Source organism: Mycobacterium sp., from assembly GCF_049608025.1.
Taxonomy (GTDB): Bacteria; Actinomycetota; Actinomycetes; order Mycobacteriales; family Mycobacteriaceae; genus Mycobacterium.
Genome location: NZ_JBMYXC010000016.1, coordinates 1 through 57,671 on the forward strand (window position 1 = coordinate 1; position 57,671 = coordinate 57,671).

A 57,671-nucleotide genomic window follows, 5' to 3' on the forward strand; every position below is an offset into this window, starting at 1 on the left:
CTGGACGGTCACCACCACCGAACAGCGCGGCGAGCACCTCGCCGAATTCACCACCCCCACCGCGGCGACCTACCAATCCAGCGCACCACCACTACCGGGGCCACCCCTACGACGAACCATAAGCATCATCGAAGGCCAACTCAGCATCGACCTCGTCACCTTCAAAGCCGCTTGAGAGGTCAGCTTTACTATCCGCAACTTCACCTCCGACGGACGGCGGTTGCCATCGCTGAGCACCTCGTATTCGGCGCTGACATTCGGACGGTGATGTTGGATGCCAGGATCGACCGAACCGAGGCCGCTCGGGCGGGGCGTGACTCGCTGCCATCGTGCGGGTTGGACATCGCGTCATCGGCACACCAGATGATCAGCACGGAACGCACCTGGTCCAGCGCCAACTCCGGGTCGCGCAGATAAACCCCGCCTAAACCCCCGCCGCCTCGTCGACACTGGAGTATGGAGCCCAGTCCTGCGGCGCGCCCAACTACGTTCCGGAACTGCCTTCGTGGCTGCCCTGCACTGCGGCCGCTGCCGCGCGGATCTGCGGAGTCACCAACATGATCTGCCCCAGAACGCCATTGACGAACCCTGGTGAATCGTCGGTGGAGAGCTGCTTGGCCAGTTCGACAGCCTCGTCGACAGCAACCGGCTCGGGGACGTCTTCGCCATGGAGGAGTTCCCACACCGCGACGCGCAGGATGGCCCGATCGACTGCAGGCAGTCGGTCCAGCGTCCAGCCCTGCAGGTGGGCCGAGATCAAGTCGTCGAGATGCGCTGAGTGTTCGGTCACGCCGCGTGCGACCGTAACCGTGTAGGGGTTGAGAGGAGACACGTCTTCAGACTGATTCTGCGCCAGCGCGTTTCGCCAGTCAGCGGCCTCGGCGGGGGTGATCCCGCGGGCGTCGGCCTCGAACAGCAGGTCGACGGCGCGTTTGCGGGCCTGGTGACGGCCCCGGTCACCTTTCCGGTCAGGCATTGACCCTTCCCAGGTAGCTGCCGTCGCGGGAATCCACCTTGAGCTTGTCGCCGGTGTTGATGAACAACGGCACCTGGATCTCGGCACCGGTTTGCATTGTCGCCGGCTTCGTTCCGGCGCTGGACCGGTCACCCTGCAGGCCGGGCTCGGTGTTAGCGACCTCGAGTTCGACGGTCACCGGCATCTCGAGGTACAGAGGAGCGCCGTCATGGAACGCGATCTGCACCGGCAAGCTCTCCAGCAGGAAATCCGCGGAACGGCCGACCAGCGCCTCCGACAACGGGTGCTGCTCGAAATCCTCGGAGTCCATGAACACGAAGTCGGATCCGTCGCGGTACAGGTAGGTGGCATCGCGGCGGTCCACCGTCGCGATCTCCACTTTCACCCCGGCGTTGTAGGTCTTGTCGACGACCTTGCCGGACAGCACATTCTTCAGCTTCGTCCGCACGAAGGCCGGGCCCTTGCCTGGCTTGACGTGCTGGAATTCGACGATCTGCCAGAGCTGGCCGTCGATCTGCAGGACGAGCCCGTTCTTGAAGTCTGCGGTCGATGCCACGGTCGGTTGTTCTCCTAGCTTCTAGAGGATCACCAGTTCTTTGGGGAACCGGGTAAGTAGTTCGGGGCTGTCAGCCCCGATGTTCCTGCCTGCGCCGCCGTCATCGCCAACCACCAGCGTGTCCTCGATGCGGACCCCGCCGCGGTCGGGCAGATAGACGCCGGGCTCGACGGTCACCGCGGAGCCAGCAAGGAGTGTACCGGCGGCCGCGGCATTGATTCCCGGCGCTTCATGGATCTGCAAGCCCACGCCGTGGCCAAGGCCATGGCCAAAGTTGTCGGCATACCCGGCATTGCTGATGACCTGGCGTGATGCCGCATCGACCGCGCTCAGCGCGACCCCGGCCGCGAGCGCCTCCCGGCCGGCGCACTGGGCCGTGGCCACCAGATCGTAGATGTCGTGTTGCCACTGAGCGATCGGGGCGAGCACAAACGTGCGGGTCATGTCCGAGTGGTAGCCGCTCACCAAGGCGCCGAAGTCGATCTTGACGAAGTCACCGGCGGCCAGGACGGCGTCAGTGGGCCGGTGATGAGGAATCGCCGAGTTCGGTCCGGTCGCGACGATGGTCTCGAACGACGCCCCGTCGGCGCCGTGGTCGAGCATCAACCCCTCCAACTCGCGCCTGACCTCTTTCTCGGTTCGGCCGGGTCGCAGACCGCCACCCTCCACCAAGTCCGTCAGCGCCTCGTCGGCCGCCTCGCAGGCCAACCGCAGCAGTGCGATCTCCCCGGCGTCCTTGACCTCGCGCAGACCCTCCACCATCCCGCCGGCGTGCACCAACTCGCACTGCTCACCGGCCGAGCGGGCCAGCGCAGCGAACCCATCAACGGTCACCACGTGGCTTTCGAATCCCAGTTTGCCGACACCGGCTTCGGCCGCTCGCCTGACCAGATGCGGAGCACACGCCCGCTCGATGACGATCTCAGCACCGAGTGCCTGCTCGGCGGCCTGGGCGCGGTAGCGGCCGTCGGTGGCGAGCACCGGAGTTTCGCTTCCGGTGAGGATCAGCAGCGCGGCATTCGAACCGGTGAATCCGGACAGATAACGGACGTTGAGCAGGTCTGATACCAGCAGAGCATCGAGTGCTGCCGAAGCCAGGAGTTGGCGCAACCGGTCGCGGCGCTGAGAAATCGTCACAGCCGGTGACGCTACTCGCTAGGGTGTGCCCTCATGAGCAAGTGGCTGGTGCGCGGGCTGGTATTTGCCGCCCTGATGGTGATCGTCCGGCTGCTGCAGGGAGCGATGGTCAACGTCTGGGAGACCAAGTCGGGATTGATCAGCGCCCTCCTGATCGGTGCCTACGCGATCGTTGTCCCCGTGTGGGGCTACCTGGACGGCCGCAAGGATGCGCGCGCCAACCCCGATCCGGACCGGCGCCCCGACCTGGCGATGGTGTGGCTGCTGGCCGGACTGTTCGCAGGAGTGGTCAGCGGCGTGGTGGCCTGGTTCATCGGGTTGATCTACGAGAACATGTATGTCGAGAGCTTGATGAATGAAGTGACGACGTTCGCGGCGTTCACCGCGCTACTGGTCTTCTTCCCCTCGTTCGTTGGTGTCGCGCTGGGCCGCTGGCTGGTCGATCGAAAGACCCCTGCCCAACCGCGCCGTCGCGAAGGCGACGACGACCGCGCCGATACCGACGTGTTCCCCGCGGTGCCCGACGACCGCGACGTTTCTGACCAACGCCCAGAGCCCGCAGGTCAGCCCGAACAGCAGACGTCATCGGTTGCGCTCGCCGACGATGACCAAACCAGGCCGGTCGACAAGCCGGACTAACTCCTTGTCCGGGCAACCTCGGCGTAGGCGGCGGCCAGCAGCGACGGATCGGGCCCTTCCAGCCGGCCCGGCTTGGCCAACCCGTCCAGCACCACGAAGCGCAGCACTCCGGCGCGAGTCTTCTTGTCACCGGCCATCGTCTCCAGCAGTTGCGGAAGCGCATCGGCGTCATAGGTGACCGGCAGCCCCAGTGCGCTCAGAATCGCCCGGTGCCGCTCGGCGGTGGCATCATCCAGGCGACCGGCCACCCGGCCCAGTTCGGCGGCGAACACCAGCCCGACAGACACCGCGGCACCGTGTCGCCACTGGTAGCGCTCACGGCGTTCGATGGCATGCGCCAGGGTGTGCCCGTAGTTGAGGACTTCTCGCAGCTGCGACTCTTTCTCGTCGGCGGCGACCACTTCAGCCTTGACCGCCACCGCGCGTCTGATCAGCTCTGGCAGCACCGCGCCGGAGGGATCGAGCGCGGCCTCTGGGTCGGCCTCGATGGTGTCGAGAATCACCGGGTCGGCGATGAAGCCGGCCTTCACGACCTCGGCCATCCCCGCCACGATCTCATTACGGGGCAGTGATTCCAGCGTGGCGAGGTCCACCAGCACCGCGGCGGGCTGGTGGAAGGCACCCACGAGGTTCTTGCCAGCGTCGGTGTTGATCCCGGTCTTTCCACCCACCGCCGCGTCGACCATGCCGAGCAGCGTGGTCGGGACGTGCACGATGTCCACCCCGCGCAGCCACGTGGCCGCGACGAAGCCGGCGACATCGGTGGCCGCTCCCCCACCCAAGCTGACGATCGCGTCCTTGCGGCCGATACCGATCCGGCCCAGAACTTCCCACACGAACCCTACGACCGGGAGCTCTTTCCCCGCCTCGGCATCGGGGATCTCGATCCGATGTGCATCGATTCCCTTGTCTGACAGGTGGTTCCGTATCACCTCGGCTGTCTGCGCCAGAGTCGGCTGGTGCAGGATCGCCACCCTGTGTCTGTTGTCGAGGAGGCGCGCCAAGTCATCGAGCAGACCTGTCCCGATGATCACCGGGTAGGGGGGATCGGTGCGTACGGTGACCGTGACGGGGTCTGGCACCGGCTCAGTCACGGTGTTTCCTTTCGTAGACCGGGTGATCCACTGGTCTTTCTGGCCGCGACTGCGGCGGGGCTGGGAGGCGCCTCGGTGGACGGGGGCGTTGTCAGAGACATCGGGGCGCGCCGCCACGGCGGTCGTCGGCGTCGGCGTTCGGGCTTGGCGCCCTCCGGGCTCTCCAGGCGGGACGCGATGTAGCGGACGACCGATCCGGGGTTGCGGTGACTGGTGCTGACCCGCAGAGTGGCCACCTGGCGATACAGCGGAACCCGTTCTGCCATCAACGCTTTGAATCTTTCAGCGCGATCCGGTCCGGCCAGCAGCGGCCGCACCGTGGAACCCCCGGTACGGCGAACCCCTTCGGCCGCGTTGATTTCCAGGTAGACCACCGTGTGCCCGCGCAGCGCCTCGCGCACAGCGGCGGTGGTCACCGCGCCACCACCGAGCGACAAGACGCCGTCGTGGTTCGCGAGCGCATCGCGGACGACGTCCGCCTCGATTCGACGGAACTGCGCTTCACCATCGGTGGCGAAGATTTCGGCTATGGTGCGGCCGGTGGTCTTCTCGATCGCCACGTCGGTGTCGAGCAACCCGAGGTCCAAGGTCTTGGCGAGCCGCCGGCCGATCGTGGACTTGCCCGATCCGGGTAGCCCGATGAGAACCGCTTTGGGAACCATCAGCTCGATGCCTGCACAATGCCGGACGGTTCGCGGTCGGCCACCGCACGCAGATAGGAGTCGATGTTGGCCCGGGTCTCGGCCAGGGAGTCGCCGCCGAACTTCTGCAGAGCGGCCCGCGCGAGCACCAGCGCGACCATCGTCTCGACCACGACAGCGGCAGCAGGCACCGCACACACGTCGGAACGCTGGTGAATGGCCACCGCTTCCTCGCCGGTGGCCATGTCCACCGTGGCCAGCGCACGCGGCACCGTGGAAATCGGCTTCATCGCGGCGCGCACCCGCACCGGTAGGCCGTTGGTCATTCCGCCTTCGAGTCCGCCGGCTCGGTTGGTCGACCGCACGACGCCGTCGGGCCCCGGATACATCTCGTCATGGGCCCCGCTGCCGCGCCTGCGGGCGGTCTCGAAGCCGTCACCGATCTCCACACCCTTGATCGCCTGTATCCCCATCACCGCGCCGGCCAACTGGCTGTCCAGCCGGTCCGCACCGCTGGTGAATGAGCCGAGTCCGATGGGCAGTCCGTGGGCGACGACCTCGACGACCCCGCCCAATGTGTCGCCGTCGCGTTTCGCGTCCTCGATCTCGGCGATCATCAGCCTTTCAGCTGCCTCGTCGAAAGCGCGTACCGGGCTGGCGTCGATCGCAGCCAAGTCTGTGGCCTGCGGCGGAGGTCCGTCGTAGGGCTTGGACGCCCCGATTGAAATGACGTGGGAGATGACCTCCACGCCGAGTGCCTGATGCAGAAAGGCACGGGCGACGGTGCCCGCGGCGACCCGGGCCGCGGTTTCGCGGGCGCTGGCGCGCTCCAGTACCGGGCGGGCGTCGTCGAAGCCGTATTTGAGCATCCCGGCATAGTCAGCATGACCGGGTCGCGGGCGGGTCAGCGGCGCGTTGCGGGCTGCCCCGTCAGCCGGCGCGGCCGGATCGAGGGGATCGGGGGCCATCACCGTCTCCCATTTCGGCCATTCGGTATTGCCGATCTCGATGGCGATCGGACCGCCCAGAGTCACGCCGTGGCGCAACCCTGCCAGCAGGGTGATCTGGTCCTGCTCGAACTTCATGCGCGCTCCCCGGCCGTAACCGAGCCGCCGCCGGGCCAACTGCCCCGCGATGTCGTGCGAGGTGACCTGGACGCCGGCAACCATGCCTTCGACCATGGCTACCAACGCGCGGCCGTGGGATTCACCTGCTGTCGTCCATCGCAACACGAGTCCCATTTTCGCACGGCGCCGGAACCCCGCTGACCAGGCTGCGCTAGATCAGCACGACGGCCACCGCGCCCACCGCGGCCACACACATCGACGGACCGTGCGGCACGGGCGATCGATCACCGCCGATGAGTCTTACCAACCCCAGCAGGCAGGTGAGGGCCGACGCGCCCAGCGCGGCCAACAGCCAGACCTCGGGTCCGAATGCCCCGGTGAGGGCACCGAGACCGATCGCGAGCTTGATGTCGCCGGCACCCATCGCCCGTGGAGCAGCGATGTGCACGACCGCGTAGACCGCGAACATCGCCGCCGCCCCCGCCGCAGCCTTCACGCCGTGACCAGTCAGCGCGGCACCAGCCAGCAGCAGAGCCGCGCCGGGCAGGGTCAGCACATTGGGGAGGCGTCGCTGCCGAATATCGATGTAACTCAATGCCACCAGCCAACAGGCCACACCGATGGCGGCCAATTTCGGCCAGAGCTCCCCCATCCCCCCAGGCTAGGCCCGCTACCGGGGTGTCCTGCGCAGCAGTTTCACTCCAGTCTGCGCAGCAGTTTCACCGAGTCAGGGGGCCACCCCGAGCGCAGCGCTCATCACTTCTCTTGGCGCCGGCAGCCCAGTGAACTGCTCGACCTGCGTGCAAGCTTGGTTCAGCAGCATCTGCAGGCCGCTGATCACCGTCCCACCGGCAGCCTGGACCGCCGAGGCCAGTGGTGTGGGCCACGGGTCGTAGATGGCGTCGAGCAGAACCGGCGTCATTGCCAGCTTCGGCGCGTACGGGGTCACCGCGTCGGCGGGCACCGTGTTCACCACCACGTCCACGCCGGCCACCTCCCGGTCCAGCTTCGCGTCGGCGACATCGCACCAGTGCGATCGAGCACCGCAGCGGATCGCCAGGTGAACCAGATTCTCCGCCTTCTGTCCATTCCGCGCGGCGACCGCGATGTGTTGCGCGCCAAGCTCAACGAGGCCGGCGACCACCGCGGGAGCGGTGCCGCCCGAGCCCACCACCATTGCCCGGCCGGACACCCCGATACCTGCCAGCGCGCCAACCACTCCGTCGATGTCGGTGTTGTCGGCATGCCAGCCCGCCGCCGAACGGACCAACGTATTGGCCGACCCGACCAACCTCGCGCGTGCGGTGGCGCTATGGGCGAACCGCAGCGCGGCGAACTTGCCCGGCATCGTCACCGACGCCCCCACCCACTCCGGCCCGAATCCACCCATCACACCGGGTAGCTGCTCACCGGTGCACTCGATCCGATCGTAGGTCCAGTCGCCCAGGCCGAGAGCGCGGTAGGCCGCCAGGTGCAGCTGCGGAGACCGCGAGTGCGCAATCGGAGAACCGAGGACCGCGGCCCGTCGGGGACTGCCGCTCATCGCGCTCAACAGCTCTTCGCGCAAGCGCTCATCGCGCGGAATCGAGGACGCCGTTGCTTTTCGCGATTTCGATGTTGGCGAGGTGCTCCCCGTACTCGCGAGTGAACAGCGTCTTGCCCTGCATGTCCACGGTCACGAAATACAACCAGTCCCCCGGTTCTGGCCGCTCGGCCGCCGCGAGGGCGGGCTGGCCTGGCGAACAGATCGGTGTGGCCGGAAGTCCGGGCCGCACATAGGTGTTCCACGGCGTCTCCCGCCCCCGGTCAGCATCGGTGGTCGCCACCTCGATGCGGTCTAGCGGGTAATTCACTGTCGAGTCGAACTGCAGGGTCCGTTGCTCGGCCAGCCGGTTGAAGATCACCCGGGCTACCTTCGAGAAGTCCTGCGGCTTGGCTTCGCGCTGCACCAGCGACGCCACGATTAAGATCTCGTACGGCGACATATCCAATTCGGCAGCGGTTTCGATCAGTCCGCCCTGCCCGTACTGCACCGCGCTGGCCGAGATCAGCGTGGCCAAGATGTCCAGCGGCTCTGCCGATGGGTCGATGTTCCAGGTGCCCGGCGCGATCAGCCCCTCCAGCCGGCGATGGTCGGTCCCGAGCGCCTGTACCGGCCCCATCGCCCACTGCGGGACGGCCAGCAGATCCGGTGGCGCGGAGCCGGCAATATTGCCGAGATCCCTTGCCGATACGCAACTCCGGTCGCCGTCGAGATCCACACACGACGCGTTGGAGATCAGTGTGAGGATGCCGTCGGTGACCGCGTGGGTCCGGACGTCCTGGATGTCGTCGAGCTGCCGACCCTCGGGAATCACCAACCTGCCGACTCGGTTGGCCGGATCGGTCAACCGGACGACCACGCTGGCCGCGGGGATCTCGGTGCGAACCTTGTAGAACCCCGGCTGAATGGCCGCGATGGCCGGATTACCCGAGGCCGCATCGATGAAAGCCTGGGATGTCGCCACCACATTCTGTTCCTGCAGCGTCCTGCCGATCGCGGTGGTCGAGTCGCCCGCGTGGACCTGGATAACCACGTCGTTGACGCCGTCGCCGGCGTAGTCGCCGGCAGTAGTGTCGAACAGCGAATTCCACATCCGGGAACCCAGGAACACCGCGCCGACCACCACCACCACGAGCAGGCCCAGCGCCATCACCAATGCGAACCGGCGCTTGCGCTTGAGTCGGGCGTCCCGGGCTCGATCACGACGGGCCATCCGCTGTCGGGGAGGTCCTACCTCCAGAGGTTCGGCGCGTTCGCTGGGCCAATCGTCAGCCATCCCTGGCCTCTCCGTGCGCCGTCAGCGCAACCCGCCGCTGGTTCAGCCAGTTCTGCAGAATCCCCACCGCGGCGACCTGATCGATCATCGAGCGTTGCCCCCTGGCCCGCACACCGGCCTCGCGCAGTGAGCGCTGCGCGGTGACGGTGGTGAGCCGTTCGTCGACCAGTCGCACCGGCACCGGCGATATCCGCACTGCCAGCAGGTCGGCCATCTCGATGGCATCCTGGGCCGACGACCCGGCGCGATCACCCAGGGTGCGCGGCAGCCCCACCACCACCTCGACGGCTTGGTGTTCGCCGACAATCCGCGCGAGCCGACGTAGGTGCTTGCCCGAGCGACGGTCTCTGGCGACGGTCTCAACCGGCGTCGCAAGAATGCCGTCGGGGTCGCTGACAGCCACCCCGATACGGACGCTACCGACGTCGATGCCAACTCGCCGACCGCAACCCGGGTCGGGAGCCGATTTCGGGTCCCCGGGCCGGTCCGGAAGGCGGTCCCGCCAGTCGGGTTCCTCGATGTGGGCCATCCCGCTATCTCCGGCCGATCTCTGCGCGCACCGCTGCCAAGGCCGCGTCGATGCCGGCGGCACTCTTACCGGATCCCTGCGCCAGATCTGCCTTACCCCCGCCGCGACCGTCGATCGCGCTACCAAGCTGCTTGATCAGGTCGTCGGCGCGCAGACCGAGATCCTGCGCCGACTGGTTTACCGCCACCACATACGGGACCGAAAGGCTCCCGCCTGCGTCTTTCCCCTCGCCGGGCTCACCCGGGGCGCCGATCAGTGCTACCACGGCCGGGCCGCTGCCCAGCTTGCCGCGAATATCGCCGACCAGTGAACGCAGGTCACCTGCCGCCATTCCGCCGGCCATCCGCTGAGCCACGACCCGGACCTTACCGACCTCCTCGGCGCCGGCGGCCGCATTTGCCGCCGCGGCGCGCGCGTTCACCAGTCGAAGGCGGTCCAGATCCTTCTCGGCCGCCCGTAACCGTTCGACCAGGCCGGCGACGCGCGCGGGCACCTCATCCGAGGGGACCTTGAGCGACGACGCCAGACCCGCCATGAGCGCGCGCTCCTTGGCCAGGTGCCGGAAAGAATCCAGCCCGACATAGGCCTCGACACGCCGAATACCCGACCCGACCGACGACTCGCCAAGGAGCGTGACCGGACCGATCTTGGCCGAATTGCGGACATGGGTGCCTCCGCACAACTCCAACGAGAACGGCCCGCCGATCTCGACGACCCGAACCTCGTCGGGGTAGGCCTCGCCGAAGAGCGCCATCGCGCCCATCGCCTTCGCCCGATCCAGATCGGTGGTGTAGCTGTGCACCTCGAAATCGGCCTCAACCGCTTCGTTGGTGACCTCTTCGATTTGCGTGCGCTGGTCCTCGCTGAGCGCACCATGCCAATTGAAGTCGAACCTCAGATAGCCAGGACGATTCAGTGAACCTGCCTGAACAGCGTTGGGGCCCAGCACCTGTCGCAAAGCAGCATGCACCATGTGCGTTCCGGAATGCCCCTGGGTGGCGCCCTGCCGCCAGCGGGGGTCGACTGCCGCCATGACGGTGTCACCTTCGACGAACTCGCCCGACTCCACCGTAACGCGATGCGCCCAAAGAGTTTTCGCAATCTTCTGCACGTCGGTCACGGCCGCCCGCGCCGTCTCCGAGGCCCCCGTACCGCTAACGCTGCCCTCGTCGGCGATCTGCCCGCCCGATTCAGCGTAGAACGGGGTGCGGTCGAGGATCAGCTCGACCCGCGACTCCGCAGCGGGGTCATGAGCTACCACCGGGACCCGCTTACCATCCACGAAGATACCGAGAATCTTTGCTTCGGTAGATAATTCATCGAAACCGGTGAACTGAGTTGGACCGGCATCAACGAGGTCGCGATAGGCCGATAGATCGGCGTGTGCCTGTTTGCGCGCGGCGGCGTCTGCCTTTGCCCGGCGGCGCTGCTCGGCCATCAGGCCGCGGAAACCTTCCTCGTCGACTCGCAGATCGGCCTCCGCGGCCATCTCGAGGGTCAATTCGATCGGGAAACCATAGGTGTCGTGCAGCGTGAAGGCCTCGGCTCCGGACAGCACATCGGTGCCGGAGGCCTTTGTCGCGCGTGCCGCATCGTCGAACAGCCGGGATCCCGACGCCAGCGTGCGGTTGAAAGCAGTCTCCTCGGCCACCGCGATGCGCTGAATGCGATCGAAGTCGCTGAGAAGTTCTGGATATGACGGACCCACAGCGTCCCGCACCGTGGCCATCAGGTCGGCCATGATCGGCTGCTCGACGCCCAGCAATTTCGCGGCGCGGATGATGCGGCGCAACAACCGCCGAAGCACGTAGCCGCGGCCCTCGTTGCCCGGACTTACCCCGTCGGCGATGATGATTGCGGCGGTCCGGCTGTGGTCGGCGATGATCCGGTAGCGCACGTCGTCTTCGTGCCGACCCTGTCCGTACCCGCGCGGGGCAACGCCGGCCACCAGGTCGATGGCGGGACGCATCAGGTCGGTTTCGTAGACGTTGTCGACTTCCTGCAGTAGGCAGGCCACCCGCTCGATACCCATGCCGGTGTCGATGTTCTTGCGCGGCAGCGGGCCCAGGATCTCGAAGCTCTCCTTGGACGTGCCCTCACCACGCTCGTTCTGCATGAACACGAGATTCCAGATTTCGATGTAGCGGTCCTCGTTGGCCTCGGGTCCCCCCTCCACGCCGTATGCGGGGCCACGGTCGTAGTAGATCTCCGAGGACGGACCGCACGGACCGGGAATTCCCATGGACCAATAGTTGTCCGCCATCCCGCGCCGCTGAATGCGGCCCGGCGGCAATCCAGCGAGGTCCTGCCACAATTGCGCCGCCTCATCGTCATCCAGATAAACTGTGGCCCAAAGTTTTTCGGGGTCGAAGCCGTAGCCACCCTGATCCACCGGATTGGTCAGCAGCGTCCACGCCAACTCGATAGCCCCGGCCTTGAAATAGTCGCCGAACGAAAAGTTGCCGGCCATCTGGAAGAACGTGTTGTGCCGCGTGGTGATGCCCACCTCCTCGATATCCGGGGTACGAATGCACTTCTGGATACTGGTGGCGCGCTCCCACGGCGGCGTGCGCTGGCCGAGGAAGAATGGGACGAATTGCACCATCCCGGCGTTGACGAACAACAGATTGGGGTCATTGAGGATCACCGAGGCGCTGGGCACGTCGGCATGGCCCGCCTTCACGAAATGATCAAGGAACCGCTTCCTGATCTCGTGTGTCTGCACGTCCTGCTGTCCTCGGCTCTAGTCAATGGCACCGGTCACTCGATCGGCCGTCACCTGCGAATACTCGACGCCCCACAGTACCGGTCCCCCGTGCTACGCCTGCACGAAGCTCAACCGGACCGAACGGCGGGGGTTATCGCTGTTCAGATCGACGAGCAGGACGCTCTGCCAGACGCCCAGCAACGGCTTGCCGTCCACCACGGGCAAGGTCACCGAAGGCGACACCAGAGCTGGGAGTACGTGGTCGGCCCCGTGACCGGGAGAGCCGTGCGCGTGGCGATAGCGGCCGTCGCGCGGCAGCAGCCTATCCAGCGCCTCGACGAGGTCGTCGTCGGAGCCGGCTCCGGCCTCGATCAGGGCGAGGCCCGCCGTGGCGTGCGGGACGAAGACGTTGCACAACCCTGCCCCCTCAGGCCTGCAGAACATCCGCACCGAGGCCGTGAGGTCCACGATCCGGCATCGGGAGGTGTCCACGTCGAGCAGTTCAGTCTTCATCCCGATCCAGCCTACGAGCCGCCCGGCCCGCCTGTGGTCAGCAGTTTCGCCGAATGATGGCGCGTAGCTTCTGCAGCCTGGCCGAAATCTCACGTTCGGCGCCGCGCGCAGTGGGCTGGTAGTAATCGGCTCCCACCAGCTCATCAGGCGGATACTGCTGAGCCACCACCCCGCCGGGATCGTCATGCGCGTAGCGGTAGCCGACGGCGTTGCCGAGCGCGGACGCGCCCGAATAATGTCCGTCGCGCAGGTGGGCAGGCACCAACCCGGCTTTGCCGGCCTTGATGTCGGCCATCGCAGCACCCAGCGCCGCGGTGACGGAGTTGGATTTGGGCGCTGTAGCCAGGTGCACGGTCGCGTGTGCCAAGGTCAGCTGCGCCTCCGGCATTCCGATCAGTTGGACAGTCTGCGCCGCGGCGACTGCGGTCGGCAATGCGGACGGATCGGCCATCCCGATGTCCTCGCTGGCCAGGATCATCAGTCGCCGAGCCACGAATCGCGGGTCCTCCCCCGCCAGCAGCATCCGGGCCAGATAGTGCAGCGCGGCATCGACGTCGGAACCGCGGATGGACTTGATGAACGCACTGACGACGTCGTAGTGCTGATCGCCGTCGCGGTCGTAGCGCACCGCTGCCCGGTCGAGTGACTGTTCGATGACCTCGACTGTCACGGCGTCACCGGTCTCAGCTGCCACCTCCAGTGCGGTCAGCGCTCGCCGCGCATCGCCCGCGGACAGCCGCACCACCAGGTCGATCGCCTCAGCGCTGACCCGCACCCGACCGCCCAACCCGCGCTCGTCGTCGACGGCTCGCTGAACAACGCTGCGGACCGCATCGGGCGTCAGCGGTTGCAACTGCAGGATCAGTGAGCGACTGAGCAATGGCGCCACCACGGAGAAGGACGGGTTTTCCGTGGTGGCCGCGACCAGCAGCACGATCCGGTTTTCCACCGCTGCCAGCAGCGAATCTTGCTGCGTCTTGGAGAACCGGTGCACCTCGTCGATGAACAACACCGTCTGCTCGCCCCGGACGGCCGCCGACCGTGCCGTTTCTATTACGGCGCGCACTTCCTTGACGCCGGCAGACAGGGCTGACAGCGCCTCGAACCGGCGCCCGGTGGCCTGCGAGATCAATAAGGCCAACGTGGTCTTTCCGGTTCCCGGGGGGCCATACAGGATGACCGAGGCGGCCCCGGACCCTTCGACCAGCCGGCGCAGCGGCGAGTTGGGCTTGAGCAGACTTTCCTGGCCGACGACTTCGTCGAGGGACGACGGGCGCATCCGCACCGCCAGGGGCAGCGACCGCCCACCGCCGAGCACGTCACCGGCGGCGCCGTCGGCTGCTGAACCGGGCACGTCGAACAGGCTGTCGGACACGCCCCCTGCTTACCACTGCCTCACGACGCGACGGCATCACGACGCGACCGGCTGTGCCGTCAAAAAGGCGCCGTCAACAAGATTGCGTCACGAATCGGTGGGTTGCGTGACGAAGTCGATCAACTCCTCGACGCGACCGATCAGCGCGGGCTCCAGGTCTGTCCAGTCCCGAACGCGCCCCCGGATCTTCTGCCATGCGGCGGCGATATCGGCCTGGTCGCGATGCTGCCAACCCAGCGCGTCACATATGCCGTGTTTCCAGTCCTGCCCCTTCGGGATGGTCGGCCATGCCCGTATCCCCAGGCGCGCGGGTTTGACCGCCTGCCAGATGTCGATGAAGGGATGCCCGACGACCAGCGTATGGTCACCGCCGGGTCCGCGGCGAACTGTCTGGGCGATGCGGGCCTCCTTGGATCCTGCCACCAGGTGGTCGACCAACACCCCCAGCCGACGCTCGGGGCTCGGCCCGAAGTCCGACACGATCGCGGCCAAATCATCGATACCGCCGAGGTACTCGACCACAACGCCCTCGATGCGCAGGTCCTCGCCCCACACCTGCTCGACCAGTTCGGCGTCGTGACGGCCCTCCACGTAGATGCGGCTGGCCCGCGCGACCTTGGCGCGGGCACCGGCGACCGCGACCGAGCCCGACGCTGTCCGCGCTCGCTCCGCCGCGGCTACTTTCTCGGGCGCGGTGAGAATCACCGGCTTCCCATCGATCAGATATCCCGGCCCCACCGGGAACGGTTTGGTCCGGCCGCCCCGGTCCTCGAGTTCCATTCGCCCGTACTCGACGCGCACGACGGCACCGACGAAACCGGTCTGCGCGTCCTCGACGACCATGCCGATCTCGACCGGCTGCTGGGTGGATCGGGGCCGACGGTTGCGGTGCGGGTTGTCGGCCAGGATATCTGTGCCATAGCGGTCAGCCACGTCGATGATCGTAGGGAGAATCGCGGCGATCATGACCTAGGTCCGCCCGTGTGTTGCTCGTTAAGTCTGCGCTCGCCGGAGTCAGCCGGTGAGCTCCTCGATGACGGTGTGCACGAACCGTATCTTCTCCAGCACCGCCGGAGGCAGCACGAACGGGTAGAGGTCGTCCTTGCCCATTGACCGATTCACCATGTTCAGCGCCCAAGCCAGTGGCAGCCACGTTTCGATCATCGTATCGAATCCACTGGGTCCCAGCACTTTACGCTCCAGCGTCGCCCCCGCGCGGACCATCCCGAATGCGGCTGCGGTGTCGAGGGTGTCGCGGATGTGCAGATAGTGGGCGAACGTCTCGGCCCAGTCCTCGGCCGAATGCATGGTGGCGTAGGACGACACATAGTCACGCTGCCAGCCTTCCGGCGCGCCCTGGCTGTAGTGACGTTCCAGTGCAGCCTGGTAGTCGGAGTTGGGGTCCCCGAACAACTCGATGAAGCGTTGCCAGAAGCTGGTTGAGGTTCCGACCAGCCGATAGAAGTAATAGTGGCCGATCTCATGGCGGAAATGGCCGAGCAGCGTGCGGTACGGCTCATCCATCGAGATGCGGAGCTGTTCGCGATGCACGTCATCGCCTTCGGCGAGATCCAGTGTGATCACGCCGTTGTGGTGGCCGGTGAAGACCTGCTCCACCTGGCTGGAGAGCAGGTCGAAGGCCAGACCGTACACCGGGTCCTCGTCGCGCCCGACGATCGGCAGCTTCATCTCGTGCAGTTCGGCGATCAGTCGCCTTTTGGCTTTCTCGGCGGCCGCAAATCTCCCCAGGGCGACGGCATCGGCATCGTGGGGCCGGGTGCGGGTCAGCTCACACGACACACACCGCCTGGCGATCGGGCTCTTCTCGACCAACCAATTGCATTCGGCCAGATGCAGGTTCGCGCACAGCCGGTAGTGACTTTCATCGACTGCGCCTCCGTGTTCGCTCTGCGCAGGCGGCGCGATCACCAGCAGGGCCATGTCGTCGAGCGAAAATCCCAGAGCACTCTTGCAGCTGAGGCAGATCGAGTTCTCGAACGACAACCGTTGTCCACAGTTGGGACAATGGAAATCACGCACGCCGCACTTCCCCTACGTGCGGGGCCACGTCAACGGAAACGTCGATGACGCTGCTCTCCGCGTCCGTGTAGATGATGCCGCGAAGTGGCGGGACGTCGGCGTAATCGCGACCGAAACCCACAGTGACGTAGCGCTCGTCCACCATCTGGTCGTTTGTCGGGTCCAGCCCCAGCCAGATGTGCTGCGGCGTCCATACCGATGCCCAGGCGTGCGTGGCGTCGACGCCGACCATGCGTTCCTTTCCCGGCGGAGGGTCGGTGGCCAGATAGCCGGAGACATAGCTGGCGGCCAGACCGTTGGCGCGCAGACAGGCGATCGCGAGCCGAGCGAAGTCTTGGCAGACCCCTTCCCGGGCCGCCAGGACCTCGCCCACGTGCGTAGATACCGTCGTCGACCCGGACCGGTAGGTGAAGTCCGCATAGATCCGTGATGTCAACTCGCGCACTACCTCGATCAGCGGCCGGCCCGGTGTGAAACTCGGGGCTGCGTAGGCACGCACTTCCTCGGTGATTTCGGGAGGCTCCAGGTCCAGGGTGAACTCGGTGGCCAACGCACCGTCTGGGCCCACAGGCCGCGCGATCTCCCACGGCGCCCGCGCTGACGGCCCCTGATAGATGTCCGGGGGCGGCGGGTCCACCTCGACGACCGACCGGCTGGTGATGGCAAGCCTTCGGTGTCGTTTGGTGACATGGAAGTAGGAGCTCAGGTTGCCGTAGGCGTCCCGACTGGTAGAGCTGTCCGACGCTTCGGGTTCGATCACGAGCTCGTGAAACAGACAGCGCTGGCGCGCCGAGTCCCTGGGCGTCAGGAAGCCCCGGCCGTAGGAGCTGGTGACCACATCGGAGTACCGGTACACCGTGCGATGAGTGATCTGGTAACAACGGCTGGTGCTCGAGTCGGTGAGCCCATCGGGAAACGCCGTCACGGGACGACCACCCGTGCCTCGCGTCCCCACAGCGGCTGCATGCCGCCGGGCAACGAGAGGTGAGTCGCGGTGATGACACCGGAGAGCTCACTCAGGTCGTGGTGGATGCCGGCCAGTAGCCCGTCGAAGTCTTCTCGTTCGCCCGTGGCGGTGACCACCTCCAGCTCGGCGGGTTCGATGCGGCGCAATCGCATGGCGATCTCGTCGACCATCCGCTCGGGCCGCGACGACCCCGATGCGCCGGGCAAGGAATTGAGGTTGGTCCGCAAGCGATCCAGCTGGTACAGCAGCGAACGCGGGTTCTCCCCGTCGAACAACACCAACTCCGCCACGCCCGCCAAACTAACCACGCCTGGATTGCGTCGGCGGTAGATGACCACGGATTCGCAGGCGATCAGAGTCGACTCCGTGATGGTCGCTTCAGCGTCAGGTAGCCGAGCCGTGGTCAGGGTGGCGCGCAAGAGGGCCGTGAGCGCCAGTCCGCGTTCGATTCGTTTGCCGATGTCCATCATCGTCCAGCCGACGTCGTGCACCATCGATTCGGCGACCACCCCGGAGAGCGCGAGCATGCCCGCCAGGGTGAGGGTGTTCGTCGATGCCAGGAACGCGTCGCCCTCGGCCCGGGACTCCGGCGGAGTCTCCGGCCCGTGCAGCAGGGCCCGCTCGAGCGCGGACAGCACCATCCAGGTGTCGTTGGACATTTGGTCACGCACCGACCTGGCGGCCAGGCCGAGCCGCTCAACGGACTGCGCCAGCGAGCCCGAACGGTACCGGTCCGCGGTCAAAGACCACAGGGTGGTCGGGGCGGTGGCCACCATTTCGACGTAGTCGCTGCCCGCACCCGTGTCAGTTCCGGTGATCGCGCCCAACGCTGTCAGGAGCACCGGAACGCACTCGCTGCCCGGCATCGTGCGGCGGTAGCGGAACTCGTGATACCGCTCGCGGGTGACCGTCAACAACCGGGCCATGTTCTCGGCCCGTTCGGCATACCGGCCGATCCAATACAGGTCGGACAGCACTCGCGGTGAACTGATGTCACGTGTCGGACTCGAGGTGATCACTGTGGGGGGCAAACCGGTAGCGTCGTCGAGCGTCGACGGCTCGGCTGACGTCACCGAGACCTTTTCGGCCCTCACCCGTGTCGGCGTGCGCACCCAAATATCCTTGGCTGCAACAGTATTGAGGCGATAGGCCGCAGTTCCCGGTGCCACCAGATAGCCGAGGCCACCGGTCATCGGAGCATAGCCACTGTGCTGAGCCACCGTGAACAAGCGCATGCCGACGCTCGACGAGGACAGCCCCCCGGGCAGGAAATCAGAAGGTGCCGAGGAGAACTGGGGCAGCTCCTGTCCCACCCACTGCCACGGAATGGCTTCGATTCGCGAGGCGAGTGCCTCGAGTTGTGCGGTCGACAGTTCCGGGCCGACGATCGGTTCACCGCCGGTGACCGGCTTGATCAGCAGCGAGGACAGATGTGCCAGCAGATGGGAACGCTCGACGTCGATGCCACCCCAATACATCGGCGCGGTCGCCAGCAGCGGCGTCTCGTCGAGCAGTTCCTCGGCGAGTTCCGGCAGAAACCGAAGCAGCCCAGGGCTTTCCATCACGCCGCTGCCGAGGGTGTTGACCACCGTCACCGCGCCGCGGCGCAGCACCTCGACCAGACCCACCACCCCCAGCCGTGAGTCAGTCTTGAGCTCGAGCGGGTCGGCATAGGCGGCATCAACCCGACGCAGCACCACGTCCACCCGTTGGAGGGTCCCCATCGATCGCATCCACAGTTTGCCGTCGCGCACAACCAGATCGGCACTCTCGACCAGCGGAAGCCCCAGCGCGCCGGCCAGATAGGCCTGGTCGAACGCCGTCTCGGAATAGATGCCCGGGCTCAGCACGACCACGACCGGTGTCTCTGCCGATTCCGGCGCGGCATCGACCAGCGCCAACCGCAAGGCCTGCGCCCACGGCGAGGCAGGACTGGGCCCGATCTCCTCGTAGAGGTCCGGGATCGCGTTCGCGACCACACGGCGGTCCGCCAGCGCGTAGCCGGCCCCGGAGGGCGCTTGGGTCCAATCGGCGTTGACCTGAAACTCCCCCGACGAGCTTCTGCTGATATCGCATCCATGCATGAACAGCTGATGGCGGCCCGGCACCTCGATGCCGCGGGCGGCCCGAACGTAGCCGGGGTGCGCGAACAGCAGTTGCGGAGGCAGCAGGCCGCCGGTGATCGTGCGCCGCGCACCGTAGACGTCGGTCAGCACGGCATCCAGCAGCCTCGAGCGTTGCACCAGACCGGATTCCAGGGTGTCCCAGTCGGCAGCCGAGATCACCAGCGGGATCGCGTCGAGCTGCCACGGCCCCGGCACCATGGTTCCGTCCCCGGTGGTGATCGCATCGCCTTTGTGGTCGACCTGGATGTAGGTGATGCCGTCGTTGTCGATGAGGCTGCGTACCACCGCCCGCAACTGGTCCAGGCCGCTGCGGCCGCGTTCGCGCGCAAAGTCGGCCAGTTCCACCCAACCCGGCCGAACGTCGCCGGCCGCATCCACGAATTCGTCGTAGCCGGCGGCCGCGCCGTGCAGTGGGGGCTGGACGTCGAACAGCGCCTGCTGGGGCCGTACGGTGGGATCCGACGCCGGCAGGTTGTCCAAGTCGATCCCCCCGACCCCCGGCGGCGGTGTGGGACCTGTTGCGGGAAATGCCATTACCGCAGTACGGTACGCACTCGTCGCAGATCCAAGACCCCCGGCGCGCCCACATCGGTCGATTGGCGGGCCTGCTTCTCCCGTAGCCCCGCCAGGTCCGCCTCACCCGGTGTGAAACCGCTGGCCTCGAACCGGCGACCGCGCCGCGACTCTGCCTCGACGGCGTTGACCGGCGGAGAGTCGTAGCTGCGCCCACCGGGGTGCGCCACGTGGTAGGTGCAGCCGCCCCGGGACACTCCGCTCACGGCGTCGACGAGTTCGAAACGCAGCGGGCCATCAACGGTGATCGTCGGGTGCAGCGCGCTGGGCGGCTGCCAGGCCCGGAAGCGCACCCCCCCGACCTGCACGTCGGGGTTGTCGGTTGGCAGCATCGGAATCGGATGGCCGTTGGCGGTGACGATGAAGCGCTGCCGGTCGGCGCCGATGAGCCTGAGCTGGATCCGTTCCACCGACGAATCGACGTAGCGAGCCGTGCCGCCGGCCGTCGACTCCTCACCGAGCACGTTCCACGGCTCGATCGCGCCGCGCAGCTCGATCTCCACACCGCCGAAGACCGCCGTTCCGATCCGCGGGAACCGGAACTCGGTGAAGGGGTCCAGCCAGCTGGTATCGAAATCGATGCCGTGCGCCCGCAGGTCAGCGGCCACCTCGCCGATATCCTGAATCAGGAAGTGCGGCAGCAGATATCGGCCGTGCAGGTTGGCGCCGTGCCGAATCAGCGGGGCGCGCAGGGGTGCCTCCCAGAACCGCGCCACCAGAGAACGCACAAGTAGCGACTGCACCATCGCCATCTGGTAGTGCGGCGGCATTTCGAAACCGCGCAACTCGAGCAGTCCGAGCCGGCCGCGGGCGCTGTCAGGGCTGTAGAGCTTGTCGATGCAGAACTCGGCGCGATGGGTGTTTCCGGTGATGTCGGTGAGCAGATGCCGCAGCGCCCGATCGGTGACCCACGGAGCGGAGCTTGCGGAGCGACCGTGACCCGGTTTCGCGGGCGCCGTGTGACCGCCGGAAGAAGGAGCGAGCCGCTCTATTTCGGCGAATGCGATCTCGAGTTCGTAGAGGGAATTCAGGCGGCCCTCGTCGACCCGGGGAGCTTGCGATGTCGTGCCGATGAACCGGCCGGCGAACAGGTAGGACAGCGACGGGTGACGTTGCCAGTACGTCAACAACGAGACGAGCAGGTCCGGACGACGCAGCATGGGCGAGTCCGCGGGGGTGCGGCCGCCGAGGGTGATGTGGTTACCGCCGCCGGTCCCGCCGTGGGTGCCGTCCACATCGAACGACTCGGTGGAGAGACGCGCCTGACGCGCCTCTTCGTACAGCGTAGCCAGTTGCTCCCGTTGCTCGGCGAAGCTTGCCGCCGGTGCCACATTGACCTCGATGACACCCGGGTCGGGCGTGATGGACATCGAGCACAGCCGCGCATCTGCGGGCGGACCGTAGCCCTCGATCACCAGCGGACAGCCGACCCGGGCTGCAGCGCGCTCGATCCGCTGAATCAGATCGACGAAATCGTCCAATTCCTCAGTGGGCGGCATGAATACGTAGAGCAGGCCCTCCCGGATCTCGGCCACCAGCGCGGTCCTGGGCAGGCTCTCGGCATCCTCCACCACAGCGCGATCGTCTTCCTCGTCTCCGGGCGGCTCCACTTCGCGGGCCCGGAGCGCGGACCGGGCCAGGGTCGGATCCGAATCAAAGGCCACCGGCGGCGGTTCCCAGCTGATCGAGTCCAACGGCAGCCGCATCCCGGCGGGCGAATCGCCTTCCAGCAGCACGATGCGGCCGCGGCGCAGCTTCCAGTCGGCACTGGCCCAGCCCGACCCGTCTTCGCGGCGGTGCAAGGGCAGCACATAGGTGGCGGGTTCGGTGATCGGCTCCTCGAGTCTCGCCAGCAGCGCGGCGCGGGCAGCGGGACTATCGGATTCCAGGTCGTCCTCGCCGGCGACCGGATCGCCCTCGGGTTGCCGGACCGCCGCGGCCAGCCGGCTCAGCGGGTCCTCGAACACCGGGCGGACCTGGCTGGCGGGCAGGCCCAGCCCGCCGGCGACACCGTCGAGGAGTTGACGGCCTGCGTCGGGGGCCAGCGCAGCCGTGTGCGGTTGCTCGAGCCACGGGTCGGCCAACAGCGCTTCGTCGGTCCATAGCGGTTCGCCGTCTGCCCGCCACAACAACCCGATCTGCCAGCGTGGCAGCGGCTCCCCGGGGTACCACTTGCCCTGCCCGCGCTGCACCAGACCCTGCGGAGCCCAGATCTTCTTCAGTCGCGCGGCCAGCGCCGAGGCCCGTTCGCGCTTGTGCTCGCCGTCGGCGTCGGTCGTCCACTCCGGATCGACCTGATTGTCGATCGAGACGAACGTGGGCTCGCCGCCGACGGTGAGCCGCACGTCACCGGCGGCCAACCGTTCGTCGACGCGGGCACCGAGCGCGTTGATCTCCGCCCACGCCTGTGCGGTGTACGGAAGCGTGACACGCGGATCCTCGTGTACCCGAGTGACGACATTGCTGAATTCCAAGGTGGTTTCGCACGGCTCCGTCGCACCGGTGATAGGTGCCGCGGACTCGGGATGGGGGGTTGCCGACAGCGGAATATGGCCCTCACCGGCGAACAGACCCGAGGTGGGGTCCAAGCCGATCCAACCGGCGCCCGGGATGTACACCTCGGTCCAGGCGTGCAGATCGGTGAAATCGGCCACTGGCCCCGACGGCCCATCGAGCGCCTCGATATCGGAAGTCAGCTGAACCAGGTAACCCGAGACGAATCGGGCCGCCAGCCCCATCTGTCGCAGAATCGACACCAATAGCCACGCCGAGTCCCGGCAGGATCCGATCCCGGTGCTCAGCGTGAAGTCGGGTGTCTGGACGCCGGCCTCCATCCGGACGCTGTAGCCGACGTCGGCGTTGACCGCATGATTGAGCGCGACCAGGAAATCGATGGTGCGGGTGCCCGGCGCGACGGAGAAGTTGCTCACCCACGCCTCGGCGAGGTCACCGGGGCCCGAGGCCTCATCGCCCTCGTCGACCGGTCTCAGATAGGGCTTGAGGTCCTCGGCCAGTGCCTTCGGGTACTCGAAACCGACAGTCTCGGCGTAATCCTCGATGAAGAAATCGAACGGGTTGATCACCTTCAGATCGGCGATCAACCCGACCGCGATGGTCAGACTGCGGGTACGCGTCGGGAAGACCAGCCGGCCCATGTAGTTGCCGAAGGCGTCCTGCTGCCAGTTGACGAAGTGGTCGGCGGGTTCGACCTGCAGTGAGTAGGCCTCGATCGGGGTGCGCGAGTGCGGCGCCGGACGCAACCGCACGACGTGCGGATACACCTCCACGAGGCGGTCAAATGTGTAACTGGTGCGGTGCTCCAGCGCCACCTTGATACCCATAGCTCTGAATCCCATCACACCCCAGACGGTGATGCAGCCGCATCACGTTCTGAGACCGGTGCCGATGGGCTCGAAGCTATGCGCGCGTCAGCTCAAACCGGCCGCGTCGTGTCCGGCTTTTCCGGCTTGGCATCTATTCCGGATTCCTTGCGCTGCTGCGGTGTGATCGGTGACGGCGCGTCGGTCAACGGGTCGACCCCGCCACCACTCTTGGGGAACGCGATGACCTCCCGGATTGAGTCCACACCCGCGAGCAGAGCGGTGATGCGGTCCCAGCCGAAGGCGATACCGCCGTGCGGTGGTGCGCCAAAGTCAAATGCTTCTAGGAGGAATCCAAATTTCTCGTTGGCCTCATCGGTGTCGATGCCCATCATCGCGAACACCCGCTCCTGGATGTCGCGACGGTGGATACGCAGCGAGCCGCCACCGATCTCGTTGCCGTTGCAGACGATGTCGTAGGCATCGGCCAGCGCCGCGCCCGGGTCGGTGTCGAAGGTAGCCACCGACTCGGGCTTGGGCGCGGTGAACGCGTGGTGCGCCGCAGTCCACGCGCCGGATCCCACAGCCACATCGCCGACGGCTGTCGCCTCGTCGGCGGCCTCGAACAACGGCCAGTCCACTACCCAGGTGAACGCCCAGGCGTTCGGGTCGATCAGTTCGAGACGCTTGGCGATCTCGATGCGGGTGGACCCCAGCAACGCGCGAGCCGACTTCGCGGATCCCGCGGAGAAGAAGACACAGTCGCCCGGGTTGGCGCCGACCTGGGCGGCCAAGCCATCGCGTTCGGCCGCGGAGAGGTTCTTGGCCACCGGACCGCCCAGCTCTCCGTCGTCACCGATCAACACATAGGCCAGTCCCTTGTGTCCCCGCTGTTTGGCGAACTCCTGCCATCCGTCCAGCGTGCGACGCGGCTGTGACGCACCGCCGGGCATGACCACGGCCCCGACATAGGCCGCTTGGAAAACCCGGAACGGAGTGTCGGAGAAGTAATCAGCGCACTCGACGAGTTCCAGACCGAAGCGCAGATCGGGCTTGTCCGTACCGAACCGACGCATCGCCTCGGAGTACCCGATCCGCGGCAGCGGAAGCGGCAGGTCGTACCCGACCAGTGCCCACAAGGCCCGCAGCACCTCTTCCGACACCGCGATGACGTCGTCGGCGTCGACGAAACTCATCTCCATGTCCAACTGGGTGAACTCGGGCTGCCGATCGGCCCGGAAGTCCTCGTCGCGGTAGCACCGGGCGATTTGGTAGTAGCGCTCCATTCCGGCCACCATCAGCAACTGCTTGAACAGCTGCGGACTCTGCGGCAGCGCGTAGAAGGACCCTGGCTGCAGCCGGGCGGGCACCAGGAAGTCGCGGGCACCTTCCGGCGTCGATCGGGTGAGGGTCGGCGTCTCGATCTCCACGAAATCGTGCGCGGCCAGCACCCCACGCGCGGCAGCATTCACCTGGGATCGCAATCGAATCACCTGACCTGGCCCTTCGCGACGCAGATCCAGGTAGCGGTATCTCAGGCGCGCTTCCTCACCCGCGGTCTCGTCCAGTTGGAACGGCAGCGGGGCACTCTCTCCCAGAACCGTCAGCGAGGCCGCGTTCACCTCGACTTCCCCGGTCGCGATCTCGGCGTTGGCGTTGCCGTCGGGCCGGATCTCCACCACCCCGGTGACGGTGATGCAGAACTCCGATCGCAACCGATGTGCCTGGGCCAGCACCTGACCCTCCTCCAGGCCCTCGCGGAAAACCACCTGGGCCACCCCGGAGGCGTCGCGGAGGTCGATGAAAATTACGCCGCCGTGGTCGCGACGGCGCGCCACCCAGCCGGCCAGCGTCACAATCTGGCCGGCATCGGCGGCGCGCAACGAACCGGCGGTGCGGGTGCGCAGCACGGAGTACTCCTCGAATCGGGGTTCTGAAACGACTGCTCAGTGTAAGGGGCGACCCCCGGCCCCCGACTAGACAGCTATCGTGATGTGTCTAGCAATGGTGGGCGGAACGAAAGGCGCGGGAAAATGGTCAGGCGTCACCCCTGCGAGCGTGTCGACCTGGATTTCGTCGACCGGGCGCCCTACCGGTTCGTCAGCACCGTCGACCTGGCGATCACGCCGGAGCAGCTCTTCGACGTGCTGGCCGACGAGACCTCATGGCCGCAGTGGGCGAGTGTCATCACCAAGGTGACGTGGACCAGTCCGCTACCCCGTGGCGTAGGCACCACCCGGACAGTCGACATGCTCGGCGGCATCACCGCAGACGAGGAATTCCTGGCCTGGGAACCCTTCACCCGGATGGCGTTTCGCTTCAATGAATCGACCACTGGCTCCGTCGCCGCCTTCGCCGAGGACTACCGCGTCCTACCCACTGCCAACGGTTGTCACCTGACCTGGATCATGGCCATGAAACCCAACGGCCTTGCGGGACGGTTCGGGCTGTTCACCGGTAGGCCCGTGATGGGCTGGATGTTCCAGCGATTTCTCTACAATCTGCGCCGGTATGCCGCCGAACGGTTCGCTGAATCGTAGTGTGCAAAATCGTAGTGTGCAAAGCTTGACCGACCTGGTTCCCAGGCTCGCCGGACAGAGTTGACGAGGTGGTGCGATGACCTTCAACGAGGGCATGCGGATCGACACAAGCACCACCTCCAGCAGCGGCGGGGGCCGGGGCCCGGGTCGGGGTATCGCGATCGGCGGCGGCCTGGGCGGCCTGCTGATCGTGGTGGTGGCGCTGTTCCTGGGCGTCGATCCCAGCACCGTCATCCCCCAGCAGGCTCAGATCAACACCCAGGATGTCAACGCCCCAGGGTTCGATCTGAGCCAGTGCAAAACCGGTGAGGACGCCAACCGCATCGTGCAGTGCCGCGTGGTGGCGACAGGCAACTCCGTTGACGCAGTCTGGCAGCAGCTGATGCCTGAATACGTTCGGCCTCAGATCGAGTTATTCAGCGGGCGGGTCAGCACCGGATGCGGGCCGGCGACCAGTAGTGTCGGGCCGTTCTACTGCCCAGTCGACCAGACGGCGTACTTCGACACCGACTTCTTCGATGTGCTGGTCGACCAGTTCGGCTCCAGCGGTGGCCCATTCGCGCAGGAGTATGTGGTCGCCCACGAGTTCGGCCATCACGTGCAGAATCTGCAGGGGGTGCTCGGCCGCGCCCAGCAGGACCCCAAGGGCGCCACCGGCGGAGGAGTCCGCACGGAGCTACAGGCGGACTGCTACGCGGGGGTGTGGGCGCACTATGCGGCCATCACCAAGCAGGAGGGCACCGACGTGGCGTTTCTTGAACCGTTGAGCGACAAGGACATCGCCGATGCGCTCTCGGCGGCCTCCGCTGTGGGCGACGACCGCATTCAGGAGGCCGCGACGGGCCGGGTGACTCCGGAGTCCTGGACCCACGGCTCTTCCGAGCAGCGACAAAAGTGGTTCACCGTTGGATATCAAACCGGCGACCCCGCCAAGTGCGACACGTTCGCCACCGACAACCTTGGCTAGGGCGGCCACGGCAGTCGACGCCGTCGCCGAGCGATACCTGAACGCCTTCGCAGCTCTCGACCCCTGCGCGGCAACAACATCAGGAATCACCGGATTCGACGACCAGATCACCGACTACTCCCCCGAAGGAGTGACCGCACGCGCCGAAGCCGCGCGCCAGGCGCTGAGGGAACTCGACAGTGCCCAACCAGTCGATGACGTCGACGTCGTCACCACTGCGGCGATGCGCGAGCGCTTGACCGTGCTGCTCGACATGCATGCCGCACAGTTGGACCTCGGCGAACTGAACGTGATCGCCTCGCCGCTGCAAACGATGCGCGATGTCTTCGACCTGATGGCCGCCGACACCGAAGACGACTGGGCGGTGATCAACCGCAGGCTCTCCTGCATCCCGCAACGGGTCGCCGACTATGCCGACGGACTGCGCGCCGCGGCATCCGCCGGGCGAGCACCGGCCACCCGCCAATTGCGAAGGGCTATCGAACAATCCGGCCAGATCCAGCGGCTGTTCATCGCAATGGTCGCCGACGCCGCCCCCGGCGACGACATTCTGCATGCCGAGTTGAGTCGGCACGCCGCGGACGCCGCGAATGCCTATGCTGGGCTGGCCACGGTGTTCTGCGACGATATCGGCCCGCACACCCGCGAAGAGGACGCCTGTGGACGTGATGCCTATGCGATCTTCTCGCGGGCCTTCCTCGGCACCGCGATCAACCTCGACGAGGCTTACCACTGGGGGCTCGATCAGCTCGAAAGCATTGTTGCCGAGCAGGACTCAATAGCCGACCGGCTCTACCCCGGCACCTCGGCAGCCGAAGCCCTGCGGCGACTGGACGGCGATCCCCGGTATGTCATCCACGGTACCGACGCACTCCAGCGGTGGATGCAGGATCTGTCTGATCGGGTGGTGGATTCGTTGGTCGGCCGACACTTCGACATCGCCGAACAACTGCGCAACCTGGAGTGTCGGATCGCGCCCACCCAAACCGGTGGCATCTACTACACCGGGCCATCCGAGGATCTGTCCCGACCCGGGCGGATGTGGTGGTCGGTCCCCGACGGTGTCGACACGTTCCATACGTGGCAGGAGACCACGACGGTGTTTCACGAGGGGGTGCCGGGCCACCATCTGCAGATCGGGCGCGCTGTGATGCTGGCCGATCAACTCAACCGGTGGCGCAGGCTCGGCTGCTGGGTATCCGGCCACGGCGAGGGGTGGGCGCTCTACGCCGAGCGCCTGATGGCCGACTTGGGCTGGCTCGATGATTCTGGAAACCGAATGGGAATGCTGGATGCCCAACGATTCCGGGCCGCGCGCGTGGTCATCGACATCGGAGTGCACTGCGGTCTTGCCGCGCCAGACGGCGGCATCTGGGATGTCGACCGAGCGTGGGCCTTCCTGAAGTCCCATAGCGCGATGGCAGATGAAAACCTTCGTTTCGAACTGGACCGCTATCTGAGCTGGCCCGGTCAGGCTCCGTCGTACGCCATCGGACAGCGGATCTGGCAGCAGCTACGTGACGAGACACAATCCAGGGGTATACCCCTCAAAGACTTCCACAGCCGGGCGCTGGATCTGGGCGGTCTACCGCTGGATGTCCTGCGCACGGCGGTGGCTGCCGACTGAGGGCAACGGGCAACCTCTACCCGAGGAATCACCACCGGCACAGCTGGCACCGAACGTTCACCACCGGGACAGCTGGCACCGCACGTTGTAAGGATCCTCGTGCTGCACGACGACCTCACCATCGACGGCGATGTCACAGCTGGCATTCGGCGCTGCCTGCCCGCCGCGGGTCGTGCTGCTGACGGTCAGGATCGCCCACTGCGGGTCTTCGAGCGTAGTTTCGAACACCCACGGCGCACCCGGAGCCACATTGACCTTCTCCCGTTTGGCAAACGCGTAGGCATCGGCGTTGAAGGCCTCCATGCTGGAAGGTTGAGACGTGAGATAGAACAGGTCGAACTCGTAGGCGCCTGCCGACGTGAGGGTGTAGCGGACCTGCTGCGAGGCCGGCTGAGCATTCGCCGTCGACTGGCCACCGGCAACCGATGCGGCGGCCAGCATCAGTGACACTGCGGCCGCCGCCCCTATCTTGGCTGTTGCTTTTCCCATGTCCGTCACATCGGCCTCCAATACCGGAATGTTACGTGCGGAACGCGATACCAGACAGCCGGCCTGGCTAACGGCAAACGAATACCTGGATTGCCAGCGGGTTAATTTGTTTGTGACACGCAGACACCTGCTAGAAACACGGGCGTTCTAACGTCGCGACTCGACACCCACCGAGGTGTCGTCGCTTCTGCGTTTTTATGCGCTCTGAAGTGCGCCGACCCAACGCCTCATCAGGCATTAAGCGCTGTTGACACCCAGAAAGGCTGTTCATGGAACACCCCCGACGCTCGTACTTCAGGCGATCCGCCCTAGCTGCAGGAAGTGCTGTAGCAGTAACCAGCCTGCTGCTGGCCGGGTGCGGCAGCAAGGCCACTGAGACGGACGCAGCAAATGCCGAGTCCTGCGTGGACACCTCCGGTGACACCATCAAGGTGGGCTCGTTGAACTCCTTGTCGGGCACCATGGCGATCTCCGAGGTCACCGTCCGCGACGCCATCAAGCTGGCGGTCGAGCAGATCAACGCCGACGGCGGCGTGCTGGGTAAGCAGATCGAGGTTGTTGGCGAGGACGGCGCGTCCGAGCCCACCGTCTTCGCCGAGAAGTCCGAGAAGCTGATCAGCAGCGACTGTGTCGCCGCGGTGTTCGGCGGCTGGACATCGTCGAGTCGCAAAGCCATGCTGCCGGTGTTCGAGGGCAACAACTCGTTGCTCTACTACCCTGTGCAGTACGAAGGCCTGGAGTCCTCCCCGAACATCTTCTATACCGGTGCGACAACCAACCAGCAGATCGTGCCTGCCCTTGACTACCTCAAGGAGAAAGGCACCAAGTCGCTGTACCTGGTGGGAAGCGACTACGTCTTTCCCCAGACCGCCAACCGCATCATCAGGGCATACGCCGACGCCAACGGAATCGAGATCAAGGGCGAGGACTACACACCCCTGGGCTCGACCGATTTCTCGACCATCGTCAACAAGATCCGCAGCGCCGACGCCGACGCGGTGTTCAACACCCTCAACGGCGACTCGAACGTGGCGTTCTTCCGGGAGTACAAGAACGTCGGCCTGACCCCGGAGGAGATGCCGGTGGTGTCGGTGTCGATCGCTGAGGAAGAGGTCGGCGGCATCGGCGTGCAGAACATCGAAGGCCAGCTCACGGCATGGGACTACTACCAGACCATCGACACTCCGGTGAACAACGAGTTCGTCAAGGCCTACAAGGACATGTACGGCGCCGACAAGCCGACATCGGACCCGATGGAGGCGGCCTATGTGTCGGTTTATCTATGGAAGAACACCGCCGAGAAGGCACAATCGTTCGACGTCAAGGCAATCCAGGACAACGCGGGCGGAGTCACCTTCGACGCCCCGGAGGGCCTCGTCACCATCGACGGCGAGAACCAGCACATCACCAAGACCGCGCGCATCGGTGAAATCCGTTCCGACGGCTTGATCTACACGATCTGGGAATCCCCCGAACCCATCGAGCCTGATCCATTCCTGAAGTCATACCCGTGGGCTGCCGGCCTGTCCGGCTGACATCAGGGGCGAGCGAAGCGACGGACAATAGTCCGTTGAGCGGAGCGACGGGAAGTACGTCCACGTGGACATCGTGATCGGACAGCTGGCAACAGGGTTGAGCCTCGGCTCGATCCTGTTGCTGGCCGCGCTGGGGTTGTCGCTGACCTTCGGCCAGATGGGCGTCATCAACATGGCGCACGGCGAATTCATCATGGCCGGCTGCTACACCGCCTACGTGGTGCAGCAGGTGGTATCCAGCGCCGGGACTTCGCTGTTCCTCTCGCTCATCGTCGGATTCTTCATCGGCGGCGCGATGGGCGCACTGCTGGAAGTAACGCTGATCCGGCGGATGTACTCCCGGCCCTTGGACACCTTGCTCGTGACCTTCGGGGTCGGGCTGATCCTGCAGCAGGTGGCGCGGGACATATTCGGCGCGCCCGCAGTCAACGTCGTAGCCCCCGAATGGTTGTCCGGGGGTGTGGACATCCTCGGCGCGGTGGTGCCCAAAACTCGCATCTTCATCCTGGTGCTCGCCATTCTCTGTGTCGCTGTGCTGGCCGCCGTATTGAAAGTCAGCCCCATGGGGCGCCGGATCAGGGCAGTGGTGCAGAACCGCGATCTCGCTGAAACCAGCGGTATTTCGTCCCGCAGGACCGACATCACCACGTTCTTCATCGGTTCCGGACTCGCCGCCGTGGCGGGAGTGGCGCTGACTCTGATCGGCTCCACCAGTCCGACGATCGGGCAGAGCTACCTTATCGACGCGTTCCTGGTCGTGGTCGTGGGCGGCCTGGGTCAGATCAAGGGCACCGTGATCGCTGCCTTCACGCTCGGCTTCCTGAACTCGTTCATCGAGTACAACACGACGGCCTCGCTGGCGAAGGTGATCGTCTTTGTGCTCATCGTGATCTTCCTGCAGGTTCGCCCGCAGGGTCTGTTCACCGTCCGGACGAGGAGTCTCGTATGAGGAGCCTTCTCGGTCGCTGGCAGACCTGGGCCGGGTTCGGCGTCGCCGCGGTGCTGCTATTCGGCGTGGCACCGGTTGCGTTGTCGGAGTTCCGACTCAGTCTGCTCGGCAAGTTCCTGTGCTTCGCCATCGTCGCGGTCGGTATCGGTCTGGCGTGGGGACGGGGCGGCATGCTGGTCCTGGGCCAGGGCGTCTTCTTCGGCCTCGGCGGCTACCTGATGGGGATGCACCTCAAGATCGCCGACGCCCAGATCTTCGGCAACGACGTGCCCGACTTCATGCAAATCGCCGGTGTGCGTGAACTTCCCGCATACTGGGCCCCGTTCGCCTCGCCGGCGTTCACCATGCTGGCTATCGTGTTGATTCCCACGGCGATCGCGGCAGCGCTCGGGCTAGGTGTTTTCAAGCGCCGGGTCAAAGGCGCCTACTTCGCGATCCTCTCCCAGGCGCTCGCGGCGGCCCTGGCCATCTTGCTGGTCGGCCAGACCACCCTCGGTGGCAGCAACGGACTCAACAGGTTCCGCACATTCTTCGGCTTCACGCTCAGCGATCCGGCGAATCGGCGGATGTTGTATTTCATCGCCGCCGGGGTCCTGCTGATCGTGGTCGCCGTGGTCCGCCAACTCATGCAGAGTCGCTACGGCGAACTGCTCGTCGCCGTGCGCGACGGCGAGGAACGAGTGCGCTTCCTGGGGTACGACCCAGCCAACATCAAGGTGGTGGCCTATACCGTCGCCGCGCTGTGCGCGAGTATCGCCGGTGCGTTGTTCGCGCCGATCGTCGGCTTCATCGCACCCTCTCAAGTCGGAATCCTGCCGTCCATCGCCTTCCTGATCGGCGTCGCCATCGGCGGCCGTACCACGCTGCTGGGGCCCGTATTGGGCGCCATCGGTGTGGCGTGGGCACAAACCCTGTTCTCCGAACGCTTTCCGTCGGAATGGACCTACGCCCAGGGGCTACTGTTCATCGTGGTCGTCGGATTCTTCCCCGCCGGTTTCGCCGGGCTGGGGGTCCTACTCAAACGGAGGCGCACAGCCACGAACACGTCCGAGGGCGAATCCGGGCAGACACCCGAAGTCGACCCCGGCCCCGACTCGGACAAGGTGGGAGCCACCTCATGACCGGGACTACCTCATGACCGGGACTACCTCATGACCGGGATTGCCTCATGACCGAAGCACATGGCGTGACCCCGGAACGTGAACCGGTTGCCGGCGGCAACGTCGGTATGGGAACCGAGTACCTCGAAGTATGCGGCTTGACAGTCGATTTCGACGGCTTCAAGGCGGTTACCGACGTCGACCTCACCTTGTTCCAGGGCGACCTGCGGTTCCTGATCGGACCCAACGGCGCAGGCAAGACCACAGTGATCGACGCAATCACCGGGCTGGTGCCGGCATCTGGTTCAGTCAGCAAGTCCGGCGTGGAATTGCTGGGTAAGAAAGTGCACCAGATCGCCCGCCGCGGTGTCGGGCGGACGTTCCAGACCGCTAGCGTGTTCGAGCAGCTGACCGTGCTGCAGAACCTCGACATCGCCGCCGGCGCCCACCGATCGCCGTGGACCTTGCTGCGCAGGCGCAGTGGCGTTCTCCCGGTGATCGAGCAGACCTTGGAGACCATCGGGCTCACCGGCATGGCCGAGCAGCCCGCCGGCGTCCTCGCACACGGGCAGAAGCAGTGGTTGGAGATCGGCATGCTGCTGGTCCAGAACTCCGACGTGCTGCTGCTCGACGAGCCGGTGGCCGGTATGAGCCACGAAGAACGCGAGGAGACGGGAAATCTATTGCGGCGCATAGGTGCCGAGCGCACAGTAGTGGTGGTCGAGCACGATATGGACTTCATGCGCGCGTTCGCGACATCGGTCACCGTGCTGGCCCGCGGACAGGTGATCGCCCAGGGCTCAGTCGCCGAGGTGCAGGCCAACCCCAAGGTTCAAGAGGTATATCTGGGAACGGCCGCCGCCGGTGCTGACGGGTCTCCCGAGGAAATCACCGATCAGGCGGAGGCTCCCTAGATGCTGCAACTCGTTGACGTGCACAGCGGTTACGGCCGCTCTGAGGTCATCCACGGGGTGAGCGTCGAGGTGCCCGCCAACGGGGTGGCGGCTGTGATGGGGCACAACGGGGCTGGTAAGACCACCCTGCTGCGAGCGGCAGTGGGCCTGCTCAGGTGCAACTCGGGCAGAGTGCTGTTCGAGGGGCAGGACATCACCAAGCTGCGCCCGTCCGCGCGGGTGGCCCGCGGCCTGGCTTATGTCCCGCAAGGTCAGCAATCGTTCGGACAACTGACCACCGCCGAGAACCTGCAGGTCGTCGCCGACGGCCGAAAGAACGGAAAGCGGCTCATCGACGAGCAACTCGATCTCTTCCCAGCGCTCAAGGAACTGATGAGCCGACGGGCCGGGCTGCTCTCCGGTGGTCAGCGCCAACAACTCGCGATCGCGCGGGCCCTCATCACAACGCCGAAATGCCTCATTCTGGACGAGCCGACCGAGGGCATCCAGCCGTCGGTCGTGAGTGAGATCGAGCAGACGATCACCGCGCTGACCGCCCGCGGCGACCTTGGCGTCCTACTGGTCGAACAGCACATCGGCTTCGCGCTGGAGGCCTCGCAGCAGTACTACGTTGTCGAGGCCGGGCGGGTCACCTCCAGCGGCACCGGTGGTTTGTCCTCCGAAGAAGACGTACGCGCCGCCATGGCTATCTAGCTCCCCTGTCCATCTAGCCCCCTTGTCCATCTAGCCCCCTTGTCCGGCGAGCGCGCGCGTCAGTACAGCGACACACCGCGTTTAGCGGGCAAACCTGCACGCTCGCCGGCGACGGGATGGGAGGCTCAGCGCATGGATATCCCCTCGCAACCTCGGATACTGTCCGACACCGGCGGGCTCGTGGTGACCGATGACGGACGGCGGGTCAATATCATCGACCGTGCCACCGGTAAGTTGTCGACCCTCGCCTTCTTGCTCGGGGTGACAGCCCTCGTGGTCGGCGGATTCGGCGCGGTTGCGCTGGCTACAGGTGCTCCTTCACCGGCCCTGGGAGGGATCTTCTTGGCGATCGGCCTGGTCGTCGCTGCCGCGGCGGCCGTTGCCGTGCGCAAGGTGAAACGCCGGCGCACCCAACCGCTGGGCAGCTGCAGCTCGGTGGCGGTGCTGGATCGCAAGTTGGGCGTGTTCACCGTGACCGGCGGCGCGCTGCTACCGCTGGATCAGGTGAACTTCGCCCGACGGATGCAGCTCGGCTCGAGCTCGTCCAAGCTCGTCGCGATCACACCCAACGCCGCATTCGTCCTCAAACGAGGCAACCCCTTCGACGGCAGCATGGGCGAGGTCGACCGGATACTCAATGACATCGCAAGGGGCAGCAGCCGCTAACGGTGTGGACTGCAGATACTCGCGCGGCGCGGGGGCCCGCCGGCGGACCGGGGAATCAACGCCGGAAACTGCTACGAACGACGTGAAAGCAGCTCGGCGACAACCTCATTGGTCGCGATGTCCACCTGATCCCCTGTCGCAAGATCCTTGAGGCCGACGGTACCCGCCTCGATGTCGCGGTCACCGGCCACCAACGCGAAGGAAGCCCCGGACCGGTCAGCGGCACGCATCGCGCTCTTGACACCGCGGTCGCCGTAGGCCAGGTCGACACGAACGCCGGCGCCTCGAAGCTTCGCCGCCAGTACCGCCAGTTCCAGCTTGGCCCGTTCCCCCAACGGCACGCAATACACGTCAACGCGGTTTGCCGATCCCACCGACCTGCCTTCCGCACGCAGCGCCAACAGCGTCCGGTCGACACCGAGCCCGAACCCGATGCCCGACAGGTCCCGCCCGCCAAGTTGGTGCATCAGCCCGTCATAACGACCGCCGCCGCCGATTCCGGACTGCGCACCCAGGCCGTCGTGAACGAACTCGAACGTGGTCTTGGTGTAGTAGTCGAGCCCCCGGACCATTCTCGGGTTTATCAGGTACGGCACGGCCAGGGCATCCAGATGCGCCAGCACCGTATCGAAGTGTTCCTTGGCTGCACTGGAAAGGTGATCGATCATCAACGGGGCTTCGGCGGTCATCTCCCGCATGCTCGCGCGCTTGTCGTCCAGGACGCGCAACGGGTTCAGCCGAACGCGTCGCTGTGTTTCTTCGTCCAAGTCAAGCCCGAACAGGAAGTCCTGCAACAGTTCCCGGTACTGCGGCCGACAACTGTCATCGCCGAGTGAGGTGATCTCCAGGCGGAACCCGTCAAGGCCGAGGGCCCGGAATCCGGAATCGGCCACAGCGATGACCTCGGCGTCCAGCGCCGGGTCATCGACGCCGATCGCCTCGACGCCGACCTGCTGGAGCTGCCGGTAGCGTCCTGATTGGGGCCGCTCATAGCGGAAGAAGGGGCCTGAATAGCACAGCTTGACGGGTAGCTGGCCACGGTCGAGGCCATGCTCGATCACCGCGCGCATCACGCCCGCGGTGCCCTCCGGACGCAACGTCACCGACCGGTGACCGCGGTCGGCGAAGGTGTACATCTCCTTGGAGACCACGTCGGTGGACTCCCCCACTCCCCGAGCGAACAGTGCTGTGTCCTCAAAGATGGGTAGCTCGATGTCCCCGTATCCGGCGCGGCGGGCAGCATCGAGCAGACCGTCGCGAACCGCCACGAAGGCGGCCGATTCCGCAGGCAGGTAATCGGGAACGCCTTTGGGCGCGCGGAAGGACAAGGATTCGGTCACGGGGTCAAACCTTCGAGGAATGGATTTGTGCGACGTTCAGCGCCGATGGTCGTCCGCTCGCCGTGCCCCGGCAGTAGCAGCGTGTCGTCGTCGAGCACCAACAGTTTCGTCAGGATCGACTGAAGCAGGTCGCGACCGCTGCCACCGAACAGATCGGTGCGCCCCACCGACTGGCGGAACAACGTATCGCCGGTGAAGGCGACCGAGTCAGGACCCGACTCGAGATTGCCTTCCACCCGAAAAACCACTGAGCCCCGCGTGTGCCCCGGTGTGTGATCCACCGCCACCGTGATGTTGCCAAGTTCGATCTTGTCGCCGTCACGATCCAGTTCGATGACCTGCCGGGGTTCGCGAAACATGGCGCCGAACGCCCGTTGCGCCAGTCGGGGTCCGAAGCCCTTGATGGGATCGGTAAGCATGAAGCGATCCTCGGGGTGGATGTACACGGGACAGCCGTACATGTCGGCGACTTTCTGGGCCGACCACATGTGGTCGATGTGGCCGTGGGTCAGTAGAACCGCTGCCGGCGTGAGGCGGTGCCGGTCCAGAACTCCGCGCAGCGGAGCCATCGCGCGCTGGCCCGGGTCGACGACGATGGCGTCGGCGCCGGCACGAGGGGCCAGCACATAGCAGTTGCACGCCAACATGCCGGCCGGGAATCCGGTGATCAACACCCTTCCAGCTTCCCACGTCCAGGTCATGCTGCTGTTCATGAGGGTCGCGGCACTGGCACTCAGCAACAGCTGGCACACTCGGTGCCGACCGGATCAACAGCGAGGAGGAGACCGGCGGTGCCGACTAACGAACAACGGCGGGCGACAGCCAAGCGCAAGCTCGAGCGGCAACTCGAGCGACGGGCCGACAACGAACGCAAGCGCCGTCAGTACACGATCATCGGATCGGCGGTGGCCGCGGTGGTGGTCATCGGCGCCGTGGTGGCGACCATCTTTATCACCAACCGTGATTCAGGCGGACAAACCGCTTCTTCGGCCGGCACCTCGCCGACCACGTCGGAGGCCTCTCCGCTCGACGCCCCCGGGCCTGGGCCCGGGCAGATTGGTGCGCTGCCTCCCTTCGCGGCACCAGAGGGGCTGGGCAGCGACTGCCAATACCCCGCCTCGGCTGAGCCGGCTAGCAAGCCGAACGAGGCGCCCCGCGCCGGTAAGGTGCCGACCGAGCCCGCCCAGGTCAGCGCCAGCATGGCGACCAACCAGGGCAACATCGGGCTTCAGCTGGACAACGCCAAGTCGCCATGCACCGTCAACAGCTTCGCCAGCCTGGCCCAACAGGGTTTCTTCGACGGCACCCCGTGCCACCGGCTGACCACGAGCGAGGCGCTGGCGGTTCTGCAGTGCGGTGATCCCTCCGGCGAGGGCACCGGTGGTCCGGGTTACGAGTTCGCCGACGAATACCCGACAAACCAGTACCAGCCAGGTGATCCCGAGTTGATGCAACCGGTGCTCTATCCGCGGGGGACGCTGGCGATGGCCAACGCGGGGCCCGGCACCAACGGGAGCCAGTTCTTCCTGGTATTCCAGGACTCGCAGCTGCCACCGAACTACACGGTGTTCGGCACCATCGACGAAACCGGATTGGCCACGCTGGACAAGATCGCCGCCGAAGGCACCGCCGAGGGTGGGCCGGATGGCTCGCCAAAACTCGACGTCAATGTGAAGTCGATCGCGCTGGACTGACATCGCGCTGGACTGAACTGGAGCCGCCGTGACGACCCCGCCCGATCCCTATGGCGGATACCCTCCGCCGGTACCGGGCGGCCACCCGGAGAGCTACTACGGGTATCCGGCTGGGTATCCGGCTGGGTATCCGGCTGGGTATCCGGCTGGGTATCCGGCTGGATATCCGCCGCCCCGAGCCACCAACTCGCTCGCGATCACCTCGCTGGTGTGCGCGTTCCTTTTCGCCCCGCTGGGCATCCTGTTCGGCCATATGTCGCTCTCGCAGATCAAGAGGACCGGCGAAGAGGGCCGCGGGCTGGCCGTGGCCGGATTGGTGATCAGTTATCTGGTGGTGGGTTTCACGGCGCTCATCGTGGTGGTGAGCCTGGTGTTCCTGGTGGTGTTGGCGCGCAATTTCGACCCCATGGACACCCGCGGGCGTATCGACTCCGAATATCCGGGCGCCACCGCCGTGCCGGCGCAAGGTAATCCACTGCCCGCCTTCGACCCTCCGGAAACACTCGGATCCAACTGCCAGTACCCGGCCACCACCGAACCACCGAGCAAGCCGGTGCAGCCGCCGCTGATGGGCAGCACGCCGACCACACCGGAATCGATCCCGGCCAGCATCCTCACCGACCGCGGCGCTATCGGCCTGGACCTCGATAATGAGAAGGCTCCGTGCACGGTGAAGAACTTCACCAGCCTGGCCGAACAGGGGTTCTTCGATGGCACGCGCTGCCATCGGCTCACCGTTGGCGCCGAGCTCGGCGTCCTGCAGTGCGGCGACCCAACCGCAACCGGGTCCGGCGGGCCGGGCTACCGGTTCCCCAGCGAGTACCCGAGCAATCAGTACAGGCTGACCGACCCGGCGATGATGACACCGGTGCTCTACCCAAGAGGGACATTGGCGATGGCGAATACGGGTCCGGGCACAAATGGCAGCCAGTTCTTCCTGGTGTACGAGGACTCGGCGCTGCCGCCGACGTACACGGCGTTCGGCGCAATCGACGCCAAAGGACTTGCCACAGTTGACAAGATCGCCGCCGCCGGAGTCGTCGACGGAGCGCAGGACGGATACCCGGTGACCGAGGTGACGATCGAGTCGGTCCGCCTCGGCTAGCGCGATCAGGACGGGCAGCTCAGGCTGCAGAGGTGACGCGGTAGACGTCGTAGACACCTTCGATATTGCGCACCACATTGAGCACGTGGCCGAGATGCTTGGGGTCGCCCATCTCGAAGGTGAACCTGCTGACCGCTACCCGATCGTTGGTCGTCGTCACCGACGCTGACAGAATGTTCACCTTCTCGTCGGCCAACACTCGGGTGACATCCGACAACAGCCGGTGCCGGTCCAGAGCCTCGACCTGGATCGCGACGAGGAACACCGACGATGGAGAGGGTGCCCACTGCACGTCGATGATCCGCTCCGATTGTTGTTGCAGCGACGTGGCGTTCGTACAGTCCGTGCGATGAACGCTGACTCCCCCGCCGCGCGTCACAAACCCCATGATGATGTCGCCGGGCACCGGGGTACAGCACTTGGCCAGCTTCGTCAGCACTCCCGGCGCCCCCGGTACCGCGATACCCACGTCCTCGGTACTGCGCTTGCGCATCGGCATGGTCGCCGGCGTGGACCTCTCGGCCAACTCGTCGGCAGCCTCGTCGTCACCGTCGAGTTGTCCGACGAGTCGCTGAACCACGTGGCGAGCCGACACGTGTCCCTCGCCGACCGCGGTATAGAGAGCAGAGACGTCGAGATATCGCAGCTCTTCTGCCAGCGCGCTCATCGAATCGCCGGTCATCAAGCGCTGCAAGGGAAGTCCGCCGCGCCGCACCTCGCGGGCTATCGCGTCCTTGCCGGCCTCGAGCGCCTCCTCGCGGCGCTCCTTCGCGAACCACTGCCGGATCTTGGCCTTCGCCCGGGGCGAAACCACGAAAGTCTGCCAATCCCGCGACGGTCCGGCGTTGGGGGCTTTGGAGGTGAAGACCTCCACCAGTGCACCGTTTTCGAGCGCGCGCTCCAAAGCCACCAACCGACCGTTGACCCGGGCGCCGATGCAGCGGTGACCGACCTCGGTGTGCACCGCATAGGCAAAATCCACCGGTGTGGATCCGGCGGGCAGGGTGATCACATCGCCCTTGGGGGTGAACACGAAGATCTCCTTCACCGCCAAGTCGTAGCGCAGCGACTCAAGGAATTCGCCGGGGTCAGCCGCCTCCCGCTGCCAGTCGAGCAACTGGCGCATCCAGGCCATGTCGTCGATCTCGGTGGCTGCGTGGCCTGTCGGTAATCCGTTGCGTCCCTTCACTTCTTTATAGCGCCAGTGGGCGGCAATCCCGTACTCGGCGGTGCGGTGCATGTCTCGGGTCCGGATCTGCACCTCCAGCGGCTTGCCCTCGGGCCCCACGACGGTGGTGTGCAGCGACTGATATACCCCGTAACGCGGTTGCGCGATGTAGTCCTTGAAACGACCTGCCATCGGCTGCCACAGCGAGTGCACCACGCCCACCGCCGCGTAGCAGTCTCTGATCTCGTCGCAGAGAATCCGCACCGCCACCAGATCGTGGATGTCGTCGAAGTCGCGACCCTTGAAGATCATCTTCTGGTAGATCGACCAGTAGTGCTTGGGCCTACCCTCGACGGTGGCGTCGATCTTTGACTTGGTCAACGTGTTGATGATCTCTGCGCGCACCTTGGCCAGATACGTGTCACGGGACGGCGCGCGGTCGGCGACCAGTCGGACGATCTCTTCGTACTTCTTCGGATGCAGGATCGCGAACGCGAGATCCTCGAGTTCCCATTTGACGGTCGCCATACCCAGCCGATGAGCCAGCGGTGCAATCACTTCCAGCGTTTCGCGAGCCTTTCGCGCCTGCTTCTCCGGGGACAGGAACCGCATCGTCCGCATATTGTGCAACCGGTCGGCGACTTTGATCACCAGCACCCGAGGGTCACGCGCCATGGCGATGATCATCTTGCGGATGGTCTCGCCCTCGGCCGCGGTGCCCAGCGCCACCCTGTCCAGCTTGGTGACGCCGTCAACGAGGTGGCCGACTTCGGTGCCGAACTCCTCAGTGAGCGCCTCCAGCGTGTACCCGGTGTCTTCCACCGTGTCGTGCAACAGCGCGGCGATCAGCGTGGTGGTGTCCATCTCGAGTTCGGCCAGGATGTTGGCGACCGCCAGGGGGTGGGTGATGTAGGGGTCCCCGGAGCGGCGCAGCTGGTCGGCGTGGCGCTGCTCGGCGACCTCGTAGGCACGCTGCAACAGCGTCAGATCTGCTTTTGGGTAGACCTCGCGGTGCACGGCGACAAGAGGCTCCAGCACCGGGTTGACAGTGCTGCGCTGCGAGGTCATGCGGCGGGCCAGACGGGCCCGCACCCGCCGAGACGCGCTGGTCGCCGCTTTTGTGTCGGTCTTGGGAGTCTCCAGCGGCTCGGTTTCAGGGCTGGGCTCGCCCCCGCCGGGTAGTGACTGCACGTCGGGGCCCGGCTGAGGATCCGCCTGGATCTCGCTGGCCATGCCCACCTCCGGTGACTGTGCTCTTCGAAGGATATCCGCTCAGACGGTGTAGAGGCTGGCGACCGACAATGGATCGAGAACCGCGCGGCCGCCGAGCGCGGCGAGTTCGAGCATTACCACCGCACCGGCCACCTGCGCTCCAGCTGCGGTGAGCAATTGATTGGTGGCGGCCAGTGTTCCCCCGGTGGCGAGCACATCATCGATCACCACGATCGAGCGGCCCGCCAACTCGATGCCCTCGGCCGGGACCTCCAGGGTGGCAGTTCCGTACTCGAGACTGTAAGTCTCGCTGAGCACCGGGGGCGGCAGCTTGCCGCCCTTGCGTACCGCTACCACGCCGATGCCCAACTTGAGAGCCACCGCGCCACCGAGCAGGAATCCGCGCGCATCCACCCCGGCCACCAGATCAGCACCCTTGGCTATCTCGGCGATCGCCGCACTGACCTCGGCAAGAGCTCGCGCGTCGGCGAGCACCGGCGTCAAGTCTTTGAACTGGATGCCCGGCTCCGGAAAGTCGGGCACCTCACGCAGCAACGAACCGATGACCTGCGCGACCCCCCCGGGCCCGGATGTCGCCGGCGGCCCGGCTCCCGGCCTCACTGGCTCAGCTTCCAACGATCCATGTTCCACCCTGCACCCCAACGAGTCGGATTGCTGCTCACCCCAAACATCATCGCCGACGTCAGCAGAGTCCGCTGTTGTCGGTACAGCGGCAGGGTCGGCATGTCGGCCCACAGGATCGGGCCTGCCTCACCAAGCAGTCGGGCCAGTTCCTTGGGGTCCGATATCACGGCCACCGTGGCGATGATGCCGTCGATGCGTTCGTTGGCGTACCGCGGCAGGTTGTTGCCATTGCCGCTGTGCAGACTATAGGAGTCCATCACCGAGGATCCCGACGAGCCGCTGCCCGCCGCGCCGCCGGTGCTCGCGATAAGCACGTCGATCTCGTTGTTGGACAACGCCAGCGGGCCGACGGTCTCTGAAGCGACGTCCTCGACGCTGATACCTGCCGGTGCGCAAGACTTCGCGATCGCGCCCACCGTGGCGGCGAGCCGGGCGTTCGGCGTCTGATAGCCGATCCGCACGGTCAGGGGCTGGTCGTTGAGGGCCGCGCGGGAACCTTCAGGGTCAGCGACGGCGAACTGTCCGGCCTCCGGGGTGATCTCCGCAGCCCCGTAGGCGTCTTCGGTTGCGGGGTTGAGCCTCGAGTTGAAAATCGGCGCATCCGCATTTCGGGCGATAACGTCACGCGGGGTGCACAATGCCAGCGCCCGACGTGCGGGTACCTCTGCAAGCGGACCCGCCGGGGCAAAGATCAGCTGCTCGACACCCGCCGACGGCGCATCGGTCCGCACATAGCCTTCGGGCAGGTTGAGGGTGCCCAGCGATCCCGACGCGATGTCGACGACGTCATAGTCGCCTTCGTTCACCCGGTCCTGCATGTCGGAACTGCGGGGCCACACGGTCACCTTGTCGGTGACCGGTTGGGTGCCCCACCACTGCTCGTTGGCCACCAGGACCACCGCGCCCTCGGTCGTCACCGAATCAAGCTTGTAGGGGCCCGAGGACGGGAACCGCTTGATGTCCAGGTCGGGCTTCAGGTTCCAGGTGGTATTCCAGACCATGGCTATGCGGTCGACGATCGGCCCGTCGTTCTTGAGCAACGCCGTCGTCACCCCGCCATCGCCGAGTCCGAGTACGTCGGCGATGACGTGTGCGGGCATCATCGAGGTCGCGGCGAACAGTTGCCCGTAATCGGTGAACGCGCGGTCCGGCGCGAAGGACACTCGTGCCCTCTTTTGCCCCGGCTCGCAATCGATGGCAGCGATGTCGGCGTATCCGGCCCGATTAGCTGCGTCGAAGCGCGGGAATCTGCCCGACTGAGACGCCCACGCCAGCACCATGTCGTCGCAGGTAATCGGCTTACCGTCGGAATACACAGCGCTGGAATTGATCTCGTAGTCCAGGACCAGCGGAGTCCGGCCCACCACCGAGATGCTGCCGAAATCGCGGTCACCCACGATTTGACCTTGTGGGCCGTGGTAGTTGAAGCCCGTCAGCACCCGCGCGAAAGCCTGGGGGCCACCGGAGGCGGCGCCGGCCACCGTATTGGTGTTGTAGCTGATGAGGGTGCCGTCGACGGCGAAGTCGACGGAGTCTGCCACGCCATCCGAACACGCGGTCAGCCCCAACGAGCCGACCAGAGCGAGCACCGCCGACAGCAGGGCGGTGCGACGCAGCGAGATTGGGCGATGGGTCATCGGACCTACCGCTCCTAACGCTTTCCTGGGCGTCGCTTACCCGACGGTCGTCCGGTCCTACTGGAGGACGGCCGGACGGGACGGGCCCCGGGCGCAGGCTTGTCCGGGGGTACGGCTGGGGGTGCTGGGTGTGACGAAGGCGGTGCCGTCACCGAAGCCGGCTCAGGTTCGCGGCGGTCGTCAGCATCGCCAGTCTGCGCCGCGGCGTCGACCGTCTTGGCCGCCGCCGTCTTGCGGCGGTTCAGTACTCGATTGGTGTGCTTGCTCACCAATTCGGTACGTTCGCGCATGCTCACCAAGAACGGAGTGGCGAAGAAGATCGACGAGTACGTTCCCACGATCACGCCGACGATCTGAACCAACGCGAGGTCCATCAGGGTGCCGACGCCCAGCAGCCACACCGCGATCACCATCAGTGCGACGATCGGCAGCACCGAGATTAGGCTGGTGTTGATCGAGCGCATGAAAGTTTGGTTCACGGCCAGGTTGGCCTGCTCGGCGAAGGTGCGCCGGGTGGTGTGCTCGAAACCCTCGGTGTTCTCCTCAACCTTGTCGAACACGATGACGGTGTCGTAGAGGGAGAAACCCAGGATCGTCAACAACCCGATCACCGTGGCAGGAGTGACTTCGAATCCGACGAGCGCGTACACACCGGCGGTGACCACCAGGTCGAACACAAGCGTCGTCAGTGCCGCGATCGCCATGTATCGCTCGTAGCGCACTGTGATGTAGATGGCCGCCAGCACGAGGAAGACGACCAGCGCGATGAACGCCTTCTGGGTGATCTGGCCACCCCAGGTCTCCGATACCGCCGAATCGCTGATCGCCTGCTTGCTGGGCTGCCCGTCGGCACCGCGCGGCTGGAACTCTTCGAACAGCGCGATGCGGAGCTTTTCGGTTTCCTCGTTGCTCAGCGTTTCCGACCGGATCTGGAACGTCGCGGAATCACCGCTGCCGACGATGACCACCGACTCCGGTGCCTCGCCGATCGCGTCGCCGAAAACCGTCTCGACCTGTTCGGCAGTGATCTGCTCCGCGTCGCCGCGCGGAAACGACACCTTCGTGCCGCCCTCGAAGTCGATACCGAAGGTGAAGCCCCGCAACAGGATCGCCCCGACTGCTATGGCCACGATGATGGCGCTGGCCGTGTACCAGGCCCGGCGCTTGCCCATGACCTGGAAGGCGCCAGTCCCGGTGTAGAGCCGCACGAAGAAGCCGTGCCGTGGCGCATCCGTACCCATGGATTCGATTTCGGGCGCCTCGACGGCGCGCGACGTGGCCGTCTGGTGTTGCTGATGTCGTGCCGACATGTGCTAGCCCCGTCCCACCGTTTGTGCGGCCACTCGGCGTTCGCGCGCAATCTGTTGGACCGCTCCCAAGCCGTTGAGTACCGGCTTGGCCATCGTCGATGACTTCGATGCCAGGTAGGCCAGCGGCCAGGTCACCAGGAAGACGACCACGACGTCGAGAATGGTGGTCAGGCCCAGAGTGAATGCGAAGCCCTTGACCTGGCCGACCGCCAGGAAGTACAGCACCGCGGCGGCCAGGAACGTCACGGCGTTGCCGGAAAGGATGGTCTTCCGTGCCCTGGACCAACCGCGTGGCACCGCCGACCGGAACGAACGACCCTCCCGAATCTCGTCCTTGATGCGTTCGAAGAACACCACGAACGAGTCCGCTGTCATTCCGATACCGATGATCAAACCGGCGATGCCGGCCAGATCAAGGGTGTAGTTGATGGACCTGCCGAGCAGCACCAGGATCGAGAAGACCATCGCACCCGAAGCGACCAGTGACAACGCGACCAGCAAGCCGAGCACCCTGTAGTAGAGCAGGGAATACAGCAGCACCGCCGCCAGCCCGACAGCGCCGGCGATGAGCCCCGCCCGCAGCGATGACAAGCCCAGGGTCGCCGAGACGGTCTCGGCCTCCGAGGACTCAAAGGACAGAGGCAGCGAGCCGTACTTCAGCACGTTGGCCAACTCCCGCGCAGTGTCGGCGGTGAAACGTCCGGTGATCTGCGTTCGACCGCCCGGAATAGCCTCCTGGATCTGGGGTGCACTGACCACCTGTGAGTCGAGAACGAAGGCGGTTTGGACGCCTACATTGGCTGCGGTGAAGTCTGCCCAGACCTTGCTGGCTTCACTCTTGAACTCCACGTCGACGACGTTCTCGCCGCGCTGCTGATCAAGCCCGCTGGTGGCGTTCGCAATCTCCTCACCGCTGATGATCGAACTGTCCAGCAGATAGACCTCCTGCTCATCGGTGGAGCAGGTGACCAAAGGCAGGTTTGGGTCATCGTTGCCCGCCAGCACGTCGTCTTCGCCACAGCGGGCGGCCTGAATCTGCATCGCCAGGATCTGGATTGCCTGTTCGGAGCTTTGACGTAGCTGCTTCTCGTCCTGGATACGGGCCGCCAGGGGCTTGTCCTCGTCGTCCGTTCCCGGTGCCGGACCCGGGCTGGGCGATGGGCTCGGGCTGGGCGATGGGCTAGGGGCCGGCTGCTCCGGGAAGGGGCGCGGTTGCGGCGTGGGGGGCGCGCCCGGGACCGCACCCGGCGGCAAACCCGGGACCGCACCCGGCGGCAAACCCGGAATCGCACCCGGCGGCAAACCCGGGACCGCACCCGGCGGGCCTCCGGGCTGAGGTCCTTCCTGCGGCGGTGTCACGCCAGCAGGGATGGCGTGAATCACCGGCCGGATGTACAGCCTTGCTGTCTGACCGAGGTTGCGGGCCTCACTGCTGTCGTTGCCCGGCACGGTGATCACCAGGTTCTGACCGTCGATGATGACCTCGGAGCCCGACACACCGAGGCCGTCGACCCGGGCGCTGATGATCTGCTGGGCCTGGTTGAGCGCCTCCCGGGTGGGCGCCGTGCCGTCCGGGGTGCGCGCGGTCAATGTGACGCGAGTGCCGCCCTGCAGGTCGATACCGAGCTTGGGGTCGGGCTGCTTGTCGCCGGTGAGGAACACCAGTAGGTAGGAGCCGATGAGCAGCACCAGGAACAGGGTCAGGTAGCGGGCAGGGTGCACCGGCGCCGAAGACGATGCCACGTGTCAGGGTCTCCTCGAGATCAGGTCGTCAGGTACCGCACAGGGGCGCGAAGACTCGCAAAGAGTACGTGCTGGTGCTGAGAAGTCAGCTATCAGTCTTGCTGTTCGGGCTTTCGGTGATCTCCACGGCCTTCGAACGCGCTTCGGCATGCACCTCGGGCTCCGCCGTGTCATCGGCGGACTCGTCGTCAAAATCCTCGACCTCATCGACGACCCGGTCCCGAATCGCCAGCTTCATCCAGGTGGTGACGACCCCGGGCGCGATCTCCAATTCCACATAGTCGTCGCCGATGCTGGTGATCATCGCCTGCAGCCCCGATGTGGTGTGGACCTGATCGCCGACCTGCAGAGAGTTATGGAGGTCAATGGTGGCCTGCATCGATTTCTTCTGACGTCGAGACGCGAAGTACATGAACGCGCCCATGACGATGAGCAGTGGAAGGAATATGACCAGATCCATGGCAGCAGTGTCTCTCTTAAGTGTTTCGTATCGGTCTCGCGGTCACGGTCGCCAACCCGGGGTCGGGGCCGCATCGTTGATGAAGTTGTCGACCAGTGTGCCATTGCGGCCAACCGCACCCCGGGTCGGCTACCGCGGCCCCGTGACCGTAGCCAGCGTTGCGCGGCCAGCCTTCGTGGTCCCTGGGCAACGGAATTCGGTGCCCATGCACAGTCTCGCAGCCGATCCCGCTATGAGCTGGCACGGTTTTCGATGGATCGGCGCACCGAGCGACTACGCTCGAACAGGACCGCTGCAGTCATTTTCTCCGTATTCCCTGAGGCCATCTAGGAGATCTCCAGTTGAGCACCCTCGAGCAGAGCCGCCACCTCGCCACCGAGATTCCCGGCCCACGGTCATCAGAGCTGCTCACGCGCAAGACTGCGGCGGTCGCCCGTGGTGTCGGCACCACGATGCCCGTCTATGCCGCGCGGGCGTTCGGCGGCATCGTCGAGGACGTCGACGGCAACCGGCTGATCGACCTGGGGTCAGGCATCGCGGTCACCACAATCGGCAACTCCTCACCCCGAGTCGTCGAGGCGGTAGCCGAGCAGGCAGGCAAGTTCACCCACACCTGTTTCATGGTCACCCCATACGAGAAATACGTCGCCGTCGCCGAGGCGCTCAACAGGCTCACGCCCGGCACCGGCGAGAAACGGTCGGCGCTGTTCAACTCGGGCTCGGAGGCCGTCGAGAACGCCGTCAAGATCTCCAGGACGTTCACGCAGAAGCAGGCGGTCGTCTCCTTCGACCACGCCTACCACGGTCGCACGAACTTGACGATGGCGCTGACGGCCAAGTCGATGCCCTACAAGCACGGTTTCGGCCCCTTCGCCCCCGAGATCTACCGCGCACCGTTGTCCTATCCATACCGCGACGCGGAGTTCGGCAAGGAGCTGGCCACCGACGGCGAATTAGCCGCCAGCCGGGCCATCACGGTGATCGACAAACAGGTGGGCGCCGACAATCTCGCTGCGCTGATCATCGAACCGATCCAGGGCGAGGGCGGTTTCATCGTCCCCGCAGAAGGCTTCCTGCCCGCGCTGGTGGACTGGTGCCGCGCCAACAACGTCGTCTTCATCGCCGACGAGGTGCAGACCGGGTTCGCCCGCACCGGCGCCATGTTCGCCTGCGAACACGAAGGGATCGTGCCGGACCTGATCGTCACCGCCAAAGGCATCGCCGACGGGATGCCACTCTCGGGTGTGACCGGCCGGGCCGAGATCATGGATGCTCCGCACGTCGGCGGGCTGGGCGGGACCTACGGCGGCAACCCGGTAGCGTGTGCCGCCGCGCTGGCGGCCATCGAGACGATCGAGGCCGACGGTCTGGTGCAGCGGGCGGCTCACATCGAATCGCTGATGAAGGACAAGCTGGGCCGGATTCAGGCCGACGACGACCGCGTCGGCGACGTTCGCGGGCGCGGCGCCATGATCGCCGTCGAGTTGGTGAAGTCCGGCACCAACGAACCCGACGCGGAGCTGACCAGGAAGCTGTGTGCCGCCGCGCACCAGGCGGGCGTGATCGTCTTGTCGTGCGGAACGTTCGGCAATGTTCTGCGTTTCCTGCCACCACTGACCATCAGCGATGACCTTCTGCTCGAAGGCCTGGATGTGCTGGCACTCATTCTCGCCGACCTCTGATCCAAGACCGACCGACCAGGAAGCTGGGTGACATGACCACCGTTCAGAACTTCATCGGCGGCGAGCTCGTCGACTCGGTGAGCGGGGCGACCATGCCGCTGGTCGACCCGAGCACCGGCGAACGGTACGGCACCGCGCCGGTCTCCAACGAAGAGGACATCGACAACGCCTACCGGGCCGCGGCAACGGCGTTCAAGGACTGGAAGCGCACAACTCCGTCAGAACGCCAGAAGGCGCTGCTCGACTTTGCCGACGACGTCGAGAACGCTGCCGAGGATCTCGTGGCCGCGGAGGGCCGCAATACCGGCAAGCCGCTCCACATGAGCAGGGTCGAGGAACTCCCCCCGATGGTCGATCAGATCCGCTTCTTCGCCGGCGCGGCAAGGATTCTCGAGGGTAGGTCGGCTGGTGAGTACCTGGCCGACCATACGTCGTGGATCCGTCGTGAGCCGGTCGGGGTGATCGGACAGGTCGCACCGTGGAATTACCCGATGATGATGGCCGTCTGGAAGTTCTGCCCCGCCGTCGCAGCGGGCAACACCGTGGTGATCAAGCCCAGCGACACCACGCCGGTGACGACGGTGATGCTCGCCGAGTTGGCGGCCAAGCACTTCCCGCCGGGGGTGCTCAACGTCGTCACCGGCGACCGTGTCACCGGCGCCAACCTGGTCGCCCACCCCACCCCGCAGATGGTGTCGATTACCGGATCGGTGGCGGCGGGCAAAGCCGTGGCGGTCAGCGCCGGCGGCAACCTCAAACGCACCCACCTGGAGTTAGGCGGCAAGGCGCCGGTGATCGTGTTCGATGACGCCGACCTCGGCGCTGCCGCCGAAGGCATCGCTACCGCGGGATACTTCAACGCCGGCCAGGACTGTACGGCCGCCACCCGGGTGCTCGCGCATGCCTCGATCGCCGCGGAACTGACCGCCGCGCTGGCCCAGCAGGCCGAAGGCGCGACGACGACGTTCGGCCGGGCCGCCGACGATGAGGACGCCTGGGTGCCGCCGGTCAACAATGTCAACCAGATGAAGCAGGTGCTGTCCTTCTTCTCCGACGTCCCGTTGCATGCCACGATCGCCGCCGGCGGCAATAGGCAGGGCGATTCAGGCTTCTACGTGACGCCTACGGTGATCGGCGGCCTGCGGCAGGCCGATCGGCTGATCCAGCAGGAGATCTTCGGCCCGGTGATCACCGTGCAATCGTTCGAAGATGAGGCCGACGCGCTGGAGAAGGCCAACGGCGTGGAGTTCGCGCTGGCCTCGTCGGTCTGGACCCGGGACGTGTCACGCGCGCTGCGCGTCTCCAACGCCCTCGACTTCGGGTGCGTGTGGATCAACACTCACATTCCGCTCGTCGCTGAGATGCCCCACGGCGGCTACAAGTCCTCCGGGCACGGCAAGGACTTGTCGATGTACGGATTCGAGGACTACACCCGCATCAAGCACGTCATGGCCTATACGGGGTAGTCACCCCATCTCCTGCGGCAAATTCGGCGACGCTACAGCGCCAATCCCACGACCAGCAGAACAATCCCGACGAGCGGGAGAAAACCCTGAATGACCGCCGAACGTGCCTTATCCGGCGCGGACGCAAGCAACACCACGGCCGCCGCCAGCATCGACCCCGCCCCGGCGAATACCAGCGCGGCACCGACCGCCGTCGCGCCGCTGAACACGACCGCCACGCCAATCGCGGTCACGACCGCCAGGAACAGGTTGTAGAAGCCCTGGTTGAAGGCCATCAGCCGGGTGGTCTCGGCCTCATCTTTGGTGGTGCCGAAGACGGCGCGGGTCCGCGCCGAAGTCCAGGTAATTGACTCCATGACGAAGATGTAGACGTGTAGCACCGCGGCTAGTGCAGCCACGATCAACCCGGCGGTGACCATACTGACCCCTTACTCGTTGACTGGTTCCCGTTATTCGAACAACCCGGACTGGCCCATGCCGCCGACCCCGGTGGGCGGCGTCATGCCCAGGTGCGTCCAGGCGGTCGCGGTGGCGACGCGCCCGCGCGGGGTTCGCGCGATCATCCCGGCGCGCACCAAGAAGGGCTCGCACACTTCCTCGACGGTGGTGGCTTCCTCCCCCACCGCGACGGCAAGGGTGGACACCCCGACCGGGCCTCCGGCGAAGCTGCGGGTCAGCGCTGAGAGCACCGCGCGGTCAAGCCGGTCCAGGCCGAGTTCGTCGACGTCGTAGACCGCCAACGCGGACTTCGCGATATCGCGGGTGATGATGCCGTCGGCGCGGACCTCGGCGTAGTCGCGAACCCTGCGCAACAAGCGGTTGGCGATACGTGGTGTGCCCCGTGAGCGGCGGGCGATCTCGGCTCCGGCATCGGCGCCCAACTCGATGCCGAGGATTCCCGCCGAACGGGCCAGCACCCGCTCCAGTTCAGCGGGCTCATAGAAGTCCATGTGCGCGGTGAACCCGAAGCGGTCGCGCAGCGGGCCGGTCAGGGCCCCTGACCGGGTGGTCGCACCGACCAGTGTGAACGGCGCAACCTCCAACGGAATCGAAGTAGCACCGGGACCTTTACCGACGACGACGTCGACGCGGAAGTCCTCCATGGCCAGATAGAGCATCTCCTCGGCCGGGCGCGCGATCCGATGAATCTCGTCGATGAACAGGACATCGTGCTCGACGAGGTTGGACAGCATCGCCGCCAGATCTCCCGCGCGCTCGAGCGCGGGGCCGGAGGTGACGCGCAGCGAGGTTCCCAACTCGGCGGCGATGATCATCGCCAGCGACGTTTTGCCCAGTCCAGGCGGTCCGGAAAGCAGGATGTGATCGGGGGTACCGCCACGGTTCTTGGCTCCCTCGAGCACCAGTTGCAACTGCTCACGCACGCGGGGCTGGCCGATGAACTCGCCCAGCGATCGTGGCCGCAGGCTCGCGTCGATGTCGCCCTCACCCACTGTCAGCGCGGGGGTGACTGCACGCTGCTCGCCCTCGACCTCTTCGGTCTCGTCGAATCGGCCCATTACTTCCTTCCGAGCATGGACAGCGCAGCGCGCAGTGCGCTCGATTGCCCGGCATCGGGGTCCTCGGCGAGCACCTTCTCGGTGGCCTCTTCGGCCTGCTTGACAGCGAACCCGAGGCCAACCAGTGCTTCGATGACCGGCCCGCGCACACTGTGTCCGCCGGCCAACACCACCCCCGGCGATGCCACCGCCCCAACTTTGTCTCGCAATGTCAGCAACAAAAGTTCCGCGGTCTTCTTACCCACCTTGGGTATGCGGGTCAGAGCGGTCAAATCGCCATCACCGATCGCCTGCCGCAGGGTGGGTCCGTCGTACATCGCCAGCGCGCCGAGGGCGATACTCGGCCCGATTCCGGAGACCCCGATCAGCGTGAGGAACAGATTCCGCGCGTCGGCATCGGCGAAGCCGTACAACGTCATTGCGTCCTCACGGACGATCATCGCGGTGATCAGCCGGGCTTCCTCGCCGCGACGCAAGGCGGCCAATGTCGCGGGGGTCGCCATCACCTTGTAGCCGACACCGGCCGCATCGATGACCGCGTGGTCCAGCGCGATGTCGAGGACTTCGCCCCGGACGGCGGCAATCATGTTGCGCTCCGAGACATCCCGCCCCGCGCTGAGTTGGTCCCCGCCTTCGCCGCCTTGAGGGTCGCCTGATACTTGCGTCGCTGCTCGGCCGCCATGGCCTCCGCCGCGGCCATCCTGGCGATCATCGGGGCCCGCCAGCAATGGCAGATCGCCAATGCGAGGGCGTCAGCGGCGTCCGCGGGCGTCGGCTTCTGTTGCAGCGTAAGGATTCTGGTGACCATTTCGGTGACCTGGGATTTGTCGGCACGTCCGTTACCGGTGACAGCGGCCTTGACCTCGCTCGGGGTGTGGAAGTGTACGTCGATCGCGCGCCGGGCCGCCGACAGCGCGATAACGCCGGCGGCCTGGGCGGTGCCCATCGCGGTGGATGCGTTCTGGTGTGAGAACACACGCTCGATAGCGATCACGTCGGGCTGATGGGTGTCCATCCAGTGTTCCACGGCGTCGCTGATGGCCAGCAGTCGGAGCGCAAGGGGTTGCTCGGCAGGGGTGCGCACCACGTCGACGTCCAGGGCGATGACCTGGCGGCCCTGACCGTTCTGGATGACCGACAGACCGCACCTCGTCAGCCCGGGATCGACTCCCATCACCCGCACGTCAGCCCCTTCGTCAGAACATTTGTTCGAGAGCCTAGCGTCTGCCACCGACCAGTGAGGGCAGGGACACGCGGCCCGTTCAAGTCGCGGTGCGCCCAAGTTCTTCGTTGGTGTCGGCGATCTCTGCCGAGAAGCTCGCGATCGCCGATTCAGTCAACAACCGAACTAGTCGTCGAGTTGAGCGGCGACATCGTCGGGGATGTCGATGTTGGTGTAGACGTCCTGCACATCGTCGCTGTCCTCGAGCGCATCGATGAGCTTGAGTACTTTCCGGGCGCCGTCGAGGTCCACGGGCACCGTCACCGACGGTTGGAAGCTGGCATCCGCGGAGTCGTAATCGATACTGGCGTCCTGGAGCGCCGAGCGTACCGCCACCAGATCGGTGGGCTCAGAGATGACCTCGAACATCTCGCCGAGATCGTTGACGTCCTCGGCGCCGGCATCGAGCACCGCGACCAGCAGGTCGTCCTCGGTGAGGCCGTTCTTCTCCAGCGTCACCACGCCCTTGCGGCTAAACAGGTAGGAGACCGAGCCTGGGTCAGCCATGTTGCCACCGTTGCGCGTCATCGCGATGCGGACCTCGCTGGCGGCTCTATTGCGGTTGTCGGTGAGGCACTCGATCAGCACTGCGACGCCGTTGGGCCCGTAGCCCTCGTAGGTGATGTTCTGCCAGTCGGCGCCGCCGGCTTCCTCACCTGCGCCGCGCTTGCGGGCGCGCTCGATGTTGTCGTTGGGCACCGAGGTCTTCTTGGCCTTCTGGATCGCGTCGTACAGCGTCGGGTTGCCCGCCGGATCACCGCCACCGGTTCGCGCTGCCACCTCGATGTTCTTGATCAGCCGGGCGAACTCCTTGCCGCGGCGCGCGTCTTTGACGGCCTTCTGGTGCTTGGTGGTGGCCCACTTGGAATGGCCGCTCATACCGGACTACCTCGCTCTTCTGATTCGGTCGCAACCCGACGAGTCTACGTCGCCCCGCCTGAGAGCGATTTCGGCGTGCTCGTCGTCGCTGAGCGTCGATAAACACGCCGAAATCACGCGCGGCCGGTGACTATGTCGACGAACAACGCATGCACGCGACGGTCGCCGGTCATCTCCGGATGAAACGCCGTCGCAAGGTTGCGCCCCTGGCGCACGGCCACCACATGATCGGCGGCGCGCGCCAAGACCTCAACGCCGGGCCCCGCCCGCTCCACCCATGGCGCCCGGATGAACACCGCGTGCACTGGTCGGTCGAGTCCGTCGAACACCACATCATTCTCGAATGAATCAACCTGGCGGCCAAACGCGTTGCGGCGCACGGTTATATCGATCGCCATCAGCGGAATGGCAGCTCGTCCGGCAGCGCCGGCATCCAGGATTTCGGTGGCCAGAAGGATCATCCCCGCGCAGGACCCGTAGGCAGGCATGCCGTCGGCCAGTCGCGCACGCAACGGCTCCAGGAGCTCGAATTCCCGCAGTAGGTGGCTCATCGTGGTCGACTCGCCGCCCGGAATCACCAGGGCGTCCACGGCCTCGAGTTCGCTGGCCCGCCGCACGGTGACCGCCTTGGCCCCCGCGACGGCCAGGGCCGCGAGGTGCTCGCGAGTATCGCCCTGCAACGCGAGAACACCGATACGGGGGCTCACCTGCGGCCGGGGCTGAAGTCGCGAGCGAAACGGGTGAGTCCCTCCTGCATCACCGCCGCGACCATGTCGCCGCTTCGATTGAAGATCTTGCCCTGCGTCAGCGCACGCCCTCCACCTGCAGACGGCGAGGACTGGTCATAGAGCAGCCACTCGTCAGCCCGGAATCGCCGCAGGAACCACATCGCGTGGTCCAGCGAAGCCACTGTCAGGTGCTTCCGCACGTCGGTGTGGTTGACCTGCGCCGAGCCCAATAGCGTCAGATCGCTCATATAGGCCAGCGCACAGATGTGCAGTACGTGGTCGTCGGGCAGCGGATCCCGGTGCCGGAACCACACCTGCTGCTGAGACGCCTTGCCCTCACGCATACCAAGTCGGTCCCGCGGGATGATCCTCACGTCCCACTCGTCGAACTGCCGGAAGCTGGCATCGTCGAACACCCGGCTGGCCGCCTTGAAGTCCGGAATGTCATCGGGCGGCGGCGCAACCGGCATCGGGTCCTGATGCTCGATGCCGCGCTGGTCGAGCTGGAAGGAGGCCGACATCGAGAAGATCGTCTCACCGTGCTGGATCGCGGCCACCCTGCGCGTACAGAACGAACCGCCGTCACGGATCCGCTCCACCGTGTAGACCGACGGCGACCTGGCGTCGCCCGCACGCAGGAAGTACCCGTGCAGTGAATGCACCTGGAACTTCGGATCAACGGTGCGCACCGCAGAAACCAGCGACTGACCCGCCACATGGCCTCCGAATGTGCGCTGCAGGAAACCGGATTCAGGGCTGAATACGCCACCGCGATAGATGTTGGCGTCGATCTGCTCCAAGTTGAGGATCTCTTCGATCGCCATCCGATTATCGGCGCTCTTCGCTCGAACCGTTCATCGAATACGTCTACCAGCCGCGTTCGGCGAGGCGGTGCGGGGCGGGGACATCCTCCACGTTGATGCCGACCATCGCCTCTCCGAGCCCGCGAGACACCTTCGCCAGCACGTCCGGGTCGTCGTAGAAGGTAGCCGCTTTGACGATCGCTGCGGCCCGCTGGGCCGGGTCACCGGACTTGAAGATGCCCGAGCCGACGAACACGCCCTCCGCTCCGAGCTGCATCATCATCGCCGCGTCGGCCGGTGTGGCGATTCCGCCCGCGGTGAACAGTGTCACCGGCAACTTTCCGGCTCGCGCAACCTCGACGACCAGCTCATAGGGCGCCTGCAATTCCTTTGCAGCAACGAATAATTCGTCCTCCGACAGCGATGTGAGACGGCGAATCTCACCACTGATGTCGCGCATGTGAGTGGTGGCGTTGGAAACGTCTCCGGTGCCGGCTTCGCCCTTGGAGCGAATCATCGCAGCTCCCTCGGTAATCCGACGCAACGCCTCACCCAGGTTGGTGGCCCCGCACACGAACGGGACGGTGAACTTCCATTTGTCGATGTGGTGGGCGTAGTCGGCCGGCGTCAGCACTTCGGACTCGTCGACATAGTCGACGCCGAGGCTCTGCAGGATCTGCGCCTCCACAAAGTGGCCGATCCGCGCCTTGGCCATCACCGGGATCGTCACCGCATCGATGATGCCCTCGATCATGTCGGGATCGCTCATGCGCGACACCCCGCCCTGCGCCCGGATGTCGGCGGGAACGCGTTCGAGTGCCATCACCGCGACCGCGCCCGCCGCTTCGGCCAGACGCGCCTGCTCAGGGGTGACGACGTCCATGATGACGCCACCCTTGAGCATCTCGGCCATACCGCGCTTGACCCGCGCGGTCCCGCGTGCGGGTGGCGCCCCCAGGCCTTGCCCAGACGTTTCGGATTCCACCGTAATCTCCTTCAAACTCTACTGATCAGTCTAGATGCGGCGGCAAACGTCATCGACCCGACGCTGTCGAGTAGTGCCAAACAACCATCACCTGATCGATTCCAGTGGCCGCGGCAGGGCCCTATCAGGAGCATCAGCCAGCACGTTCGCCTCGTCGAGAAGTTCACCCAATTGCAGCGGGTACACCGTCTCGCCGTCGGCGACCAGCTCCTCGATCGTGGTCGCATCGCACCAGCGATGATCATGGATGTAGGCCCGCTCCAGGCCTGTGCGGCCCAGCCCCGAAGGTTCGAACCGCCCGACCCGATGTATGAAGTAGATCTCCTCGCTGCGGATCACCGAGCCGTTGAAGTCGATGACGGCGTCACGACACCAGACCGGGCCGACCATATCGTCGGGCAGCACGCGCAGGCCGGTCTCCTCCTCGAGCTCGCGCACCGCCGTCTGCGCCAGCGACTCCCCCACCTGGGCTGCGCCGCCTATGGTGAACCACCACCGCGGGGCGGGAGTGGCTCCGCCCGAGTGTGCCGGATCCGTGCCGCACAACAAGAGCACGGCGCCGTCGTGATCGAGCAGGAGGACACGCGCCGACGTGCGCCTGTTGACCGGGACTTCCTCCCGCGTCGAGACCTCACCGCCCTCGGAGATCTCGAAATAACTTGGCAGCGATGCTGTTCCGCCTAGCCGCAGGATGCGAACCGCAGGCCGTTCGCGCAGAGCCAGGGTGTCTCGAACCGCGTCATTGTGGAATCGTCGAGCAAGCAGTACCCGTGCTTCTGCGTCAGCCAACTCAGCGACCAAGGCCACCGGCAACGACGCCGGATCCACCCTCGCCAGCGACCCGGACAGCTCGTTCTCCGCCGCCTCGCGGCCCGACCGCGGTGCCCGCTCAGCAGCGTCGGCCAACGTGGCCAACCGTTTACCTTCCGGACCTTCGCCGTAGGCATCGACCGCCACCGCGCGCGCCACCACCGCCCGCCGGGCCAGCGCCCCGTCGAGCGCCTGCCACGACAGGTCGTAGCGCACGTGCAACCGGTCCAGCCGGTTCGCAGTCTGGTAGGCCCAGGCGCCCACCAGCAGTATCGTCGTCAACAGCGCGGCGACGACGACCGCGGTGACCCACGGAATCACGTCGCCCCCCCGGTCGCTTCGCTCCTGCCCGCCGGTGCAATCCCCCCGGTCGCTTCGCTCCTGCCCGCCGGTGCAATCCCCCCGGTCGCTTCGCTCCTGCCCGCCGAGCCCGCCACCTGCACCTTCACCCCGGCACCCGCGACCGTCTCGTAGACCCGCATGATCTGCTCGGCGACAACCGACCAGTCATAGCGCTGGACGGACTGCGTCGCAAAATCGACATAGCGGGTACGGACGACATCGTCGCTGAGCACTTCAATCAAGCCCTCGGCCAGTGCCGCCGAGTCGTCGACAGGTGTCAAACGTCCGGCCTGGCCGTCGACCAGAACCCGCCGAAACGCGTCGAGGTCGCTGGCCACCACCGCGGTGCCCGCGGCCATCGCCT

Annotated in this window: 51 protein-coding genes and 1 pseudogene (1 of these 52 running past the window's edge); 14 read left to right on the plus strand and 38 right to left on the minus strand. The window is 65.9% G+C overall.

All coding sequences use genetic code 11. The annotated features are described in order from the left end of the window. Positions 1-484 precede the first annotated feature (484 nt). Genes nusB through ACPGXI_RS07880 form a run of 3 tightly spaced genes read right to left on the minus strand, consistent with a single transcriptional unit; the run spans position 485 to position 2,669 of the window. Positions 485-976 (minus strand): transcription antitermination factor NusB, encoded by a 492-nt coding sequence (nusB, locus tag ACPGXI_RS07870; RefSeq protein ID WP_526651540.1) that lies wholly within the window; start codon positions 974-976, stop codon positions 485-487. Continuing rightward, positions 969-1,532 (minus strand): elongation factor P, encoded by a 564-nt coding sequence (efp, locus tag ACPGXI_RS07875; protein WP_526651542.1) that lies wholly within the window; start codon positions 1,530-1,532, stop codon positions 969-971. The genes nusB and efp overlap by 8 nt, the downstream gene beginning before the upstream one ends. A gap of 21 nt (positions 1,533-1,553) precedes the next feature. Continuing rightward, positions 1,554-2,669 (minus strand): M24 family metallopeptidase, encoded by a 1,116-nt coding sequence (locus tag ACPGXI_RS07880; RefSeq protein WP_526651544.1) that lies wholly within the window; start codon positions 2,667-2,669, stop codon positions 1,554-1,556. 33 nt (positions 2,670-2,702) lie between these two features. On the opposite strand from ACPGXI_RS07880, the gene ACPGXI_RS07885 reads away from it, so the two are divergent. Further along, entirely contained in the window at positions 2,703-3,308 is a 606-nt protein-coding gene (locus ACPGXI_RS07885; protein WP_526651546.1) for a B-4DMT family transporter, read from the plus strand. Here the strand turns inward: ACPGXI_RS07885 and aroB are convergent. The 16 genes and pseudogenes from aroB to aspS form a co-directional block, all read right to left on the minus strand. After that, complete coding sequence (aroB, locus tag ACPGXI_RS07890; RefSeq protein ID WP_526651667.1) at positions 3,305-4,390, minus strand: 3-dehydroquinate synthase; 1,086 nt, start codon at positions 4,388-4,390, stop codon at positions 3,305-3,307. The genes ACPGXI_RS07885 and aroB overlap by 4 nt on opposite strands. 167 nt (positions 4,391-4,557) lie before the next feature. Further along, positions 4,558-5,064 (minus strand): annotated as a pseudogene (locus tag ACPGXI_RS07895) (shikimate kinase); the annotation flags it as partial. Beyond that, the gene (gene aroC / locus ACPGXI_RS07900; protein WP_526651669.1) at positions 5,064-6,275 is read right to left on the minus strand and encodes a chorismate synthase; all 1,212 of its coding nucleotides are present in this window, start codon (positions 6,273-6,275) and stop codon (positions 5,064-5,066) included. The gene aroC and the pseudogene ACPGXI_RS07895, both read right to left, overlap by 1 nt. A gap of 46 nt (positions 6,276-6,321) precedes the next feature. After that, a complete protein-coding gene (locus ACPGXI_RS07905) occupies positions 6,322-6,762 on the minus strand; it encodes a prepilin peptidase (protein WP_526651548.1) in 441 nt (146 codons plus the stop codon). 75 nt (positions 6,763-6,837) lie between these two features. After that, positions 6,838-7,653 (minus strand): shikimate dehydrogenase, encoded by an 816-nt coding sequence (locus ACPGXI_RS07910; protein ID WP_526651550.1) that lies wholly within the window; start codon positions 7,651-7,653, stop codon positions 6,838-6,840. A 28-nt stretch (positions 7,654-7,681) separates the two neighbouring features. Further along, positions 7,682-8,929, minus strand: coding sequence for an endolytic transglycosylase MltG (locus tag ACPGXI_RS07915; protein WP_526651552.1), 1,248 nt, complete (start codon positions 8,927-8,929; stop codon positions 7,682-7,684). Further along, positions 8,922-9,458 (minus strand): Holliday junction resolvase RuvX, encoded by a 537-nt coding sequence (gene ruvX, locus ACPGXI_RS07920; protein ID WP_526651554.1) that lies wholly within the window; start codon positions 9,456-9,458, stop codon positions 8,922-8,924. The genes ACPGXI_RS07915 and ruvX overlap by 8 nt, the downstream gene beginning before the upstream one ends. 4 nt (positions 9,459-9,462) lie before the next feature. Then, positions 9,463-12,183: an alanine--tRNA ligase gene (alaS, locus tag ACPGXI_RS07925; RefSeq protein WP_526651556.1), complete on the minus strand. Its 2,721-nt coding sequence runs from the start codon at positions 12,181-12,183 to the stop codon at positions 9,463-9,465. Positions 12,184-12,276: 93 nt separating this feature from the next. Then, positions 12,277-12,666 (minus strand): secondary thiamine-phosphate synthase enzyme YjbQ, encoded by a 390-nt coding sequence (locus ACPGXI_RS07930; protein ID WP_526651671.1) that lies wholly within the window; start codon positions 12,664-12,666, stop codon positions 12,277-12,279. 49 nt (positions 12,667-12,715) lie between these two features. Next, entirely contained in the window at positions 12,716-14,053 is a 1,338-nt protein-coding gene (locus tag ACPGXI_RS07935) for a replication-associated recombination protein A (RefSeq protein ID WP_526651558.1), read from the minus strand. Positions 14,054-14,140: 87 nt separating this feature from the next. Beyond that, positions 14,141-14,986, minus strand: coding sequence for a DUF3097 family protein (locus tag ACPGXI_RS07940; protein WP_526651560.1), 846 nt, complete (start codon positions 14,984-14,986; stop codon positions 14,141-14,143). Between the two features lie 81 nt (positions 14,987-15,067). After that, positions 15,068-16,093 carry a zinc-binding metallopeptidase family protein gene (locus ACPGXI_RS07945; RefSeq protein ID WP_526651562.1) on the minus strand — a complete coding sequence of 342 codons (1,026 nt, stop codon included), beginning with the start codon at positions 16,091-16,093 and terminating at the stop codon, positions 15,068-15,070. After that, positions 16,086-17,018, minus strand: coding sequence for a transglutaminase-like domain-containing protein (locus tag ACPGXI_RS07950; RefSeq protein WP_526651564.1), 933 nt, complete (start codon positions 17,016-17,018; stop codon positions 16,086-16,088). Before ACPGXI_RS07950 ends, ACPGXI_RS07945 begins: the two co-directional genes overlap by 8 nt. Continuing rightward, the gene (locus ACPGXI_RS07955) at positions 17,015-19,720 is read right to left on the minus strand and encodes a circularly permuted type 2 ATP-grasp protein (protein WP_526651566.1); all 2,706 of its coding nucleotides are present in this window, start codon (positions 19,718-19,720) and stop codon (positions 17,015-17,017) included. Before ACPGXI_RS07955 ends, ACPGXI_RS07950 begins: the two co-directional genes overlap by 4 nt. Then, the gene (locus ACPGXI_RS07960; RefSeq protein ID WP_526651673.1) at positions 19,720-23,100 is read right to left on the minus strand and encodes a transglutaminase family protein; all 3,381 of its coding nucleotides are present in this window, start codon (positions 23,098-23,100) and stop codon (positions 19,720-19,722) included. The genes ACPGXI_RS07955 and ACPGXI_RS07960 overlap by 1 nt, the downstream gene beginning before the upstream one ends. 92 nt (positions 23,101-23,192) lie before the next feature. Continuing rightward, complete coding sequence (aspS, locus tag ACPGXI_RS07965) at positions 23,193-24,989, minus strand: aspartate--tRNA ligase (protein WP_526651568.1); 1,797 nt, start codon at positions 24,987-24,989, stop codon at positions 23,193-23,195. Between the two features lie 123 nt (positions 24,990-25,112). On the opposite strand from aspS, the gene ACPGXI_RS07970 reads away from it, so the two are divergent. From ACPGXI_RS07970 to ACPGXI_RS07980, 3 genes are all read left to right on the plus strand, one after another. Beyond that, positions 25,113-25,619 (plus strand): SRPBCC family protein, encoded by a 507-nt coding sequence (locus tag ACPGXI_RS07970; RefSeq protein ID WP_526651570.1) that lies wholly within the window; start codon positions 25,113-25,115, stop codon positions 25,617-25,619. Positions 25,620-25,695: 76 nt separating this feature from the next. Next, positions 25,696-26,586: a KPN_02809 family neutral zinc metallopeptidase gene (gene ypfJ, locus ACPGXI_RS07975; RefSeq protein WP_526651572.1), complete on the plus strand. Its 891-nt coding sequence runs from the start codon at positions 25,696-25,698 to the stop codon at positions 26,584-26,586. After that, positions 26,579-28,213 (plus strand): DUF885 family protein, encoded by a 1,635-nt coding sequence (locus ACPGXI_RS07980; RefSeq protein ID WP_526651574.1) that lies wholly within the window; start codon positions 26,579-26,581, stop codon positions 28,211-28,213. The genes ypfJ and ACPGXI_RS07980 overlap by 8 nt, the downstream gene beginning before the upstream one ends. A gap of 57 nt (positions 28,214-28,270) precedes the next feature. On the opposite strand, the gene ACPGXI_RS07985 is transcribed toward ACPGXI_RS07980, so the two are convergent. Next, on the minus strand, positions 28,271-28,702 hold the full coding sequence (locus ACPGXI_RS07985; protein ID WP_526651576.1) for an Rv2576c family protein: 432 nt from the start codon (positions 28,700-28,702) through the stop codon (positions 28,271-28,273). 269 nt (positions 28,703-28,971) lie between these two features. Here ACPGXI_RS07985 and urtA point away from each other — a divergent pair, with 269 nt between their 5' ends. The 6 genes from urtA to ACPGXI_RS08015 all read left to right on the plus strand — a co-directional run bounded on the left by urtA (position 28,972) and on the right by ACPGXI_RS08015 (position 34,559). Continuing rightward, the gene (gene urtA, locus ACPGXI_RS07990; protein ID WP_526651578.1) at positions 28,972-30,237 is read left to right on the plus strand and encodes an urea ABC transporter substrate-binding protein; all 1,266 of its coding nucleotides are present in this window, start codon (positions 28,972-28,974) and stop codon (positions 30,235-30,237) included. A gap of 64 nt (positions 30,238-30,301) precedes the next feature. Then, a complete protein-coding gene (urtB, locus tag ACPGXI_RS07995; RefSeq protein WP_526651580.1) occupies positions 30,302-31,186 on the plus strand; it encodes an urea ABC transporter permease subunit UrtB in 885 nt (294 codons plus the stop codon). Further along, the gene (urtC, locus tag ACPGXI_RS08000; protein ID WP_526651582.1) at positions 31,183-32,307 is read left to right on the plus strand and encodes an urea ABC transporter permease subunit UrtC; all 1,125 of its coding nucleotides are present in this window, start codon (positions 31,183-31,185) and stop codon (positions 32,305-32,307) included. The genes urtB and urtC overlap by 4 nt, the downstream gene beginning before the upstream one ends. Before the next feature lie 47 nt (positions 32,308-32,354). Beyond that, positions 32,355-33,200: an urea ABC transporter ATP-binding protein UrtD gene (gene urtD, locus ACPGXI_RS08005; RefSeq protein ID WP_526651584.1), complete on the plus strand. Its 846-nt coding sequence runs from the start codon at positions 32,355-32,357 to the stop codon at positions 33,198-33,200. Then, on the plus strand, positions 33,201-33,893 hold the full coding sequence (gene urtE, locus ACPGXI_RS08010; protein WP_526651586.1) for an urea ABC transporter ATP-binding subunit UrtE: 693 nt from the start codon (positions 33,201-33,203) through the stop codon (positions 33,891-33,893). A 132-nt stretch (positions 33,894-34,025) separates the two neighbouring features. Beyond that, the gene (locus tag ACPGXI_RS08015) at positions 34,026-34,559 is read left to right on the plus strand and encodes a hypothetical protein (RefSeq protein WP_526651588.1); all 534 of its coding nucleotides are present in this window, start codon (positions 34,026-34,028) and stop codon (positions 34,557-34,559) included. A gap of 71 nt (positions 34,560-34,630) precedes the next feature. Here ACPGXI_RS08015 and hisS read toward each other — a convergent pair whose 3' ends face one another. Continuing rightward, a complete protein-coding gene (hisS, locus tag ACPGXI_RS08020) occupies positions 34,631-35,899 on the minus strand; it encodes a histidine--tRNA ligase (RefSeq protein WP_526651590.1) in 1,269 nt (422 codons plus the stop codon). Further along, positions 35,896-36,573: an MBL fold metallo-hydrolase gene (locus ACPGXI_RS08025; RefSeq protein WP_526651675.1), complete on the minus strand. Its 678-nt coding sequence runs from the start codon at positions 36,571-36,573 to the stop codon at positions 35,896-35,898. The genes hisS and ACPGXI_RS08025 overlap by 4 nt, the downstream gene beginning before the upstream one ends. 117 nt (positions 36,574-36,690) lie before the next feature. Here ACPGXI_RS08025 and ACPGXI_RS08030 point away from each other — a divergent pair, with 117 nt between their 5' ends. Both ACPGXI_RS08030 and ACPGXI_RS08035 read left to right on the plus strand, forming a co-directional pair. Continuing rightward, positions 36,691-37,593, plus strand: a complete 903-nt coding sequence (locus ACPGXI_RS08030) for a peptidylprolyl isomerase (protein WP_526651592.1) — start codon at positions 36,691-36,693, stop codon at positions 37,591-37,593. 28 nt (positions 37,594-37,621) lie between these two features. Continuing rightward, on the plus strand, positions 37,622-38,698 hold the full coding sequence (locus tag ACPGXI_RS08035; RefSeq protein WP_526651594.1) for a peptidylprolyl isomerase: 1,077 nt from the start codon (positions 37,622-37,624) through the stop codon (positions 38,696-38,698). Positions 38,699-38,717: 19 nt separating this feature from the next. Here the strand turns inward: ACPGXI_RS08035 and ACPGXI_RS08040 are convergent, their stop codons facing one another. The 6 genes from ACPGXI_RS08040 to yajC form a co-directional block, all read right to left on the minus strand. After that, positions 38,718-41,099, minus strand: a complete 2,382-nt coding sequence (locus tag ACPGXI_RS08040) for a RelA/SpoT family protein (RefSeq protein WP_526651596.1) — start codon at positions 41,097-41,099, stop codon at positions 38,718-38,720. A 39-nt stretch (positions 41,100-41,138) separates the two neighbouring features. Continuing rightward, positions 41,139-41,699: an adenine phosphoribosyltransferase gene (locus tag ACPGXI_RS08045; RefSeq protein ID WP_526651597.1), complete on the minus strand. Its 561-nt coding sequence runs from the start codon at positions 41,697-41,699 to the stop codon at positions 41,139-41,141. Next, positions 41,696-43,360: an ABC transporter substrate-binding protein gene (locus ACPGXI_RS08050; protein WP_526651599.1), complete on the minus strand. Its 1,665-nt coding sequence runs from the start codon at positions 43,358-43,360 to the stop codon at positions 41,696-41,698. The genes ACPGXI_RS08045 and ACPGXI_RS08050 overlap by 4 nt, the downstream gene beginning before the upstream one ends. 14 nt (positions 43,361-43,374) lie before the next feature. Continuing rightward, positions 43,375-44,670, minus strand: coding sequence for a protein translocase subunit SecF (gene secF / locus ACPGXI_RS08055; RefSeq protein ID WP_526651601.1), 1,296 nt, complete (start codon positions 44,668-44,670; stop codon positions 43,375-43,377). A gap of 3 nt (positions 44,671-44,673) precedes the next feature. Further along, positions 44,674-46,413 (minus strand): protein translocase subunit SecD, encoded by a 1,740-nt coding sequence (secD, locus tag ACPGXI_RS08060; protein ID WP_526651603.1) that lies wholly within the window; start codon positions 46,411-46,413, stop codon positions 44,674-44,676. Between the two features lie 85 nt (positions 46,414-46,498). Beyond that, the gene (yajC, locus tag ACPGXI_RS08065) at positions 46,499-46,873 is read right to left on the minus strand and encodes a preprotein translocase subunit YajC (protein WP_526651605.1); all 375 of its coding nucleotides are present in this window, start codon (positions 46,871-46,873) and stop codon (positions 46,499-46,501) included. Positions 46,874-47,214: 341 nt separating this feature from the next. On the opposite strand from yajC, the gene gabT reads away from it, so the two are divergent. Both gabT and ACPGXI_RS08075 read left to right on the plus strand, forming a co-directional pair. After that, positions 47,215-48,555, plus strand: a complete 1,341-nt coding sequence (gabT, locus tag ACPGXI_RS08070; protein WP_526651607.1) for a 4-aminobutyrate--2-oxoglutarate transaminase — start codon at positions 47,215-47,217, stop codon at positions 48,553-48,555. 32 nt (positions 48,556-48,587) lie between these two features. Next, entirely contained in the window at positions 48,588-50,021 is a 1,434-nt protein-coding gene (locus tag ACPGXI_RS08075; RefSeq protein ID WP_526651609.1) for a gamma-aminobutyraldehyde dehydrogenase, read from the plus strand. A gap of 32 nt (positions 50,022-50,053) precedes the next feature. Here ACPGXI_RS08075 and ACPGXI_RS08080 read toward each other — a convergent pair whose 3' ends face one another. The 10 genes from ACPGXI_RS08080 to ACPGXI_RS08125 form a co-directional block, all read right to left on the minus strand. After that, complete coding sequence (locus ACPGXI_RS08080) at positions 50,054-50,440, minus strand: DUF1304 domain-containing protein (protein WP_526651611.1); 387 nt, start codon at positions 50,438-50,440, stop codon at positions 50,054-50,056. A 30-nt stretch (positions 50,441-50,470) separates the two neighbouring features. Further along, the gene (ruvB, locus tag ACPGXI_RS08085) at positions 50,471-51,538 is read right to left on the minus strand and encodes a Holliday junction branch migration DNA helicase RuvB (protein WP_526651613.1); all 1,068 of its coding nucleotides are present in this window, start codon (positions 51,536-51,538) and stop codon (positions 50,471-50,473) included. Continuing rightward, on the minus strand, positions 51,538-52,125 hold the full coding sequence (ruvA, locus tag ACPGXI_RS08090) for a Holliday junction branch migration protein RuvA (RefSeq protein WP_526651615.1): 588 nt from the start codon (positions 52,123-52,125) through the stop codon (positions 51,538-51,540). Before ruvA ends, ruvB begins: the two co-directional genes overlap by 1 nt. Further along, complete coding sequence (gene ruvC / locus ACPGXI_RS08095; RefSeq protein WP_526651617.1) at positions 52,122-52,721, minus strand: crossover junction endodeoxyribonuclease RuvC; 600 nt, start codon at positions 52,719-52,721, stop codon at positions 52,122-52,124. Before ruvC ends, ruvA begins: the two co-directional genes overlap by 4 nt. 165 nt (positions 52,722-52,886) lie before the next feature. Further along, on the minus strand, positions 52,887-53,639 hold the full coding sequence (locus ACPGXI_RS08100) for a YebC/PmpR family DNA-binding transcriptional regulator (RefSeq protein ID WP_526651619.1): 753 nt from the start codon (positions 53,637-53,639) through the stop codon (positions 52,887-52,889). Positions 53,640-53,752: 113 nt separating this feature from the next. Beyond that, entirely contained in the window at positions 53,753-54,346 is a 594-nt protein-coding gene (pdxT, locus tag ACPGXI_RS08105; RefSeq protein WP_526651621.1) for a pyridoxal 5'-phosphate synthase glutaminase subunit PdxT, read from the minus strand. Beyond that, positions 54,343-55,191 (minus strand): acyl-CoA thioesterase II, encoded by an 849-nt coding sequence (tesB, locus tag ACPGXI_RS08110; protein WP_526651623.1) that lies wholly within the window; start codon positions 55,189-55,191, stop codon positions 54,343-54,345. The genes pdxT and tesB overlap by 4 nt, the downstream gene beginning before the upstream one ends. Positions 55,192-55,234: 43 nt before the next feature. Further along, positions 55,235-56,128 carry a pyridoxal 5'-phosphate synthase lyase subunit PdxS gene (pdxS, locus tag ACPGXI_RS08115; RefSeq protein ID WP_526651677.1) on the minus strand — a complete coding sequence of 298 codons (894 nt, stop codon included), beginning with the start codon at positions 56,126-56,128 and terminating at the stop codon, positions 55,235-55,237. Positions 56,129-56,242: 114 nt separating this feature from the next. Continuing rightward, entirely contained in the window at positions 56,243-57,286 is a 1,044-nt protein-coding gene (locus ACPGXI_RS08120) for an NUDIX hydrolase (RefSeq protein ID WP_526651624.1), read from the minus strand. Next, positions 57,283-57,671 carry the end of a glycosyltransferase family 4 protein gene (locus ACPGXI_RS08125; RefSeq protein ID WP_526651626.1) on the minus strand. 850 nt of this gene lie beyond the right edge of the window, so only the last 389 of its 1,239 coding nucleotides appear in the window; its start codon lies beyond the right edge, outside the window; it ends in the stop codon at positions 57,283-57,285. Before ACPGXI_RS08125 ends, ACPGXI_RS08120 begins: the two co-directional genes overlap by 4 nt.

Bases quoted from the DNA above. Each gene is read 5' to 3' on its own strand.
- nusB (WP_526651540.1), bottom strand. From the start codon at position 976: ATGCCTGACCGGAAAGGTGACCGGGGCCGTCACCAGGCCCGCAAACGC.
- ACPGXI_RS07885 (WP_526651546.1), top strand. From the start codon at position 2,703: ATGAGCAAGTGGCTGGTGCGCGGGCTGGTATTTGCCGCCCTGATGGTG.
- ACPGXI_RS07905 (WP_526651548.1), bottom strand. From the start codon at position 6,762: ATGGGGGAGCTCTGGCCGAAATTGGCCGCCATCGGTGTGGCCTGTTGG.
- ACPGXI_RS07910 (WP_526651550.1), bottom strand. From the start codon at position 7,653: ATGAGCGGCAGTCCCCGACGGGCCGCGGTCCTCGGTTCTCCGATTGCG.
- ACPGXI_RS07915 (WP_526651552.1), bottom strand. From the start codon at position 8,929: ATGGCTGACGATTGGCCCAGCGAACGCGCCGAACCTCTGGAGGTAGGA.
- ruvX (WP_526651554.1), bottom strand. From the start codon at position 9,458: ATGGCCCACATCGAGGAACCCGACTGGCGGGACCGCCTTCCGGACCGG.
- ACPGXI_RS07955 (WP_526651566.1), bottom strand. From the start codon at position 19,720: ATGGCATTTCCCGCAACAGGTCCCACACCGCCGCCGGGGGTCGGGGGG.
- ACPGXI_RS07960 (WP_526651673.1), bottom strand. From the start codon at position 23,100: ATGGGTATCAAGGTGGCGCTGGAGCACCGCACCAGTTACACATTTGAC.
- ACPGXI_RS07970 (WP_526651570.1), top strand. From the start codon at position 25,113: ATGGTCAGGCGTCACCCCTGCGAGCGTGTCGACCTGGATTTCGTCGAC.
- ypfJ (WP_526651572.1), top strand. From the start codon at position 25,696: ATGACCTTCAACGAGGGCATGCGGATCGACACAAGCACCACCTCCAGC.
- ACPGXI_RS07985 (WP_526651576.1), bottom strand. From the start codon at position 28,702: ATGGGAAAAGCAACAGCCAAGATAGGGGCGGCGGCCGCAGTGTCACTG.
- urtA (WP_526651578.1), top strand. From the start codon at position 28,972: ATGGAACACCCCCGACGCTCGTACTTCAGGCGATCCGCCCTAGCTGCA.
- urtC (WP_526651582.1), top strand. From the start codon at position 31,183: ATGAGGAGCCTTCTCGGTCGCTGGCAGACCTGGGCCGGGTTCGGCGTC.
- urtD (WP_526651584.1), top strand. From the start codon at position 32,355: ATGACCGAAGCACATGGCGTGACCCCGGAACGTGAACCGGTTGCCGGC.
- urtE (WP_526651586.1), top strand. From the start codon at position 33,201: ATGCTGCAACTCGTTGACGTGCACAGCGGTTACGGCCGCTCTGAGGTC.
- ACPGXI_RS08015 (WP_526651588.1), top strand. From the start codon at position 34,026: ATGGATATCCCCTCGCAACCTCGGATACTGTCCGACACCGGCGGGCTC.
- ACPGXI_RS08040 (WP_526651596.1), bottom strand. From the start codon at position 41,099: ATGGCCAGCGAGATCCAGGCGGATCCTCAGCCGGGCCCCGACGTGCAG.
- ACPGXI_RS08050 (WP_526651599.1), bottom strand. From the start codon at position 43,360: ATGACCCATCGCCCAATCTCGCTGCGTCGCACCGCCCTGCTGTCGGCG.
- secF (WP_526651601.1), bottom strand. From the start codon at position 44,670: ATGTCGGCACGACATCAGCAACACCAGACGGCCACGTCGCGCGCCGTC.
- yajC (WP_526651605.1), bottom strand. From the start codon at position 46,873: ATGGATCTGGTCATATTCCTTCCACTGCTCATCGTCATGGGCGCGTTC.
- ACPGXI_RS08075 (WP_526651609.1), top strand. From the start codon at position 48,588: ATGACCACCGTTCAGAACTTCATCGGCGGCGAGCTCGTCGACTCGGTG.
- ACPGXI_RS08080 (WP_526651611.1), bottom strand. From the start codon at position 50,440: ATGGTCACCGCCGGGTTGATCGTGGCTGCACTAGCCGCGGTGCTACAC.
- ruvB (WP_526651613.1), bottom strand. From the start codon at position 51,538: ATGGGCCGATTCGACGAGACCGAAGAGGTCGAGGGCGAGCAGCGTGCA.
- ruvA (WP_526651615.1), bottom strand. From the start codon at position 52,125: ATGATTGCCGCCGTCCGGGGCGAAGTCCTCGACATCGCGCTGGACCAC.
- ACPGXI_RS08100 (WP_526651619.1), bottom strand. From the start codon at position 53,639: ATGAGCGGCCATTCCAAGTGGGCCACCACCAAGCACCAGAAGGCCGTC.
- tesB (WP_526651623.1), bottom strand. From the start codon at position 55,191: ATGGCGATCGAAGAGATCCTCAACTTGGAGCAGATCGACGCCAACATC.